At 71.2% G+C, this 41,986-nt stretch carries 37 protein-coding genes (1 of these 37 only partly in view); 24 read left to right on the top strand and 13 right to left on the bottom strand.

Annotated features, from left to right (window positions below; translation table 11 throughout):
* Positions 1-142: 142 nt before the first annotated feature.
* Entirely contained in the window at positions 143-451 is a 309-nt protein-coding gene (locus KY462_05705; protein ID MBW3577225.1) for a helix-turn-helix domain-containing protein, read from the bottom strand.
* A 279-nt stretch (positions 452-730) separates the two neighbouring features.
* Here KY462_05705 and KY462_05700 point away from each other — a divergent pair, with 279 nt between their 5' ends.
* The 11 genes from KY462_05700 to KY462_05650 all read left to right on the top strand — a co-directional run bounded on the left by KY462_05700 (position 731) and on the right by KY462_05650 (position 11,713).
* The gene (locus KY462_05700; GenBank protein ID MBW3577224.1) at positions 731-1,450 is read left to right on the top strand and encodes an ABC transporter permease; all 720 of its coding nucleotides are present in this window, start codon (positions 731-733) and stop codon (positions 1,448-1,450) included.
* 155 nt (positions 1,451-1,605) lie between these two features.
* Positions 1,606-2,343, top strand: coding sequence for an ABC transporter permease (locus tag KY462_05695; protein MBW3577223.1), 738 nt, complete (start codon positions 1,606-1,608; stop codon positions 2,341-2,343).
* Positions 2,340-3,419, top strand: a complete 1,080-nt coding sequence (locus KY462_05690; protein MBW3577222.1) for an MCE family protein — start codon at positions 2,340-2,342, stop codon at positions 3,417-3,419. Before KY462_05695 ends, KY462_05690 begins: the two co-directional genes overlap by 4 nt.
* Positions 3,416-4,588: an MCE family protein gene (locus KY462_05685; protein ID MBW3577221.1), complete on the top strand. Its 1,173-nt coding sequence runs from the start codon at positions 3,416-3,418 to the stop codon at positions 4,586-4,588. Before KY462_05690 ends, KY462_05685 begins: the two co-directional genes overlap by 4 nt.
* A complete protein-coding gene (locus KY462_05680; protein MBW3577220.1) occupies positions 4,588-5,727 on the top strand; it encodes an MCE family protein in 1,140 nt (379 codons plus the stop codon). Before KY462_05685 ends, KY462_05680 begins: the two co-directional genes overlap by 1 nt.
* Positions 5,724-7,010, top strand: coding sequence for an MCE family protein (locus tag KY462_05675; GenBank protein ID MBW3577219.1), 1,287 nt, complete (start codon positions 5,724-5,726; stop codon positions 7,008-7,010). Before KY462_05680 ends, KY462_05675 begins: the two co-directional genes overlap by 4 nt.
* The gene (locus KY462_05670) at positions 7,007-8,116 is read left to right on the top strand and encodes an MCE family protein (GenBank protein MBW3577218.1); all 1,110 of its coding nucleotides are present in this window, start codon (positions 7,007-7,009) and stop codon (positions 8,114-8,116) included. The genes KY462_05675 and KY462_05670 overlap by 4 nt, the downstream gene beginning before the upstream one ends.
* A complete protein-coding gene (locus KY462_05665) occupies positions 8,113-9,465 on the top strand; it encodes an MCE family protein (protein MBW3577217.1) in 1,353 nt (450 codons plus the stop codon). The genes KY462_05670 and KY462_05665 overlap by 4 nt, the downstream gene beginning before the upstream one ends.
* A gap of 84 nt (positions 9,466-9,549) precedes the next feature.
* Complete coding sequence (locus KY462_05660) at positions 9,550-10,128, top strand: hypothetical protein (GenBank protein ID MBW3577216.1); 579 nt, start codon at positions 9,550-9,552, stop codon at positions 10,126-10,128.
* A gap of 53 nt (positions 10,129-10,181) precedes the next feature.
* The gene (locus KY462_05655; protein MBW3577215.1) at positions 10,182-11,027 is read left to right on the top strand and encodes an ABC transporter ATP-binding protein; all 846 of its coding nucleotides are present in this window, start codon (positions 10,182-10,184) and stop codon (positions 11,025-11,027) included.
* Between the two features lie 107 nt (positions 11,028-11,134).
* Positions 11,135-11,713: an ATP-dependent Clp protease proteolytic subunit gene (locus tag KY462_05650; GenBank protein ID MBW3577214.1), complete on the top strand. Its 579-nt coding sequence runs from the start codon at positions 11,135-11,137 to the stop codon at positions 11,711-11,713.
* 19 nt (positions 11,714-11,732) lie between these two features.
* On the opposite strand, the gene KY462_05645 is transcribed toward KY462_05650, so the two are convergent.
* On the bottom strand, positions 11,733-12,764 hold the full coding sequence (locus tag KY462_05645; protein ID MBW3577213.1) for an NYN domain-containing protein: 1,032 nt from the start codon (positions 12,762-12,764) through the stop codon (positions 11,733-11,735).
* A 127-nt stretch (positions 12,765-12,891) separates the two neighbouring features.
* On the opposite strand from KY462_05645, the gene KY462_05640 reads away from it, so the two are divergent.
* The 8 genes from KY462_05640 (at position 12,892) to KY462_05605 (ending at position 21,181) form a co-directional block, all read left to right on the top strand.
* The gene (locus KY462_05640; protein ID MBW3577212.1) at positions 12,892-13,221 is read left to right on the top strand and encodes a PadR family transcriptional regulator; all 330 of its coding nucleotides are present in this window, start codon (positions 12,892-12,894) and stop codon (positions 13,219-13,221) included.
* The gene (locus KY462_05635; protein ID MBW3577211.1) at positions 13,218-14,303 is read left to right on the top strand and encodes a hypothetical protein; all 1,086 of its coding nucleotides are present in this window, start codon (positions 13,218-13,220) and stop codon (positions 14,301-14,303) included. The genes KY462_05640 and KY462_05635 overlap by 4 nt, the downstream gene beginning before the upstream one ends.
* A gap of 197 nt (positions 14,304-14,500) precedes the next feature.
* A complete protein-coding gene (locus tag KY462_05630; protein MBW3577210.1) occupies positions 14,501-16,075 on the top strand; it encodes an HNH endonuclease in 1,575 nt (524 codons plus the stop codon).
* Between the two features lie 195 nt (positions 16,076-16,270).
* Positions 16,271-17,635, top strand: coding sequence for an adenosylmethionine--8-amino-7-oxononanoate transaminase (bioA, locus tag KY462_05625; GenBank protein ID MBW3577209.1), 1,365 nt, complete (start codon positions 16,271-16,273; stop codon positions 17,633-17,635).
* Positions 17,632-18,828, top strand: coding sequence for an 8-amino-7-oxononanoate synthase (locus KY462_05620; protein ID MBW3577208.1), 1,197 nt, complete (start codon positions 17,632-17,634; stop codon positions 18,826-18,828). Before bioA ends, KY462_05620 begins: the two co-directional genes overlap by 4 nt.
* Positions 18,825-19,568 carry a dethiobiotin synthase gene (gene bioD / locus KY462_05615; GenBank protein ID MBW3577207.1) on the top strand — a complete coding sequence of 248 codons (744 nt, stop codon included), beginning with the start codon at positions 18,825-18,827 and terminating at the stop codon, positions 19,566-19,568. The genes KY462_05620 and bioD overlap by 4 nt, the downstream gene beginning before the upstream one ends.
* A gap of 459 nt (positions 19,569-20,027) precedes the next feature.
* The gene (gene bioB / locus KY462_05610; GenBank protein ID MBW3577206.1) at positions 20,028-20,978 is read left to right on the top strand and encodes a biotin synthase BioB; all 951 of its coding nucleotides are present in this window, start codon (positions 20,028-20,030) and stop codon (positions 20,976-20,978) included.
* A gap of 65 nt (positions 20,979-21,043) precedes the next feature.
* On the top strand, positions 21,044-21,181 hold the full coding sequence (locus tag KY462_05605; protein ID MBW3577205.1) for a hypothetical protein: 138 nt from the start codon (positions 21,044-21,046) through the stop codon (positions 21,179-21,181).
* Between the two features lie 105 nt (positions 21,182-21,286).
* On the opposite strand, the gene KY462_05600 is transcribed toward KY462_05605, so the two are convergent.
* From KY462_05600 to KY462_05580, 5 genes are all read right to left on the bottom strand, one after another.
* The gene (locus KY462_05600; GenBank protein MBW3577204.1) at positions 21,287-22,303 is read right to left on the bottom strand and encodes a 2-oxoacid:ferredoxin oxidoreductase subunit beta; all 1,017 of its coding nucleotides are present in this window, start codon (positions 22,301-22,303) and stop codon (positions 21,287-21,289) included.
* Complete coding sequence (locus KY462_05595) at positions 22,300-24,228, bottom strand: 2-oxoacid:acceptor oxidoreductase subunit alpha (protein MBW3577203.1); 1,929 nt, start codon at positions 24,226-24,228, stop codon at positions 22,300-22,302. The genes KY462_05600 and KY462_05595 overlap by 4 nt, the downstream gene beginning before the upstream one ends.
* A 153-nt stretch (positions 24,229-24,381) precedes the next feature.
* Positions 24,382-25,458, bottom strand: coding sequence for a peptidoglycan DD-metalloendopeptidase family protein (locus tag KY462_05590; protein ID MBW3577202.1), 1,077 nt, complete (start codon positions 25,456-25,458; stop codon positions 24,382-24,384).
* 137 nt (positions 25,459-25,595) lie between these two features.
* A complete protein-coding gene (locus KY462_05585; protein MBW3577201.1) occupies positions 25,596-30,209 on the bottom strand; it encodes a glutamate synthase subunit alpha in 4,614 nt (1,537 codons plus the stop codon).
* 243 nt (positions 30,210-30,452) lie between these two features.
* A complete protein-coding gene (locus tag KY462_05580) occupies positions 30,453-31,778 on the bottom strand; it encodes a hypothetical protein (GenBank protein MBW3577200.1) in 1,326 nt (441 codons plus the stop codon).
* A gap of 237 nt (positions 31,779-32,015) precedes the next feature.
* Between KY462_05580 and KY462_05575 the strand changes: the two genes are divergently transcribed.
* Together KY462_05575 and KY462_05570 are read left to right on the top strand one after the other, a co-directional pair.
* Positions 32,016-32,537 carry a CHRD domain-containing protein gene (locus KY462_05575; protein ID MBW3577199.1) on the top strand — a complete coding sequence of 174 codons (522 nt, stop codon included), beginning with the start codon at positions 32,016-32,018 and terminating at the stop codon, positions 32,535-32,537.
* A 74-nt stretch (positions 32,538-32,611) separates the two neighbouring features.
* Positions 32,612-33,406, top strand: a complete 795-nt coding sequence (locus KY462_05570; GenBank protein MBW3577198.1) for an enoyl-CoA hydratase/isomerase family protein — start codon at positions 32,612-32,614, stop codon at positions 33,404-33,406.
* A 24-nt stretch (positions 33,407-33,430) separates the two neighbouring features.
* On the opposite strand, the gene KY462_05565 is transcribed toward KY462_05570, so the two are convergent.
* The 5 genes from KY462_05565 to KY462_05545 form a co-directional block, all read right to left on the bottom strand.
* The gene (locus KY462_05565; protein MBW3577197.1) at positions 33,431-33,802 is read right to left on the bottom strand and encodes a response regulator; all 372 of its coding nucleotides are present in this window, start codon (positions 33,800-33,802) and stop codon (positions 33,431-33,433) included.
* A gap of 144 nt (positions 33,803-33,946) precedes the next feature.
* Complete coding sequence (locus KY462_05560) at positions 33,947-34,309, bottom strand: response regulator (GenBank protein ID MBW3577196.1); 363 nt, start codon at positions 34,307-34,309, stop codon at positions 33,947-33,949.
* Complete coding sequence (locus KY462_05555) at positions 34,290-35,879, bottom strand: HAMP domain-containing histidine kinase (protein ID MBW3577195.1); 1,590 nt, start codon at positions 35,877-35,879, stop codon at positions 34,290-34,292. Before KY462_05555 ends, KY462_05560 begins: the two co-directional genes overlap by 20 nt.
* Positions 35,880-36,012: 133 nt before the next feature.
* Complete coding sequence (locus tag KY462_05550) at positions 36,013-37,638, bottom strand: acyl-CoA dehydrogenase family protein (GenBank protein ID MBW3577194.1); 1,626 nt, start codon at positions 37,636-37,638, stop codon at positions 36,013-36,015.
* A gap of 293 nt (positions 37,639-37,931) precedes the next feature.
* Positions 37,932-38,912, bottom strand: a complete 981-nt coding sequence (locus KY462_05545) for an ROK family protein (protein MBW3577193.1) — start codon at positions 38,910-38,912, stop codon at positions 37,932-37,934.
* Between the two features lie 168 nt (positions 38,913-39,080).
* Between KY462_05545 and pruA the strand changes: the two genes are divergently transcribed.
* The 3 genes from pruA to KY462_05530 all read left to right on the top strand — a co-directional run bounded on the left by pruA (position 39,081) and on the right by KY462_05530 (position 41,953).
* Positions 39,081-40,712 (top strand): L-glutamate gamma-semialdehyde dehydrogenase, encoded by a 1,632-nt coding sequence (pruA, locus tag KY462_05540; protein ID MBW3577192.1) that lies wholly within the window; start codon positions 39,081-39,083, stop codon positions 40,710-40,712.
* Entirely contained in the window at positions 40,709-41,416 is a 708-nt protein-coding gene (locus KY462_05535) for a haloacid dehalogenase type II (protein ID MBW3577191.1), read from the top strand. Before pruA ends, KY462_05535 begins: the two co-directional genes overlap by 4 nt.
* An 84-nt stretch (positions 41,417-41,500) precedes the next feature.
* Positions 41,501-41,953 (top strand): DUF4399 domain-containing protein, encoded by a 453-nt coding sequence (locus KY462_05530; GenBank protein ID MBW3577190.1) that lies wholly within the window; start codon positions 41,501-41,503, stop codon positions 41,951-41,953.
* Between the two features lie 27 nt (positions 41,954-41,980).
* On the opposite strand, the gene KY462_05525 is transcribed toward KY462_05530, so the two are convergent.
* On the bottom strand, positions 41,981-41,986 hold the 3' end of the coding sequence (locus KY462_05525) for a PaaI family thioesterase (GenBank protein ID MBW3577189.1). The gene runs 402 nt beyond the window's last position; only the last 6 of its 408 coding nucleotides appear in the window; its start codon lies off the right edge, out of view; it ends in the stop codon at positions 41,981-41,983.

The following is a 41,986-nucleotide window of genomic DNA, read 5'->3' as shown; positions in this document are numbered from 1 at the left end:
CCACGGCTTGATGGCGTCCGCGGCCAGCCACCGCCAGATCGTTGTGCCCGAGATCGACGCGACGATGCCCTGATCCACGGCGGCCCGGGCCAGCTCGGGGCAGTGCCAGCGCGCCAGCGGCCGGCCGCAGGCAGCCGGGAGTTCACACGCGAGCGCCTTGACCGCCACCACGACGTCTGGGGGGGAAAGCCGGCGGCCGTCCGACCCTCGGCAGGTCATCCAGGCCGGCAAGCCGGTCCGCATAGAAGCGCTTGCGCCACTTCGAAACAACCTGCCTGGGGGTGTCAAGGCGTGCGGCGATCTCGTCGTTGCGCAACCCTTGGGCGGCCATCAGCACGATCCTTGCCCGTACCACTTCCGCATACGGTGACGTATATCTCCGCGCGCGGGCTTCCAGCTCGTCGCGCTCCTCGCCGGAGAGCACGATTTCATACGGGCTGCTGCGCGGCATCTCGCCTCCTTCGACGGAGGCAAGCATCGCGCACACGGATACGCAACCGAAGGAAGTGGGACGTTAGTTACGTCACTGCAATTATGTCAGCGACTACTTAGGAAGCGCACGCGATCCCTCCGAGGTGCAACCGCAAGTCGTTACGTTCCGTGAGGCTTGCTAGGTTCCTCGCCCCGCCGGTGCGGTCGCGTCGACGTCCGCCCGGCCCAAGGCCCGACGGGAGCTCGAGCGGTGCCGAGCATCAGGAACGGCCTCGCCAACCTCGGCGGGGTCGCCGCGATGGGGGTCGACGGGGCGCTGGCCATCGGCAGGGGCCGGTTCCCCAGGGGCGAGTTCGTCGACCAGTGCTGGTTCATCGCCAAGGTCACCAGCCTCCCGACGATCATGATCTCGATACCTTTCGGTGTGATCATCGCGCTGCACGTCGGTTCGTTCAACGAGCAGCTGGGCGCCGAGGCACACATCGGCGCGGCGATGGTCCTAGCGGTCGTCCGCGAGGCCGCTCCCGTCGCGACGGCCCTGCTGATCGCCGGTGCCGGCGGTTCGGCGATGACGGCCGACCTGGGATCGCGGCGCATCCGCAACGAGCTCGACGCCATGGAGGTGATGGGCGTCGACCCGGTGCAGCGACTTGTCCTGCCTCGTCTGCTGGCAGCCACCGTGGTGGCCGTCCTGCTCGACGGGATCGTGTCTGCCGCCGGCATCCTCGGCGGGTGGGTGATGGCCGTCCCGGTGCAGGGCAACTCCTCGGGGTCGTACTTGGCGTCGTTCAACGAGCTCGCGATCCTCGCGGACTTCTGGCAGGCGCTGCTGAAGGCGGCGGTGTTCGGCTACATCGCCGCGGCGATCGCCTGCCACTACGGGTACAACGCCCGCGGCGGGCCCAAGGCCGTGGGCGACGCCGTGAACAGCTCCGTGGTGCTGACGTTCATCGTGCTGTTCTTCGTCAACTTCACCATGACCACGATCTACTTCAACGTGGTCCCGTCGAAGTTCTGAGCGGGCGAGGAGGGGCCGTGGCGACCGCCCACGACACGATCCCCGCCGCTGAGGCCAGGGCCGTGGAGCGCGCCGCGGAGGTCGTCACCCGGCCGCTGGCACCGTTCGAGGAGCTCGCCCGACAGTTCCGCTTCTGGGGTGAGGCGCTGGGCGGCATGCCGGTCGCGCTGATCAAGTACCGCCGCCGCATCCTGGAGATGGTCTCCGACGTGGTGGTCGGCGCCGGCGCGCTCGTCCTCGGTGGGGGGCTGGCGTTCGTGATCGGCACCATGGCGTTCTTCACGGGGACGCAGGTCGGCCTCGAAGGCGTGGCGGGACTGCGGACGATCGGGGCCGAGGCCTACGTCGGTCTGGTATCGATGTGGGCGAACACGCGCGAGATCACCCCGCTGATCGCCGGGCTCGCGCTGGCGGCCAAGGTCGGCGCCGGCTTCACCGCGGAGCTGGGCGCGATGCGCATCAGCGAGGAGATCGACGCCGCCGAGGTGATGGCGGTGCCGTCGATCCCCTACATGGTGTCGACGCGCCTATGGGCCGCGCTGATCCCCACCGTGCCGCTGTACCTGCTGGCGTTGTTCGCCTCCTACCAGGCCACCCGCGTGATGGTCACCGAGTTCTTCACGGTGTCTCCCGGCGCGTACGACCAGTACTTCAGCCTGTTCCTGCCCCCGGTCGACGTGATCTACAGCCTGTTGAAGGCCGTGCTGTTCGTGATCGTGGTGATCCTGATCCACACCTACTACGGCTACTACGCCGAGGGCGGCCCGGCCGGGGTGGGCGTCGCCGTCGGTCGGGCGATCCGGGCGAGCATCGTCACGGTCGTGGTCCTCAACATGTTCATCTCGGTCCTGCTGTGGGGCGTGGGCGGCGAGACGGTGAAGATCGCCGGATGAGACCCATCGGCGGCACCGTCGTCCGGCGACTGGCCGGAGTGTTGGCAGCTGTCGCACTGGTCGTCGGTGGGGTCGCACTCCTTGGCGTGGTCGCGGCACCGCCATCGGGCTCCTACGACGTGACAGTCCACCTCGGACGGTCGGCCGGGAAGGGGCTGGATCCCGGTTCCGACGTGAAGGTCCGCGGGGTGCTGGTGGGCAGCATCAGCGACGTCCGGCTCGACGAGAACGGCAACGCGGTCGCGGTCGCGACGATCCGGCCGATCCACCGCTTGCCCCGGGAGGTGACGCCGGCGGTGACCAGCAAGACCTTCCTGGGCGAGAAGCAGCTCGAGCTCCGCCCACGACGCGAGCGTCTGAACGCTGGGCCGCCGCTGTCCGGCGGAGACGTGCTGCGCGTGGCGGATGACGACGCGCCGACGGAGGTTCAGGACTTCCTGGCGTCGCTCGAACCGGTGCTGGACGCCATCGACCCCGTGGAGCTGGGGATGGTGGTCGACACGCTCGGGGATTTCGACCGCACCGACGCGGAGATCGCTGCCCGCAACATCGAGGTCGGCGCGGAACTCGCCGACTTCGGCGCCCGCACAGCCCCCGAGCAGCTGGCGCGGTTGTCGGCACTGGCGACGCTCGCCGCGGAGCTGGCGACCACGGCGGAGGACTTCAACCGGCTCAACCGCTCCCTGCCCGCGTGGGTCGGCGTGCTCCCCGACCGCCAGCCGGCCGTCCGCCGCAACCTCGAGACCCTGTCGTCCTTCTCACAGGTGACCCGCGACTTCCTGCAGGTCCAGCAGGACGCCATCCGCGAGGTCCTGGCCGTCACGACAACGGTGAACCGGGTGATCGCCGGCCAAGCCGACGGTCTGTCGCAGATGATCTTCGGGATCTACCGCTACTCGCTGAAGCTCGCCAGCCACGGCGGGAGCCTGTCCGACCACAGCGAGCACGGTTGGTTCCGGGGGTTGATCGGAGGCGAGGGAGAGCTCGAAGAGCTCTGCGGACGTCTCCCGGGTGAGTTCCAACGGCGAGCGCCCGGGTGCGTGGCTCGAGCGCCGGCCGGCGGAGGCCGGCCGTGAGCGGTCAGCACCCGCTGCTGAAGTTCGTGATCTTCGCCGCCGTGTGTGTGGCGTTCGCTGCCTGGCTGGTGGTCACGATCGGCAACATCCGGCCGTTCGCTGACCGCGTGACGTACGAGGCGGCGTTCGGCGACGTCACCGGGCTGGTCACCAACGACGCGGTCAAGGTCGCCGGTGTCGAGGTCGGCAAGGTCGACGACATCCGCATCGAACGCGGCGAGGCGGTCGTCACCTTCTCGCTGGGCGACGACATCCGGCTGGGGCGCGACACCACCGTGGCGGTCCGCTGGCGCAACCTCCTCGGTCTGCGCTACCTGTACGTCTACCCGGCCGGGGATGGTGAGCTGCAACCGGGGCACCGCTTCCCCACCGAGCGGACCCTGGCGGTCGCAGACTTCGGCAGGTTGATGGAGCGGCTGGTGCCGATCCAACGCGCCCTGGAGCCCGAGGTCGGGAACGTCGTGGTACGCGCCCTCAACGACGCGGTCGGGGGGCGCGAGCAGCAGATCCAGGAGCTGATCGCCGAGGCCGCCTCGCTGACCACGACCGTCGCCGCACGCGACGAGCAGATCGGCCGGATCCTGCGCAACGGCGCCGTGCTCGCCGGCGAGTACGCCCGCCGCGAACAGGCCCTGCGCTCGTTCCTGCGTGACTTCGCCGACGTCTCCGAGACCGTGGCAGGACGCAACGACGAGCTGATCCGCATCGTGCGCGACCTGGCCGACGCCCAGGAGGCCCTGCGCACGTTCGTCGAGGACAACCGAGCCGCGATACACGGGACGATCGACGAGCTCGACGAGCTGACCGCGATCCTGTCGGTGAACCACACCAACCTCGAGGATCTGGTCACCCACCTCGGTCGCGGTCTGGCCTTCTACCACCGCACGTCGCGGTGGGGGCAGTGGTTCAACATCCGCGTCGCGGGCTTCTCCGACGGTGGGGAGGTGGTGTCGACCGAGCGGGGCGCGTGCCTACCGGCACCGGTCCCCCCCGAGGAGCAGCCGCCCAACATGGGTCGCAACGACGAGTGCAGCGGCAGCGGGGTCGTGCTGGACGAAGAGGAGGAACGTCCTGCCAGCGGGGGGCGGAGCGGCGGCGTCGAGCCGTTGTTCCGCGCTGGGCTGCGCCAGCCGCTCCGAGCCGCGACGTCGTCGGCGGGGACCGACTGATGCTGCTGCAGCGCAATCAGGTCATCGTCGGGCTGGTGTTCGCGGCGATGCTGGCGGTGGGGACGTTCATCGGGATCGTCTTCGACCGCAGCTGGATCACCGGCGGGATCGTGGTCAGCGCGTCCTTCCACGACGCAGCCGGTCTCGAGGCCGGCGACGCGGTCATGATCGCGGGGCTCCGTGCGGGCGCGGTCGAGTCCGTCGGGCTCGACGACAACGGCCGGGTGGTCACCGAGCTGCGGATCACCGAGCCGATGCCCGCCGACACGCGCGCCTCCATCGCACTGCAGAACTTCCTCGGCAAACGGGTCGTCAAGCTGCACGCCGGCGACGCGTGGGAGCGCCTCCTGCGAGACGGTGACGTGATCCCCGATAGCCGGACCAGCACGCCGGTCGACTACGCCGAGCTCAACCAGGAGACGGTGCGCCTGCTGCGCGGCTCCGACGTCGATGCGCTGGCGCAGCTGATCTCGTCGATCGCCGACGTCACCGAGGGTCAACGTGAAGAGGTCGAGGCGCTCCTGGAGGGCCTTCAGGACGTCACCCGGGTGATCGCCGAACGTCGCGACGAACTCGCCGCCGCGATCGACCGGTCCGAGGACGTGTTCGCCGTCCTGGCCGACGAGGACCGCGAGATCGTCCGGATCGTCGACGCGTTCGGCTCGACCCTCGACCGACTGGCGGCCAACCGCGACGACGTCACGCGGCTGCTACGTGAGACCGCCAAGGCATCCAACGCGGTCGCCGACCTGGTCGCCGAGGACCGCCAGCAGCTCGACCGTGCGCTGCAGGAGCTGCACCGCGATCTCCGCATCGTCGACGCTCACATGGTCGACGTGGCCCACGTCCTCGCCTACGGCGGGGTGTCGTTCGAGGGGTACGCCAACATCACCAAGTCCGGCCCGGCGGACAACCCGTACTGGGGGAACGTGTTCACCCAGAGCCTGGGCAGCCTCGGCGTGGACGTTCTGTTCGGGTGCGGCGGTGCGCTCGACGACTTCCTCGACCAGGTGTTGGGACCCGATCCGCGGTCGTGCGACGACATCGACGGTGGCCGCGATCAACACCGCACGGGCGGCGGGACACCATCGATCCGTTCGCTGTTCGGTGCGGTGAGCAAGAACGCGAGGACACCGTGAACGGCCTCCGTCCGTTCGTCTGGGTGGTGATGCTGCTGGCACTCGCCGTCTCCACGGCGTTCGGCGTGTTCGCGACCCCGACCAACGAGGTGACGGCCGAGTTCTCGAGCACCTTCAACCTGTTCACCGGCTCCCGGGTGCGCGTCGCGGGCGTCAACGTGGGGCGCATCGCGCGCATCGACGTCCCGGAGGGATCCGCGACCGTGCGGGTCACGATGGCGATCGACCGCGGGGTCCGGCTCCCCGCCGACGTCCGAGCGGTGATCGTCCCCCAAGCCCTCCTCGGTGAGCGCTACGTCCAGCTGCATCCACCGCACCGGCAAGGCGATCCCACCCTGGCGTGGGGCACCACCATCCCCGTCGAGCGCACCGGGGTCCCTGCCGACTTCGACGAGGTCCTCGATTCCCTGAACCGCTACCTCGACGCCCTCCCGGAGGATGAGGTCGCGCGGCTGGTGACCAACCTCGCCACCGTCCTCGACGGGCAGGGCGACGAGCTGGGCCGCACGCTGGACAACGCCAAAGTCGCGATCGACGTGCTCCGCGACAACGACGACGAGCTGATCGCCCTGGCCGGGCGACTGGCCGACCTCAACGAGACGCTGAACACCCGCAACGAACAGCTGGGAGCGTTCATCGACGACGCCAACGCCGTCGTGGCCAGCCTCGCCGGGGAACGCCGCCAGATCGACGCGGCGCTGGGTGGCGTGGCGCGCATGACGACGGAGCTGGCCGACCTGCTCGCGACCCACCGTGGCAGCCTCGAGCAGGACGTGGCCACCGTGACCCGTCTGGGCCGCACGGCCGTGCGCAACCTCGACGAGATCGAGCGCTCCGTGACCTGGCAGGCGGAGCTGTACGAGAACGCCGGCAGGGTGTTCGACATGGAGCGCAACTGGCTCCCGCTGGTCAACAACTACGAGGGGCTGTCCGAGCTGATCGCCGAGCGGGTCACCGACCGACTGGTGGGGCTGTGCCTGCGCCTGGAGGTCGCCGAGTGCTCCACGCCCGAGCTCGTCGACGGCCACATGCCCGAACGGGTGTGCGTCGCCCCGATCCTGCCCTGCGGCCACGTCGCCCACCCCGATCAGACGGTGCCGTTGGAGGAGGCGCTCGACCAGGTCCTCAACGCCACCCCGGGGCTGCGTGAGCGCCTCGAGGACGACGCTCGGGATCCGCGCCAGCTGCTGGACCACGCCCAGTCCACGCTGCCACCAGCGCCGGCGCCGGTGCACGAACCTCGCCACCGACCGCCGCTGTCACGACGCGGGCTCCAGCCGTGACCGGGCGTTGGCGGTCGCGGCGTTGGGCGCTGTCGGTCATGGTGCTGGCGCTGATGGCTGCCGGTTGTCGGGCGGACGGGACGCTGACGGTGGAGACGGAGTTCTCCGACGTGATCGACCTGGTCCCGCGAGCTCCGGTGTTCGCCGCGGACGTGCGGGTCGGCACGGTGGAGGTGATCGAGCTCACCGACGACCACCGCGCCCGGGTCACCATGGAGGTGCGCGACGACACCGGCCTGCCCGCAGAGGTCAAAGCCGTACTCAAGCAGACCAGCCTGCTGGGCGAGCGGATGGTCGAGCTGGTCCCCACCCGCCCCGGCGGCAGGCTCAGCTCCGGGTTCATCGAAGACAGCGAGGTCCAGACCGACCTCGAACGGCTGGTGATCACCGGCAACGACCTGCTGGCGTTCGTGGCGGCCGACCGCCTCAACGCCGCTGTCCACGCCGGGGCGATCACGTTCGGGGGGCGGGGCGGAACGCTGGGACAGCTGATCGGCGACCTCGAGGCGTTCGTCGGCGACTACGAGGCGGACAAGGGCGAGGTGCTGCGGCTGTTGGACGCGCTGGATGGTCTGCTGGAGCCGCTGGCACGCGAGGCCGAGACCAACGCCGCCGCGGTCGAGGCGCTGGCACGCTCGACCGCCGCGTTGAGCCAGGAGGACGAGCGGCTCCTCGACGCGCTGGAGGAACTGCGCCGCCTCGGCGTGGTCGGTGAACGCATCCTGCGCGACAACCGCGACGAGCTCCGCGACTTCTTCGCCCAGCTGCAGGTGATCCTCCACGCGGTCACGGCGATCGACGGGGCCCTGCAGGGCGTGCTGACCTACCTGCCATGGCACAACCTGCACGTGCCCAACGCCGAGAAGCTGGAGTTCGTCCAGATCTGGCTGGACGTGATCACGTGCGGGACGTCGAGCGAGGAGCGTGACGATCCCTCCGCGACGTGTGACCCGCCGAACCCCGGCCGGAGCAACGACCCGCCGCCGGGCACGGCCTACGGCCCGTGCGACGCGGACGCACGTGGCTGCCGGTTCGGGCACACCACCCACAACGAGGAGCCCGACTTCAGCCGCGATGGCCGCGGCGACGCAGGCGGTGGGTCGTGAGGTCCTTCACCCGGGTCGCGATCAACCTGACGCTGCTGGCGATCGCCACGATGGCTCTCCTGGTGTACGCGGCCCTGCACTGGGTCGGGGGCGCCGTGATCGAGGACCGCTACCGGCTCACGGTCCCGCTGGCCCACACCGGCGGGCTCTTCCTCAACCAGGAGGTGACGGTCCTGGGCCACGGTGTCGGCCAGATCGCCGAGATCCGCCTGACCGATGCGGGCGTCGACGTCGAGCTCGACATCCGCGGCGGCGAAGCGGTCCCGGCCAACGCCGTGGCGCAGATCCTGCGCCGGTCCCCGATCGGCGAGCAGGCCATCAACCTCATCCCGGTTACCCCGACGTGGGAACCACCCGACGGCCCGCTCATACCGGCACGGATCCAGACGGCCGAGCGCTGGGAGGCGGCCGAGCGTGGGGCGCGGGTCGAGCCGAAGGCCACCTCGTTCCCCACCGAGGTTCCGCAGCTGCTGCGGACGGCCAGCCGACTGCTCAACCGCATCGACCGGGACGATCTGGGAGTGCTGGTGCATGAGCTCGCCACAGCGGTCGGGGGACGGTCCCAGCTGCTCAAGGAGCTCAACCGGGCGACGCTGGACCTCAACACCACGCTGGTGTCGGGCATCCCCGACTTCGAGCGCCTGATCGAGTCCAGCGGCCCGTTGCTGGACGAGCTCAACGAGCATCGGCAGGCGTTGGCGGGGATCTTCCCCGACTTCGCCGATCTCTCCGAGACGCTGGCGGCCAACCGCCCGGAGCTGGAGACGATCATCGACCGCGGAACCGTGGCGTTGCGAGAGGGGGAAGCCTTCATCCGCAGCACCCGGGCGGACCAGGCCTGCCTCATGGAGGACTTCACCGCGTTGAACGGGCGGCTGGCCCGCCCGGACAACCTGCACAACGTGTCCCGGTTGCTCGAGCTCGCGACCAACTTCTATCTCGGGTTCGACGTGATCACCCAGTACGACCCCTACCGCCCCAACGTCGAGTGGCAGCGCATCAACCTCCTGATGTTCGAGCCGTTCGGCGGACAGGACTACATCCCCGACCGGCCGACGCCCCAGACCAAACCTGGCGCCGCTTGCGTGTCGCCGTGGGGGGTGGGCGTGGACGCTGTCCGCCAGCCCGACCACCAGCCGCCCGACCCGACCGCCCCGCCGATCGATTTCGCACCGCTGGTCGAGGGTGGGCGCGAGCCCCCCGCCGCTGCTCCTGCCGGCTCCGGCTCCGGCGCGGGCGGGGCCGTCCGTCCGCTCCCGGCCACCGGCGGTGGCGTGTCGCTCGCCGCTCCGCTGACGCTCCTGGCCGCGTGGCTCGGGCACCGCGCACGCAGCCGGAGACGTTGGTGATGGTGACGTCCCGACAGACCCGGAGACGATCGTGACGGCAACGCCCCGAAGGATCCGGACGGGCCGTGGGATGGCGAGGCGACCATGACCGAACCCACCGCCACGGCGTCCCACGCTGCTGCCGCCGGGAGCGGGTCCCAGCCCGGCCGGGGTCGCCGGCGTCCCGTCGGGGCGTGGGTGGTCGCCGCGACCGCCGTCGCGGTCGCGGTCGCGCTGTTCGGGTTGTGGTTCCGCCTCGCCCAGCAACGCGCCGCCGACGCCGACGTCGCACAGGTGGCCGGTCGGGCCATCGCCGCATTGACGAACTGGGAGTCGGACCAGCTCGCCGACGTCCAGGCTGCCATCGAGGAGCTCGCCACCGCCGGTTTCCGCGACGAGGTTCGCGAGCTGCTGGACCGGATCAGTCAGGATCTCGCCGCCACCGAGGCGCGGAGCAGTGGGGAGATCCTCGACCTCGTGGGCGACGCTGGCACCCGGCCCGGCGCGGGCGACACCGGCGTCGCCCTGGCCGTCGTCCGTCAGGAGGTCACAAGCACGGCCCTCGACGCGTCCGACGTGCAGTGCTGGGGCGCTCGAGCCGTCGTGAATCACGTCGACGGCCGTTGGCTGATCGACGCCCTCGAGCTGTACGGCGCGAACCAGTGCCCGGAGGAGGCGACGTGACCGATCGGCGCCTGACGTCGGCGAACCAGTGGGGACAGCTCGAAGACCCCGACATGATCCCCCCGCCGGACTACGACAAGACCGCCGATCCCATCTGGCCGGGGAACACCCGACTCGACGATCCGGCGATCAGCGTGCGTCACCTGTCGAAGTCGTTCGGTGACAACCAGGTACTCGATGACATCTCGGTCGAGTTCCCCCGCGGGAGGATCAACATCGTGCTCGGCCCGTCGGGGACCGGGAAATCGGTCTTCCTGCGCCACATCATCGGCCTGCTCAAGCCCGACGGGGGTGAGGTGTGGGTGGGCGGCAAGAACATCGCGACCCTGCGTAAGAAGGAGCTGTACGAGGTCCGGCGGAAGATGGGGGTGCTCTTCCAGGACGGGGCGCTGTTCGGGTCGATGAACGTCTACGACAACGTGGCGTTCCCGCTCCGCGAGCACACCCGCCTGTCCGAACGTGAGATCCGCGACATCGTGCACGCCAAACTCGAGATGGTGGGGTTGGAAGGAGCCAAGGATCTGCTCCCCGGTGAGATCTCCGGCGGGATGAAGAAGCGGGCCGGCCTCGCGCGTGCGCTCGTCCTCGACCCCGAGATCATCCTGTTCGACGAACCTGACTCCGGCCTGGACCCCGTCCGCACCGCGATCCTCAACGATCTGATCCTGACGCTCAACGAAGAGCTCGGCTCGACGTTCCTGATCGTGACGCATCACATTCCCACAGCGCGGGATATCGGCGACTACGTGGGGCTCCTGTTCCGCCGGAGCCTGGTGGCGTTCGGGTCCAAGCAGGACATGTTCTCCAGTCCGTACCCGGTCGTGCGCCAGTTCCTCGGTGGGCGCACGACCGGTCCGATCGGCATGTCCAACGAACGCGATCGGCCGGAGCTTCTGTGACCGGATCGAGGGTTGCCCGCCGCCACGACGTGCGTGACCGGTGCCGCTCGGCCGACGCGCTGACCGCCGGTAGGCTGACGCGGCCGACGACCGACCCATGAGACGAGATCAGCGTGGAGCTCGACGAACTCACCGGCATCAGCCAGCAGGCGTTCCGCAAGCTGTTCGAATCGCGGATCCTGTACTTGAAGGGCCCGATCGAGGACACCAACGCTGATCCGCTGGTCGCGCAGATGCTCGCACTGGACGCGGAAAGCAAAGACGACATCACCCTCTACGTCAACTCCCCCGGCGGGATCATCAGCGGGCTGTTCGCGGTCTTCGACACGATGCAGCTGCTGCGCTCGAAGGTGAACACACGTTGCGTGGGGATGGCGGCGTCCGCCGCAGCGGTGATCCTCGCCAGCGGGACCGGCACGCGGTCAGCGACCGAGAACGCCCGGATCATGATCCACCAGCCGCTCGGTGGCGCGCGCGGCTCGGCCCGCGACATCGAGATCCAGGCTCAGAACATCGTGTACCTGCGTGAGCGGATCAACGAGATCCTGGCCGAGCGGACCGGGCAGCCCGTGGACAAGATCCGCGAGGACACCGACCGCGACTTCTGGCTGACCGCCGCCGAAGCGCGTGAGTACGGCCTGATCGATCAGGTCGTCGGGAAGGCCGAGGGACCCACCGGCGGGTGACCGCTCCGCCCCACCTCGTTCAACGGGCGGTGGCGCGCAGGTAGTACTCGGCGTCGTCCTCATCGAACGTCAGGTCGATCAGCCCGCGGGTGTCGGCGGCCTTGACGAACTGCAGGAAGCTGGAGAACCCGAAGTCCTTCTCGGAGAACTCGGCGTCCCGCTTGCGGATCTGGTCCTTCAGGCCGGAAAGCGGCGGTTCGTCGCCGTTCCGCTCCTGCAGGTCGCGGACCACGTCGACGAGCAGGTCGAACGCCTGCTGCTCGCCGCCGCTGGCTTCAGCGAAATCGACCTGCGGATCACCCTGAGCCGGTCCCTCCGACAGCTCCAGCTGCCCTTCCGATTCCAGATGGCGGAGCAGCTCGGTGAACGCCCGGAACCCGTACTCCGCCTCCGAGAACGTGGGATCCTTCCGGAGCAGTGCGCGCTTGAGGCTCGATGCGTACACCGGGCCGGTCGATGACCGTTGCAGACCGGACAGGGTCTGCGTGACCAGCCGGTTGAGGTCATGGACGCTGTCGTGCTTCGCCCGGCCTTCCTTCGGACGCGTCGCGCGGGCAGGACGGCCGTCCCGGCGCGGAGCGTTCTCCAGCCGGTCGTAGAAGATGAACTCGTCACAGGCGGGCGGGAGCATTGACGACGTCGATCCCTGCACGCCCACGCCGATCACCCGCTTGTTCAGCGCTCGGAGCTTGTTGACCAACGGCGTGAAATCCGAGTCACCGGACACGATCACGAACGTGGACACGTACTCGCTGGTGAACGCCAGCTCCATCGCGTCCACCGCCATCTTGATGTCCGCGGCGTTCTTGCGCACCGAGTCCGGCCGCTGCGGGATGTCGATCAGCTCGACGTGGCCGTCGACCAGCGACCGACGATCGTCGCTGAACAGGTGCCAGTCGGCGTACGCCCGGCGGACCACCAGCCGGCCACGCTCCGCGAGGATGTCCGCGAGCGCGCCGACGTCGAACCGGTACCCGGTGTCGCGTGCGCCGATCGCGAGGTTCTCGTAGTCGATGTAGACCGCGAGTCGATCTTCCTGGGTGTCGTCCATAGCGGTGACGGTACCGGTGTGCTGCGCCCCCGCCGCGACCGGCAGCGCAGCGCGACCTTGACTACTGTGTCATGCACAGTAGAGTGCGTCGCGCGGTACTGTGTGACCCGCGAGAGAGGGACGGGATGTGGACCGGACGCAGCTGCTGAAAGGTGTCCTCGATCTGGCGGTCCTGGCGGTGCTGGCGGCCGAGGACGGCTACGGCTACGACATCGTCCGCCGGCTCCGCGAGAGCGGGCTCGACGGCATCGGGGACGCTTCGGTGTACGGGACGCTGCGTCGGCTGTTCCACTCAGGTCTGCTGACCTCCTACGTCAAGCCGTCGGACGAGGGTCCAAACCGCAAGTACTACGCCCTCAACGACGCCGGCCGCGATCAACTGGAGGTCGCTGCGAAGGACTGGCGTCGGTTCGCCGAGACCGTCGACCACCTGCTGCCCGAGAGGCTTGCCGCATGAAGACCACCACGGGCGTCTCTGACCGGGTCAGCGAGTTCGTCGCCGACGTCGCGCATCACTTCGACGACCTCCCCCCGGCTGAACGCGCCGACCTGCTCGATGATCTCCAGCAGCACCTGCTGGAGCTGGCGGCTGAGGACGAGGCCAGCCTCGAACGGGAACTCGTCGATCCCGCGGCGTACGCGGCCGAGGTCCGCCACTCCGCCGGCCTGCCCGAACCGGCGATCGCGAAACGGCGTCGGATGCGTCGGCTAGCGGGGTGGGTCACCGTGCGGATCGAGCGGCTGCGTGATCAGCCGGTCGTTCGTGAGGTCGTGGAGTTCCTGCCCCAGCTGCGGCCCGCGTGGTGGGCGCTGCGGGGATGGGCGGTCGTGGCTGGCGTTTCCCTCATCATCGGTGGCGGGCCGTGGTGGCGCCAGGTCCCCTTCCCCGGCCGGGGACCGTTGGGCCTGATCGCGGCCGCAGCCGCGATCGTTACCAGCGTCAAGGTCGGTCGGGACGAACGCGACCATCGGCGACCGTGGAGAGCCCTGGATCTGGGGGCCGCGGTCGTTGTGGTCCTGATCACGGTCGAGGCGATGAGTGGCGTCACGGGCGCCGCGGACGTGCACGTGCCGCAGGAGACGTTGCAACCGCCCGTCCTGCGGCACCCCGACGGCGAACCGATCACCAACCTCTACCTGTTCGACGCCGATGGCCAGCCGCTGGAAGACGTCCACGTCTACGACGGACGCGGGCGCCCGATCGAGATCGGCGACCTGAACGAGGCCGGCTTCGCGAACATCGACACCGTCTACCCGAGGGATCCGTTCGGGAACCCGATCGCCAACCGGTACCCGCTCACGCAGTACCTGGTCCATGTCGACGAGTCCGGAACGACCGTCCGGACCAAGCGGCCGGTGCCGGATGTCGATCCCTCCGGCCGACGCCCCAACGACGAGGAGGTGCCGGCGGGAGAGGCTGACAGCACGTCCCAACCCGAACAGCCCACTGATGATTCTGACGCAACCCGGCCGACCGAGGAGCCTGCCGATCGCACCGCGGCCCCTCCCCACGCCGCGACCGCGTGGCCGGACGAGTGACCGGCTGGGCGGGGATCGCAGGCACCACTGACTGCCGCAGGACTGGGTCGTGGTGACCACAGCTGTCCACACGCAAGGGTGGCGTGGTCGGGCGGCGTGTCGCACCGGCATGGCATGATTCGAACATGTGTTCACGGACTGCGTTACTACGTACTGGTTCACAGGAGCCGGGCTCGGATGTCGACGCGCGTCCCGAGGTGGGCGTCGACGGGGACGGCGGCGGCGGTGGTGACCTGTTGGACGCGCTGGTGGCCGTGGTCGACGCGATCGTGGCGGTCGACGCGGCGACCTTGCCCGCCGGGGAGGACTCGCGCTGGGTGCAGGTGCTTGACACCCAGATGAACCGGCTGTCCGCGGCGAAGCTGGGGGCGGTTGCGACCATGGCGCGGCGTGGGACCCACCGGCGGTTGGGTCAGCGGTCCCTGCAGGGCTGGCTGCAGTCCAACCTGCGCATGACCGCCACGCAAGCCAAGAAGGACACCGACACCGCCACCACCTTGGACGCCGGGCTGTCGTCGACGCGGGACGCGCTGGCCGACGGTGACATCAGCGTCGATCACGCCACCGCGATCACCCAAGCCGCCAAGACCCTGCCCGACGCCCACGACGCCGAACGGCCGCTGCTGGCCCAAGCCAGACGCGGCGACGCGGCTCAGGTGCGCCAGCTGGGTCGGCGCCTGCAAGCAGCCGCCGACGCGGACGCGGCAGCCCGCCGCGACGGGCGCCGCGCCTACGAACAGCGCACCTTCACCCTGACACCCGACGGGCACGGGTCGGTGTTCACCCAAGGGCGGCTGCACCAGCTGGCCGGTGAACGCCTGGCTGAGGCGCTGCACGCCCTGGCCGCCCCCCACGGCACCGACGATGTCCGCTCCTACGGCCAGCGCATGGCCGACGCGCTCGAACAGCTGGCCGACATCGCACTGCGCGGCGGGCGCCTACCCGCCAACGGTGGGGTCACGCCGCAGATCACCGCGGTCGTGCCACTCGCCACCCAGGAAGCGCGCGCGGGGCGCGCCGCCGACCCCGCGACCTTGTCGTGGTGGGGGCCCTGTCCCCCGCAGGCGCTGGAGCAGCTGTGCTGCGAGGCCGACATGGCGTGGCTGGTCACCGACTGCGACCACCGTCCGCTGTGGCTCGGACGCACCCGCCGCTACGCCAGCCGCGACCAGCGCGACGCCGCCCGGGTGCGAGACGGCGGGTGCCGCTGGCCCGGATGCGCCATGCCGCTGGCCTGGTGCGTGCTGCACCACGCCGACTGGTGGGACCACGGCGGGCACACCGACATCCACCGGCTGATCCCCCTGTGCGCCGCCCACCACGCCATGCACCACCACGGCGGCTGGGACATCGCCCTCGACGACCACGCGACCGTGACCACCACCTCCCCCGACCGCGCAACCGCGCTGCGCGAGACCGCCTCCCAAGCCCGTGCCCGCCACACCGGCCGCGCCGACCTCACCGACCTGACCCACCTCACCGACCTGACCCACCTCACCGGCCGCAGCGACAGCGCCGACCGGGTGGAGCCCGGCGACAACGGCCGCAGCAGTACCGGCGGCAGCGGAAGCGGCGGCACTCCAAGACGTGGCAGCCCCAGCCGCGGCAGCCCCAGTGGCGAGCGCGCTGGTCGGGACCGCGTTGACGATGCTGCGAAGTTCCCCGGGGGCCCCCAGCAGCCCCTGCCCGAGCCCGGCCGGCCGCCCCTGCCCGAGCCCAGCCGGTCACCGCCCACCTGCAGATCCCCCGACATCCGACCCGCACAGCCCTGAGCAGCGAGACCCGTGGCACCTACCGTGTCGCCATCGAGCCACGAGCTGCACCCGACGTGCCGCACGGTAGGGAGCAGGACACGACACGCGCGCGGACACGGTCACACGTGCGGCGCCAGCCTCACGGTGCGTGATCCACCATCCTGCGATGATCGCTGCCGCAGCGACATCTGCGCCGGCTACGCTTCCGCCGCCATGGACCACCGCACGGCCGACCTCGCCACCCGCGACCACCGTTACGTGTGGCACCCGTTCACCCAGCAGGCGGCCTGGGTCAAGGACGCCCCGCTCGTGGTGGAGCGCGGGGAGGGCTGCTGGCTCGTCACCACCGACGGGCGCCGGTTCCTCGACGGCAACTCCTCGCTGTGGGTCAACCTGTGGGGCCACGACCGGCCAGAGCTCCTCGCGGCCCTGCACCAGCAGGTGGACCGCCTGCCTCACGCCACCTTCCTGGGGTTGACCAACCCGCCTGCCGTGGAGCTGGCCGAGCGGCTGGTCGACCTCGCACCCGACGGGCTGACCCGGGTGTTCTTCAGCGAGAACGGGGCGGCCGCGGTCGAGGTGGCCCTGAAGATGGCGTTCGCATTCTGGCGACACCGCGGCGAGGATCAGCGGCGGCTGTTCGTCTGCCTCGACAACGCCTACCACGGTGACACGCTCGGCGCGGTCAGCGTCGGCGGCTTCGACACGTTCCACGCCCTGTACCGCGAGCTGCTGTTCGAGACCCGCCGGATCCCGTCGCCGTACTGCTACCGCTGTCCGCTGGGGCTCACCCACCCGGACTGTGGTCTGGCCTGCGCCGACGCGCTCGACGACGTCCTGACCCGCGACGGTCACCTGGTCGCGGCCGTCATCACCGAGCCGCTGGTGCAGGGCGCCGCCGGGATGATCACCGCCCCCGACGGCCACCTCGCTCGGCTGCGCGACATCTGCGACCGTCACGGCGTGCTCCTGATCGTCGACGAGGTCGCCACCGGCTTCGGTCGGACCGGGGCGACGTTCGCGTGTGACCTCGAGCGGGTCGCACCCGACCTGTTGGCGGTCGGGAAGGGCCTGACGGGCGGCTACACCGCGATGAGCGCCACGCTGGCCACCGAAGCGATCTACGAGGCGTTCCTGGGCGATCCGGCCCAGGGCCGCACGTTCTTCCACGGCCACTCCTACTCCGGGAACCCGCTGGCCGCCGCTGTCGCGAACGCCAACCTGGAGCTGCTGGTCGCCGAGGATCTGCCGGCGATCGTGCGTCACAAGGCCGCCATCCTGGCCGACGCGCTCGCCCCGACCCGGGACCTGCCCCACGTCGGCGACGTCCGCCAGCGCGGCCTGATGTGCGGCATCGAGCTGGTCGCCGACCGCCCCACCAAGACGCCGTTCCCCCCGCAGCTCCTCGCCGGGAAGCGGGTCTGCGAGGCGCTGGTCGACGACGGGATCATCCTGCGGCCACTGGGCGACGTGGTCGTGCTCATGCCCGCACCGGCCATGGACGACCACGACCTGAGTCACCTGGCGGCAGCCACCACCGCAGCGATCGATCGCGTCACCCGCGAGCTGGCTCGGTGAGCCCCGACGATCCCCTGGGGTGGGTGCCGGCCGAACTGGACGCGCTGGCCGACGCGGACCTGCTCCGCGATCTCCGCCACCTCACCGGCGGACCCCAGCCGTGGATCGAGCTGCAGGAGCCGCCGGAGCCCGGCGCCCCGCCCCGGCTGCTGCACCTGTGCAGCAACAACTACCTCGGCCTGGCGACCGATCGCCGCGTCGCCGAAGCGGCCGCGGACGCCGCGATCGCCCACGGTGCCGGGTCGGGTGCCTCGCGGCTGATCACGGGTGGGCAGGCAGCCCACCGCGAGCTCGAGGCGACGTTGGCTGACTGGAAGGGCGAGGAGGCCGCGCTGCTGTTCTCGTCGGGCTACCTGGCCAACCTCGGCGTGCTGACGGTGACGGCCGGGCCCGGGGACACGATCGTGTCCGACGAGCTGAACCACGCCTCGATCGTCGACGCCTGCCGGCTGTCACGGGCGGAGGTGCGGATCTACCGCCACGGCGACGCGGAGCACGCCGAGCGGCTCCTGGCCGATGCGCCCGGCCGTCGCGTGCTCGTCACCGACGGGGTCTTCTCCATGGACGGCGACCTCGCGCCGCTGCCCGCATTGTGCGACGCCGCGGAACGGCACGGCGCAGCAGTCGTGGTCGACGACGCCCACGGCACCGGGGTGGTCGGTCCCGACGGGCGGGGAACGGTCGCGGCCCTGGGCTGTGAAGGCCGGGTGCACGCCGTGGTCGGGACCCTGTCCAAGGCGCTGGGCTCGACCGGCGGGTTCGTGGTCGGCCGCGCCCCGCTGATCCGGCTTCTGACCAACCGGGCACGGCCGTTCATCTTCGACACCGCCCTCGCCGCGCCGGCGGTGGCCGCAGCGGCGTGTGCGCTGCGCCTCGCACGCCAGGAACCGCAGCGGCGTACACGTGCGGTCGCCCACGCCCGTGGGCTCGCCGCTGGCGTCACCGCCGCCGGCCTGGCTGTGGCCGAACCCCACGCGTGCATCGTGCCCGTCGTGGTCGGGAGCAACCGCGCCACGCTCGACGCCATGGCGGCTCTCGCCCGCCGCGGAGTGCTCGCCGTCGCGATCCGTCCCCCGTCGGTGCCAGAAGGCACGGCACGTCTCCGCGCGACCGTGATGGCCACGCACACCGACGCGGACATCGCCCTCGCGATCGACGCCTTCACCGACGCGGTGACCGCGACGGCGGCGTGACCGGGTCACCGTCTCCACCCACCCCGCCCCGCGGCGTGGTCGTCAGCGGCACGGACACCGCAGTGGGCAAGACGGTCGTGGCCGCTGCACTCGCGCGCTGCTGGGCCGACGCAGGGCACGACGTGGTCTACGTCAAACCGGTGCAGTCGGGCGTCGCCGACGGCGACGACGACGCCGCCACGGTGCGGTCGCTGACGGGCCTGACCGCCGTCTGCGGACCGCGCATCGACCCGGCTGTCGCCCCGGCCGTGGGCGCCCGCCTCGCGGGGCGCCAACTGACACGCACGCAGCTCCTGGCCGCACCCACCGCCGCGGCGGCCGACCAACCCGGCGCGGTCCTGGTGGTGGAGGGCGCCGGTGGCCTGCTGGTGGAGCTGGGCACCGACGGGACGACCGTGGTCGACGTGGCTGCTGCGCTGCAGTTTCCGGTCGTGGTCGTCGCCCGGCCGGGCCTGGGCACGCTCAACCACACCACGCTGACCGTGGAGGCGCTCGCCGCGCGGGGCGTTGCGCTCGCCGGGCTGGTGGTGTGCGGCTACCCGCCCGACCCGGACCTGGCGACCCGCACCAACCTCGCCGAACTGGACCGCCTCTCGCCGTGCGGGCTCTCGGGCGTGGTTCCCCGACTGGACCTCGCCGGCGTCCCCCGGCTCGGGCGCTGCTGCGGGTGGTTCGCTCCCGAGCTCGGCGGCGTCTGGGACCGAAGCGAGGGCCTCGCGGTCGCGCACGAGGACCCCTGACAGCCCCGGCGGGCACCTGTCTCCGCCGCCCCGCCACCTGACAGCTCCGGCCCGCACCTGACACCGCCGCCCCGCACCCTGACAGCTCCGGCCCGCACCTGACACCGCCGCCCCGCACCCTGACAGCTCCGGCCCGCACCTGACACCGCCGCCCCGCACCTGACAGCTCCGGCCCGCACCTGACACCGCCGCCCCGCACCTGACAGCTCCGGCCCGCACCTGACACCGCCGGCCGGCACCGCCCGGCGGGCGACGCGCTCATCTGCGTGCTGGCGCGCCCGCGCCGGCCGACGTGTGCGGCCTACGCTGGGGCGCCGGTGACCCAACGATCATCCAGGAGCGTCCGTGGTGGCTGATCCCTCGCGCCTCGATCCGCGTCCCGACCTCGGCGAGGTCGCCGCGTACCTCGCCGACCCCGACCGTCTCCTGAGCGACGTGGAGGCGGCTCTCGTCGGACGGATGGAGCCGATCGAGGTCGACGCCGCGTTCGCGCTCGCCGAGCTCGGCGACGACCACCTCGACGACCTCCTCGCGCTGGCACACCGCGTCCGGCTCGCCTGGGCCGGCCCGGAGGTCTCCCTGGAGTCGATCGTGTCGGCCAAGACCGGCGGCTGTCCTGAGGACTGCGCGTTCTGCTCGCAGTCGTCGGTGTTCCCCTCGCCGGTGAAACCGCAGCCGCTGCTGGACCCCGACGAGGTGGCCGCAGCCGCCCGGGAGGCACAGGACAGCGGGGCCACCGAGTTCTGCCTGGTGTTCGCCGTCCGCGGCCCCGACGAGCGGCTCCTGCGCCACATCCTCGATCTGGTCGCGGCGGTGCACGCCACCACCGAGCTCGGCGTGGCGGTCAGCGCCGGCATCCTCGACAGCCACCAGGCCCGCCGGCTGTCCGACGCCGGCGTGGTCACCTACAACCACAACCTCGAAACCGCCCGTTCCTACTTCGCCAGGATCGTGTCCTCCCACAGCTGGGAGGAGCGAGCCGAGACCCTGCATCTGGTCCGCGAGCACGGGATGCGCGTGTGCACCGGCGGGATCGTGGGGATGGGCGAGACCCGCGCTCAGCGCGCGGAGCTGGCGCTCCAGCTGGCGGCGTTCGAACCCTCGGAGACACCCCTGAACTTCCTCAACCCACGACCGGGGACACCGCTGGCCGACCGCCGTCCGCTCCAGCCGCGCGAAGCGCTCCACGCGATCGCCCTGTTCCGGCTGATCCTGCCGTGGACCCTGCTGCGTTACGCCGGCGGCCGCGAGGTCGCCCTGCGCGACCTGCAAGCCGCGGGGATCCTCGGCGGCGTCAACGGGATGATCATCGGCAACTACCTCACGACGCTGGGGCGGACACCGCAGGACGACGTGGCGATGCTCGCCGAGCTCGACGTCCCCGTCCGGGCGCTGCAGGGGCTGCTGTGACGGTGACGTTCTGCCCGGCGTGTGGCCGACGCGCGACGGTCAGCGGAGCGGGACACGAACCGTGCGTGGAGCAGCTGCAGTTGGACCCGCCACGCCACTGCGCCGGCTGCGGCGGTCGACTCGACGTCCAGATCCTGCCGACCACGGTGCGGGCGACCTGCCGCCGCTGCGACCGCGTCCACCCGGCCCGCCGTGGCGGGTGAGGGCGCCTGCCACACCCTTCGCCCGTGACTGGCCCTGGGCCGCGGCAGGTCGCTGAGGGATACAGACCGCGCGCCGAGCATCGCGCCAGCCCGACCCGACGTCGGTCAGTCCCCGGGGACGTCCCAGACGTTGCCGCTGGACAGCAGGGCTGACAGGTTGGCAGTCCCGTGACCCTGCGCTTGCTCGACCTGCGCGTCGAGAAGCTCCTCGTACAGCGGTCGTTGGACCTGGCGGAAGATCCCGAAGGGAGCCGGACCGGCGCGGTCGGTCAGGCGCGACACGGCGAACGCCCGCGTCGGGTCGTCGGCGTGCGCGTCGTGCACCACGACCCGGTCACCTGCCTCCCGGAGCGGGAGGACCTCCACGCCGCCGCCCTCCTTGGTCACCACCGCCCGGCGGTCGTCGTCGGGGCCGAACACGATCGGCTGGCCGTGCACGAGCTCGATCCGGTTGTGGCCCCCGGTCGCACGATCGCGGACCGTCAGGAACGCGTCGTCGTTGAAGACGATGCAGTTCTGGAAGATCTCGATGAACGCGGTGCCGCGGTGCTCGTAGGCTGCCCGCAACGTGCGCTGCAGGTGGTCGCGGTCGTTGTCGAGCGTGCGGGCCACGAACGTCGCCTCGGCCCCCAGCGCCAGGCTGATGGGGTTGAAAGGCTGGTCGATCGCCCCCATCGGCGAGGACTTGGTGACCTGCCCGACCCGTGAGGTCGGCGAGTACTGGCCCTTGGTCAGCCCGTACACCTCGTTGTTGAACAGCAGGATTTTGAGGTTGACGTTGCGGCGCAGCGCGTGGATCAGATGGTTGCCGCCGATCGAGAGCGCGTCGCCGTCGCCGGTGACGATCCACACGTCGAGGTCGGGGCGGGTCACCGCCAGGCCGGTGGCGATCGCGGGGGCGCGGCCGTGGATCGAGTGCAACCCGTAGGTGGCCATGTAGTACGGGAACCGGGCGGCGCACCCGATCCCGGAGACGAACACCGTCCGCTCGGGGACCGCGCCGAGCTCGGGCAGGAGGCCCTGGACGGCAGCGAGGATGGCGTAGTCGCCGCAACCGGGGCACCAACGCACGTCCTGGTCGGACGTGAAGTCCTTGCGGGTCAGGGTGCGTCCCTGGGTCATACCGCCACCTCCTGGTGGTGTGGGTCGCGCCCGCGGAGGACCGCCTCGATGACCTCCTGCAGCTCCGCGGCGCGGAACGGCTGGCCACGGACCTGGTTGTACCCGGTGGCCTCGACCAGGTAGCGGCTGCGCAGCAGCATCCGCAGCTGCCCCAGGTTCATCTCGGGCACCAGGATCCGGTCGTAGCGGCCCAGGACGTCGCCGAGGCCCGCCGGGAACGGGTTGAGGTGGCGCAGGTGCAGATGCGCGACGCTCCCCCCTGCCTGGCGCACACGCTGCACCGCCGCCCGGATCGGCCCGTAGGTGGATCCCCAGCCGACCACAAGCAGGTCAGCGTGGTCGTTGCCGTCGACCTCGGGTGCGCCGATGTCCGCAGCGATCCCGTCGATCTTCGCCTGCCGCAGCAGCGTCATACGGTGGTGGTTGTCGGGGTCGTAGGAGATGTCCCCAGTGACGTCCGCCTTCTCCAGGCCTCCGATGCGGTGCTCGAGGCCGGGGGTGCCCGGCAGCGCCCACGGGCGCGCCAACGTCTGCGGGTCACGCCGGAACGGCTGGAAGGTGCCGTCCTCGGCGTTGGGCTCGGTGGCGAACTCGGCCGCCAGGTTCGGCAGGTGGTCGACGTCGGGGATCCGCCACGGTTCGCTTCCGTTGGCCAGGTACCCGTCGGAGAGCAACACCACGGGGGTGCGGTAGCGCAGGGCGAGACGTGCTGCCTCCAGCGCCGCCGAGAAGCAGTCACCAGGAGAGCGCGCGGCGACCACCGGGACGGGCGCTTCGCCGTTGCGGCCGAACATCACCTGCAGCAGGTCGGCCTGCTCGGTCTTGGTGGGCAGCCCGGTAGAGGGGCCACCGCGCTGCACGTCGACGACCACCAGCGGCAACTCGACCGCGACGGCCAACCCCATCGTCTCGGCCTTGAGCGCCAGGCCGGGACCCGACGACGCCGTGACCCCCAGCGCCCCTCCGAACGACGCGCCGAGCGCGGCACCGACCGCGGCGATCTCGTCCTCGGCCTGGAACGTGCGCACACCGAATCGCTTGTGACGGGACAGCTCGTGCAGGATGTCCGACGCCGGGGTGATCGGGTACGAGCCGTAGAACAGCGGCAAACCCGATTGCACGCTCGCGGCGATCAGGCCGTACGCCAACGCGAGGTTGCCACTGATGTTGCGGTAGCGCCCGGGTGGGAGCTTGGCGGGCTTCACCTCGTAGCGGTGCGAGAACAGCTCGGTGGTCTCGCCGAAGTGGAAGCCGGCCTTGAGCGCTCCGACGTTGGCCGCGGCGATGGCCGGAGCTTTGGCGAACTTCTCCTGCAGCCACGACACGGTCGAGTCGATCGGCCGGGAGAACATCCACGACACCAGCCCCAGAGCGAACATGTTCTTCGCCCGGCTGGCGTCCTTGCTGGTGATCTGCTTCTGCTCGACCATGCCCTGCAGAGCACGGCCGGTGAGCTCGTTGAGGGCCACCTCGTACACCCGGTAGGGGTCCAGGGACCCGTCCTCGAGCGGGTTGGTGACGTACCCGGCCTTCTTGAGGTTGCCGCGGTCGAACCCGTCGCCGTTGACGATCAGGGTCGCTCCGCGCGGCAGGTCGCCCAGGTGCTTGTTCAAAGCGGCGGCGTTCATCGCGACGAGCACGTCCGGGGCGTCGCCGGGGGTGAGGATGTCCTCGTCGCTGAACTGCAGCTGGAACGACGAGACCCCGGCAGTGGTCCCGGCCGGCGCGCGGATCTCCGCCGGGTAGTCCGGGAGCGTCGCCAGGTCGTTCCCCACCTCGGCGGTCTGGACGGTGAACCGGTCGCCCGTCAGCTGCATGCCGTCGCCGGAGTCGCCCGCGAAGCGGACCACAACGTGGTGGAGGGTCTGGGCCTGGGTCTGGGCCTGGGTCTGGGGCTGGGTCTGGGGCTGGGGGGGTGGGGTCATCGAACAGCCGGTGCGCTCGGCGGGCGACGATCGTCCGCGGCGCGACGTGAGGGTACCGGCGATCGACGCGCGAGACGCGTCACCGCAACCCGGTGTCCACGGCCGGCACCGGGTCGCGCCGACCCCCGCGCCACAGCCGGGTGACCGGGCCAGTCAGCAGATGCGGCGCAGGAACGAGTACGGGTTGACCGCCCCGCCTCCGCCGGGGTGACGCTCGAAGTGCAGGTGCGGGGTGCCCCGCGCGTTGCCCGTGTCGCCGTTGGTCCCGATCTGTGTCCCGGCACGGACCCGCGCCCCGTCACGGACCGTCCACGACTGCAGGTGCAGGTACCAGTACTGGTCGCCGTTCGCTCCCCGGAAGATCGCCCAGTTCCCGGCGCTGGAACCGTACGAGCGGATGTCGACCACGCCGTCGGTCACGGCGTAGATCGGCGTGCCGTAGGGGGCGAGGATGTCGGTGCCGCGGTGGCGGCGGCCGCCCGAGCGTGGCGCTCCCCAGGTGTCGGTGAAGGTCCGCGGCTGCCCGACCGGGCAGGCGTAGGCGCCGGCGACCCGCGGGGCGGCGGCCGGGGCGGCGGCCGGGGCGGCGGCGCGGCTGGCCGCGGCGGCACGGCGACGCGTCTGCTGGGCAGCACGACGGCTGGCCTGCTGCGCCGCACGACGGCGGGCCTCGGCTTCTGCGCGGCGGCGGGCCTCCTCCTCCAGCCGTCGCTCCAGGGCCGCAGCCTCCTGCAGGTCGGCTTGCAGGCCCGCCCACGCCCCCCGCTGCGCGGCGACGGCCGCGTCGAGCTCCGCCTGGCGCTCCTCGAGCCGGGAGGCCACCGCAGCGGTCTGGACCCGTCTCGCCGCGGCCGCCTCGCCGACGGCTCGGTCGTCACGGACCAGGCCGGCGACGATCGCGGCCCGCTCCAGGGCTTCGCCGGGGTCCTCGGTGGTGAGCATCACGATCATCGGATCGACCGGGCCGCGCTTGTACAGCGACCGGACCCGGTCCTGGGTCCGACCGGCCGCGGCCTGGATCTCCGTCTGGAAGGTGGCCAGCTGCTGCGCGAGCGCGTCACGCTCGGTCGCGAGTTCGCCGGCGCGGGCCTCGATGTCGGCCAGGCGTTGCGCCGCGGCGTCCAACCGCCCCTGCAGGTCGGCGCGGCGCGCCCGCACCGCGTCCAGATCGTCCGCCCCCGCCGCCCCAGCGACAGCCGTCACCACAATCAGGCAGGCTGCAGCCAGCACGCTGCGGACCTTCCCCACTGGCGACCCCTGGCGTTGGGACCTCTCCGCCAGCCGGTCAGGCTAGCCGTGCCGGCGCAGGAACCGTGAGCGCCGGCACCCGGCCCGACTGGGTCAGCCGCCACCGGAACTCGCGGCGCTCACCTCTGGGTGGCCTGGGCCCCCTCCGCCGATGCCACCCGCTCCAGTTCGCTCTTGGGTGCGACCCGCCAGAAGTGGTCGCGGGTGACGCCCCAGTCGGCCAGCAGCTGCGCCGCCCGCCGCGAACCGGTCTGCGTCGCGTGCCGCGCCACGAGGTCGTACAGCGCCTGCAGCTGGTAGCCGTCGGGGCGGCGAGCCTCGACCAGCTGGCGGTTGACCTTGGCCAGCACCTCCGAGGTCGGGTCGTAGATGAACGCCTCACCGCCGCTCATCCCCGCACCGAGGTTGTTCCCGGTCGGTCCGAGGATGACCACCACACCGTTGGTCATGTACTCGCAGGCGTGGTCGCCGGTCCCCTCGACCACCGCCCACGCCCCGGAGTTGCGCACAGCGAACCGTTCGCCGGCCCGGCCGGCGGCGAACAGCTCCCCGCCGGTGGCGCCGTACAGGACGGTGTTGCCCAGCAGGACCGGGTCGCCGGCGTCGTCGTCCGGCGGGCGGATCGTGATGCGCCCGCCGGCCATGCCCTTGCCGACGTAGTCGTTGGCCTCGCCGGTGAGGACCAGCTCGACGCCGTCGGACAGGAACGCACCGAACGACTGGCCGGCCTCGCCGTGGAACCGCAGCCGGGCGGTGCCGTTCGGTGCGCTGCGGCCGAACTCGAGCCCGATCGCTCCACCCAGACGCGCACCGACCGTGCGGTCGGCGTTGCGCACCTCGTAGACGTACTCGACGACTCCACCGAGGAAGACGGTCTCTAGCGCGTCGTCGAAGACCTGTGCATCCATGTCGCTGTGGGGCCGCTGGATCGGCAGCGTCCCGGTGAACCGGCGCGGTTCCTCCCCGACGTCGGCCAGCAGTGGCGTCACGTCGAGCCGCGCGGCGCGGCCCTCGGCGGGGCGGGGTTCGAGCAGGTCGACCCGGCCGATCGCCTCTTCCAGCGACCGCACGCCCAGCGCGGCCAGGCCGTGGCGCACCTCCTCAGCGACGAACGTCAGGTACGCCGCCACCTGCTCGGGGTTGCCCTCGAACCGTTCGCGCAGATCCGGGCGCTGGGTGGCGATCCCCACCGGGCAGGTGTTGCGGTGGCAGGTCCGCACCAGGATGCACCCTTCGGCCAGGAGCGCCGCCGTGCCGAACGAGTACTGGTCGGCACCCAGCAGGGCCGCGACCAGGACGTCACGGCCGGTCTTCAAGCCGCCGTCGACCCGGACGCGGACGCGACCGCGGAGGCCGTTGAGCCGGAGGGTCTGCTGGGTCTCTGCCAGGCCCAGCTCCCACGGCATCCCGGCGTGCTGGATCGACGACAGCGGCGACGCTCCGGTGCCGCCGTCGTGGCCGGAGATCTGGACGGCGTCGGCGAGGCCCTTGACCACCCCTGCGGCGATCTGCCCGACGCCGACCTCGGCGACCAGCTTCACCGAGACCTCCGCCCGGGGGTTGATCTGCTTGAGGTCGTAGATCAGCTGCGCGAGGTCCTCGATCGAGTAGATGTCGTGGTGCGGTGGGGGGCTGATCAGCGTCACGCCGGGCGTGGTGTGTCGCAGCCGTGCGATCTCCTCGCTGACCTTGTGGCCGGGGATCTGGCCGCCCTCTCCCGGCTTGGAGCCCTGCGCCATCTTGATCTGCAGCTCGTCGGCGAACGACAGGTACTCGGGGGTGACCCCGAAACGCCCCGACGCCACCTGTTTGATGGCGCAGTTGCGGTCCACCGCGGTGCCGCGGGTGCGGTACCGCGCCGGGTCCTCGCCCCCCTCCCCGGAGTTGGCGCGACCGCCGATCATGTTCAGCGCGATCGCCAACGTCTCGTGGGCCTCGGCGGACAGGGCACCGTGTGACATCGCACCGGTCGAGAAGCGCCGCACGATGGCGCTGACCGGCTCGACCTCGTCGAGGCCGACGGGTTGGACGCCACGGCGCAACCGCAGCAGGTCGCGGGGGGCGACGTGCGGGCGGTGGGCGATCAGCTCAGCGAAACGTTCATACAGCTCGTAGCGGCCCTCGGCGGTGGCGCGTGCCAGCAGGTGCGCGGCGCGTCCCTCGGCGGTGGACAGGCCACGCTCGCCGTTCGGTCCGAACGGTTCCATCTTGGCTTTCTTGCCCAGACCCAGCGCGTCGTGCAGCGCCCCGACCACATCGGGGTTGATGTCGTGGTACTCCTCCCCCCGGCGGCTGAACTTGATCACGCTCGGGCTGGGCAAGGTGATGTCACCGTCGATGACCGGCGCGGCGAACGCGTCCGCGTGCTGGCGGAGCACGTCCTCAGCGAGATCGTCGAACGTGAGCCCCCCGAGCTGGCTCACGGTCCCGGTCAAGCACAGGTCGACCACCTCGGCGCCGAGCCCCACGGCCTCGAAGATCTGGGCACTGCGGTAGGCGTCGACCGTGGAGATGCCCATCTTCGACAGGATCTTCAACACGCCGTCCTCCAGCGCGGTGCGGTAGCGCTCCTGCGCGTCGCCGCCTGACAGGTCGTCGCCGCGGATCAGGCCCTCTTCCGCCAGGTGCGCGAACGTCTCGAACGCCAACCTGGGCACGATCGCGTCGGCGCCGTAGCCCAGCAGGCAGGCCATGTCGTGGGTGTCGCGGCCTTCGTCGGTCTCGGCCACCAGACTGGTCCGCGTCCGCAGCCCGTCACGCAGCAGCCGCTGGTGGACCGCCCCGATCGCGAGCAGGATCGGGATGCGGCAGCGTTCCTCGTCCGACCCCACATCGCTGACCACGACGATGCCCGCGCCACCACGCACCGCGGTGGCGGCCTCGTCGCCGAGGCGGACCAGGGCAGGCCACAGCCCGCCGGGGCCCTCGGCGACGGGGAAGGTCGCGTCGACCGCCTGCACGGCGAACGGGATGTCGGCGTCGAGGACGATCCCGCGCAACCCGTCGGGGTACAGCAGGAACGACTCGAGCTCGACCAGCCGTGCGCCTTGCGACGTCTCCTCCAGGATGGGGCGGCGCGGCCCGAGCAGCGTCCGCAGGCTCATCACCTCGTTCTCGCGCAGGTGATCGATCGGTGGGTTGGTGACCTGAGCGAACCGTTGCTTGAGGTAGTGGGTGACGGGGCGGTGCCACTGCGCGACCGGCGGCATCGGGGTGTCCTCCCCCATCGAGGAGGTCGGTTCCTTGCCTTCGGTCGCCATCGGCCGCAGGATCGAGGTGAGTTCCTCCTTGGTGAACCCGTACGCCAGCTGGCGGCGGGCCACGTCCTGGGCGACCACCTCGACGGGCCGTCCGGCGGCGGCCGGCTTGAGCTCGGCACGGAGCCACTGCCCGTACGGGGCCTGCCCGGCGAGCCGCTGCTTGATCTCGACGTCCTCCTGCAGGCCACCCTCAGACGGGTCGACGCAGACCATCTGCCCCGGACCCAGCCGCTCCCGACGGACGGTGCCGTGCCCGTCGGGGCGGGCGGACGTCGCGGCGGTGCGGACCGCCCCGACCTCGGAGCAGGCGATCACGTAGCCGTCCTCGCAGACCAGGTAGCGCAGCGGCCGGAGCCCGTTGCGGTCCAGCGCCGCGCCGACCCGGCGACCGTCGGTGAAGATCACCCCGGCGGGACCGTCCCACGGCTCGACCAGGCACGAGTGGTAGCGGTAGAAGTCGCGCACGGCCGGGTCGGTGGCGCGCTGACCTTCCCACACCGCCGGGATCAACATGGCCAGGCCGTGGCGGACGTCGCGGCCGCCGCGGACCAGCAGCTCCAGGGCGTTGTCCAGCTTCGCCGAGTCGGACTGGTCCGTTTCGATGACCGGGTGGATCAGCGCGGCGTCGACCCAGTCCGCACCGAGGTCGGCTTCACGGGCGCGCATCAGGTTGACGTTGCCGTCGATCGTGTTGATCTCGCCGTTGTGGCACAGCATCCGGTACGGCTGGGCGCGTTCCCACGTCGGAGCGGTGTTCGTCGAGTACCGGGAGTGGAAGATCACGAAGCCGGACGCGAAGCGATCGTCGGCGAGGTCGAGGTAGAACGGTCCGAGGTCCTCGCCGTTGCACAGCGCCTTGTACGTCACCGTCCGCAGCGACCACGACGCGGCGTAGTAGCGCACGCCGGCCGTCGCGCAGGTCCTCCGGGCCCGGCGACGGGCGCGGAAGGTGACCCGCTCGGCCTCGTCGTCGTCGACGTCCGCCGGGCGGACGAACAGCGCCTGGACCAGGTGCGGCACGGTACGCCGGGCGATCTCACCGATCGCGTCGGCGTCGACGGGGACGGGGCGCCACGCGACGAACTCCAGGCCCTCGGCACGGAGGGCGTCCAGCACGGCGCTGCGTGCGACGTCGCGCGCGGCCGCCCCGTCGGCGTCGTCGCGGGCGTCGAGGAACAGGAACGCGACCCCCAGCCGGTCTGAATCGACCGCGGCGCCTGTCAGCCGCTCGGCTTCCGCGGCCAGCAGCTCCCGGGGCAGCTGCGCCATCAGACCGGCGCCGTCACCGCTCTTGGCGTCCGCTGCGACCGCTCCACGGTGGGTCACGCCGCACAGGCCCTCCAAGCCCATCTGCACCGTCTCCCGGCGGGGCCGGCCGTCGACGTGGGCGACGAACCCGATGCCGCACGCGTCGCGTTCGAAGCGGGCGTCGTACAGCCCCGGCCCGGCCGGGGCGGATCGCTGGCCGGTCATACCGTGTCTCCCTCCCAGTGCGGTCACGCCGTGCCCGGGTTGGTGCGCCTCGGGAGGCGCACGTCACCATCCGAGCCAGCGCCGGTGTGACGATCGCGTCTCGACGTCACCGACCACGGTCCCCGCCGAAGACGCAGACAACGGCGCCCCACCAGGCGGAGCGCCGTTGCTCGGGGCGGAGCGTACACGCGGGGCGACGACCGCGGCAACAGGATCGGCTGGGCGACTGCCGCCCGGGTGGGGTCAGGTGTCCCCGCTGAGGCGGATCCGCCCGTCGATGCGGTCGAGAAGCTCCAGCAGGTCCGCGCGGAAGGTCTCCAGCTGCCCGTGCACGCCGGTCACCGCCTCGTCCACGGCGTTGCGCATCCGGGTGAGGGCGGACTTCGCCGAGGAGATGTTCTGCAGCTGGTGGCGAGCCGCCTCGACGTCGTCGCGGACGCTGCGGACGTCGACGTCCCCGCCGTCGTCAGCCAGGTCCGCCAGCGCCCAGAACCGCGCGAGCCTGTAGGCCACCTGCAGGCAAAGGGCGTCCTCGGTGTCCTTGTCGAGCAGGCACAGGTAGCGGCCCCCGCCGTGCTCCCGGAACGGGGAAGCGCCCGACGGCAGGTGCGCTTCGCGGCTGTACACCGCGATCGCCGCAGCGGCGCCGCGGTTGTCACGGGCGTGCTCCAGCTCGCGCAGGATCGGTGTGAGCCCCACGGCTGCGTCCTTGGCTTCGAACACCAGGCGGACCGTCGCCCCGCGGGTGTCGCGGCCGTTGAGCGTGACGACCACGTCGCCGACCTTCCGACCGCCCACGCCGGTCGCGTCTCCCGTCGGCTCGGTGGTGTCGCCAAGCACAGCGGCGATACGGCTGACGGCCGCGAACACGAGCTCCTCGTAGGCGCGACCTTTGGCGGTTCCCTTCTCACGTTCGTCGGCGCGCGCCTGACTGGCGGCGCGCTCGGCGGCGGCGTGCTCGGAGATGTCCCTGCGGTAGTCCTCCAGCTGCCGGCGCAGCCGCTCGAAGCCGCCGTCGATCTGCTCCTTCCAGCTGGTCAGCGGACTGGACCGGTCGGTGACGTCCAGGATGCGGTGCAGCGTGGAGTCGTCGCCGTCGAGGTGCTCGGCCAGCAGGTCGCGGATGCGGCTCACTGCGCTGTCGCGCCGGTTGGGGTCGAACAGCTCGGCGACCGCCCCGTCCTGACCCAGGTAGCGCTCCAAGGCGGTCCGGAGTGCCCCGCCGTCCTCGGAGAACGCGGCGTCGAGCGCCTCGTGCAGCTGCCGCACCCGCTCCTCGAGCACGTCCTGCAGCTGCCGGGCCAGCCGTTGGAACTCCTTGTCGACGACATCGACGTTGACCGACACGCCGGCTGTCGACAGCGCCACCACGCCGACCTTGAGTGCGGCCTCCAGCACGTCGGCGAGGTCCCCGCCGGCATCCTCGGCGAGGCGATCCTCGAAGTAGCGCACGACCTCGGGCGCGCCGGTCCGCCAGTCGGTCACCCGCAGCGCACCGTCGACCACCGCGACGTGCCTGTTCGCAGCAGCGCTGTCACGGAGCCGAGCCCGTCCGTCCACGCTGGTCATCGTTCACGCTCCTGGTCGCACGTCCCTGGCACCGCGTGCGCCGGCCGCGGAGCTTCCGACGTGATGAACCACGGTACGAGGGCCCGGCGACATCTCCGAGGAACCGGTGCAGGGTGGGCCCGGCCCGGCCGCTGTCGCGTGCCCTTGCCGCCATCACGCAACGCACAGCGGCTGCAGTCGCGCCGCTAGGCTCGCCCGGACCCCCACCAGGAGAGACAGATGCGCGCAGGACGTTGGGTGACCGTCACAGCGGCGTTGGCGTTGGCGCTGGCCGCCTGCGGGGACGGTGAACCGGAGGAGGAGCCCACGCCGACGCCGACCCCGACCCCGACCGCGACCGTCGGCATGGAGGCCACGGCACCCGTCGATGGCCTCGAGCACGTCGTGCTCGGGGCGACCTTGACCGGTGAGGCGGAGGTCCCAGAGTCAGGCGACCCCGACGGAGTGGGGACCGCGAAGGTGGACACCCCCGGCCCGGGCAGCATCTGTTACAACCTCAGCGTCGAGAACGTCGACGACCCCGCCGCCGCACACATCCACGAGGGCACCGAGGAGGAGGCGGGCGACATCGTCGTCGACTTCGCCCCGACGTTCACGGCGCAGGACGGTGAGTTCACCGCCAACGGTTGCGTCGACGTCGACCAGGCTCTGGTCGACGAGATCTTCGCCGACCCGGACGCCTTCTACGTCAACGTCCACAACGAGGAGTACCCGGGCGGAGCGGTCCGCGGCCAGCTGGAGGAGCAGGGCCCCGCCTGAGCCGCCCTGAAAGGCCCAAGGCCGGCCTGGAAGGCCAGCGCCCGTCCACGCCCGACCGCGAGTCGGAGGCGCGTGTGGGGACGGTCCGCACCGACCGCGGTGACCGCGGCATCGCGGTCGTCACGCTCGACGACGCCGACCGTCGCAACGCGATGACCTCGCAGATGGGGGCTGCGCTGCACGACGCGATCACCGACCTGGCCGTGGACGACGAGCTCCGCGTCGCGGTGCTGACCGGTGCCGGGGCCGCGTTCAGTGCCGGTGGTGACCTGGCGATGTTGGAGGAGCACGCCCGGGCGGCCCGTGAGGAGGGGGTCGACGCCTCGGCCGCCATGCGCCGCTTCTACCGGGCGTTCCTGTCGGTCCGGGAACTACCGGTGCCGGTCGTCGCGGCCGTGAACGGCCACGCCATCGGAGCCGGTGCGTGTCTGGCGTTCGCGTGCGATCTCGTGGTCGTCGCCGACGACGCCCGGATCGGGTTGACGTTCGCGCGCGTCGGGCTCCACCCCGGCATGGGCGGATCGTGGCTCCTGCCACGTCTCGTCGGGCGCCAGCGCGCCGCCGAGCTGCTCTACACCGGCCGGGTCGTGCGCGGACGCGACGTCGCAGCCTGGGGCGGGGCGCTGGAGGCGCTGCCTGTCGAGCGCGTGCTGCCGCGTGCGATGGAGCTGGCGGGGCGGATCGCTGGGTCGGCCCCGCGGGTGGTCCGCCAGCTCAAGGTGAGCCTGCGCGACACGTGGGCGCGGTCGCTGGACGAGCAACTCGACGCCGAAGCGGCCTACCAGGCCCGCAACTACGCATCCGACGACGTCGCCGAGGGGATCGCTGCGGCGCGCGAGCGGCGCCCACCGCGGTTCACGGGGAGCTGAAGCGGTCCCCTGTCAGCCGACCCGTCAAGGCAGCAGCTGCCGCACGGCGTCGGTGACGTTGGCGGGGCGGAACGGCTTGAGAACGAACCCCTTGGCGCCGGCAGCCCGCGCGCGTCCCTCCTCCTCCAGGATCGACACCACGAGGACGGGGACCTGATCGGTGCGGCCGTCCTCCCCGAGTGCGCGGAGCACCTCGAAGCCGTCGACCGGGTTCATGCGTAGGTCGAGGATCACGACGTCGGGGGGATCGGCCAGCGCAGCGTCGATCCCCTCCTGCCCGCCCGGCGCGGCGTCGACGCGGTACCCCTCCTTCTGGAGCTGGGCGCGGATCAGGTCTGCGATGTCCTGATCATCCTCGATGATCAGGATGCGCCCGGCGGAACCCTCGCCACTCACGGGTACACCTCCGTCGCGGTCTTAGGAGACCGAAGACAGCTCCTCTCGCGCCGCTCCTGCAGAGCGTCGCTCACGGGTACACCTCCGTCGCGGTCTTAGGAGACCGAAGACAGCTCCTCTCGCGCCGCTCCTGCGGAGCGTCGCTCACGACGCTTGCTCGATCACCGGGAGGAGCGCGTCGCGCAGCCCGGGCGCCGTGAACGGCTTGGTGATGTGGTCGACGTTCAGGTCGGCGGCGAGCCGCTCGAGCTCCTCGGGCGCGATGGCCGACAGCAGGAACACCCGGCCCGGTTCGCATCCGGCCGCGCGCAGCCAGCGCAGGAACGTGGGGCCGTCCATGGACGGCATCGACACGTCCAGCAGCATCACGTCGATCCCGCCGCCCTCACACTGCGCGCGCGCCTCATCCACCGTGGCAGCCGTGACGACCTCGTGACCCCAGGCACGGACGTTGGCCGACACGAGCAGCAGCACGGACGGCTCGTCGTCAACGACCAGCAACCGCATCGGGCCCCCCTTCCGGCAGCCGCACGCAGAATCGCGCCCCGTGCGGTTCGTTGTCTTCGTACCAGATCTCTCCCCCCTGGACGCTGACCAGACCGCGGGTGATCGCCAGACCCAGACCGGTCCCCTGGGACGAGCGCGTGTACCCGGACTCGGCCTGAGCGAACTTCTCGAACAGGTTGGGCTTGAACGACGACGGCACCCCCGGGCCGTGATCGGCCACCGTGATCTCGACGGCACCGTCGGCGCGGTACGCCTCGACGGTGATGGGCGGCTCGCCGTACTTGCTGGCGTTCCCCACCAGGTTCACCAGGATGCGTTCGAGGTGATCGGGATCGGCGTGGACGACCAGGTCATCGGCGACGTTGACGGACACGAACGCGGCCACGTCTCCAAGATCGCTCAAGGTCTGCTTCAGGCAAGGTGCCACCTCGAGGTCGCGCCGACGCACCTCGATCACGCCGGACTCCAAGCGCGAGATCGCCAACAGGTCGTTGACCAGCCGCGACAGCCGGTCGGCCTGCCGCTCGATCACCTCCAGGTACTGCCTCTTCTCCGCGTCGGGAGTGGAGTCCCAGTACTCACGCATCATCGACGCGAAGCCCAGGATCGACGTCAGCGGCGTGCGCAGCTCGTGCGAGACCACCGACACGAACGAGCTCTTGGCGTCGCTGGCGACCTCGAGTTCCTCGTTGGCGCGCTCCAGCTCGCGGGTGTAGCGCCGCACCGCGGCGGCGTAGCGGTCGCGTTCGGCGATGACGCCGACGTGGTACAGGGAAAGGGCCACCAGCGGGACCGCGTAACCCAGGATCTTGTAGGCGTGCGCTACGTCGAAGGCGGCGTCGTACAGCTGGGTCGAAAACCCCATGATGATCTGCCCCGCGGCAGCGATCGCCGCCGCGATCGTCACCCACCAGATCATGCGATCACCGGTGCGGATGTGGTGGCGGAGCAGCACGAGCGCGGCGACCGCCAGGACCACGCCGCTGAAGAAGTCCGCCGGGCGGGCGATCAGGTTCTCCGGCAGGACGAGCCGCGGGAGGGCGGTCAGCTGCGCCGCGAAAGCCGTCAGTGCCGCGCTGATCGCGATCGCAGCGCACGCGGCGACGATCACCGTCCGCAGGCGCTCGGGGCGTTCCTGCGCCCACATGCGCCCCGCCACGACCGGGGCGCCGAGCAGGAGCATCGCCATCATGAACCGTCCGGTCACGTAGGTGCCGGCGACCAGCAGCTCCAGCGACAGCCCAGCCGGCCAGCCCCGCGCCGCCACCATCGCCAGCGTGCCGTGGACCACATCGGCGGTTCCGTTGGCGAAGAACGCCAGCCCGATCAGCAGGTCGGTGCGCTCGGCCAGGGCCGAGTAACGCACGGTGATCGCGATGCCGGCCATGAGGCCGACCACGCCGCCGACCAGTTCGAGCCCGGCGTGGAAGCTCGCGTCGCCGAGATAGGCGGAGCCACGCAGCCATGGAAGCGGCAGGAGCAGCACGACCGCGAGCAGGGCCAGGGACGCCACGGGGACAGCCATCGCCCCGGCTGCCGCCCGGTCGTGTCTCCCCGGCTGGTCGGCCACCTGCGCGATCGTCGTCTCCTCCCTGGTGCGGGCGAGGGCGGCTCGCCCCCTGGTTGACCCGTCGAGTGCGCCGTGTCGGTGCGTTTAATCCATCCGGGCGCCGTTCACATCCGGGCGCCGTTCCCCGTCCGACCTAACGGTCGAGGGCGTCGGACAGCAACGTCCGAGCGATCACCCGCAGCGCCAGCACTTCGTCGGCGCCTTCGAAGATCGACAGCACCCGGGCGTCGACGAAGTACCGCGACACGGCGAACTCCTCGGCGTAGCCCATGCCACCGTGCAACTGCTGGGCTTCGCGGGTGACCCACTCGGCGACGCGACACGCCAGCTGTTTGACCATGGAGGCTTCCAGCTGTCCCTGGCCCTTGGCCAGCAGGCGCGCCGCCCGCATCGTCAGCTGGCGACAGGCGGCCAGCTGATAGGCCATCCGCGCCAGCTTCACGCGGGTCAGCTGGTAGTCGCCGAGCTTGGCCCCGAACACCTCGCGCTGGCGGCTGTAGGCCACCGCGTCCTCCAGCGCGGCCTGCATCAGCCCGTTGGCACGCGCAGCCGTCTGCAGCCGCCCCGCCGCGAATGCCTGCATCTGCAGGTAGAAGCCCCGGCCTTCACCGTCGTCCCCGCCGATGAGGTTGTCGTGGGGCACGCGCCAGCCGTCGAAGGACACCTCGAACGAGTGCATCCCGCGGTAGCCGATGGTGGGGATCGCGCGCGCGTCGATCACGCCGCCGTCCTGCTCGACGTGGAAGCTGTGGCCGGGAAACGATGGCTTCTCCACCACGAACAGGGACAGGCCCCGATGCCCCTTCGAGCGGTCCGGGTCGGTGCGGGCCAGCAACAGCAGGTACTCCGCCTTCCCGGCGAACGTGCACCAGGTCTTGACCCCATCGATGATCCACTCATCGCCGTCGCGGGTCGCGTTGGTTGTCAGCATCGCGACGTCGGAGCCGTGATCGGGTTCCGTCACCGCCACCGCGCACATCTTGTCCCCGGTGGCGATCGGCGGGAGCCAGCGGCGCTTCTGTTCCTCGGTGCCGCCGCGCAGGATGGCGCTGACGATGATCTCGGGGCGCGTGATCAGCGAGCCCGCGGCACCCAACGACGCGCGCGAGAGCTCTTCGGTGACGACGACCATGCTGAGCATCTCGTCGGGGCCCCCCTCGGCCATGCCGCCGTACTCGGCGGGGACCGACAGCCCGAACGTGCCGAGCTCTGCCAGGCCACGGATGATGTCGTCGGGGACGTCGCGATCCAGGCGGTGGATGTCCTCGGCGACCGGCTCGACGCGTTCGTCGGCGAAACGCCGGAACGTCTCGCGCACCATCTCGTGCTCTTCCGACAAGTGGCGAGGACCGGCGTCGGCCTTGGCGATGACGTGGTCGGCGATCGCCGACAGCAGATCGGGATCACGTCCCGCGGCGACCGCGTCGCCGGCTGGTCCGGTCAGCGCCGCCGCGTCGACACCGAACTGCTCCCACCGACCCGCGGTACGGCCGATCAGGTCGGCGGCCACGTCGGCGGCGAACCCCAACGCCAAGGCCGCCTCGTGGGGACCTTCCTGCCCGTAGGTCAGCAGCTCCTCGGCGGCGGCCACCGCCGACGCGGTCGAAGCCAGGTCGTACAGCACCACCTGATGGCGATCCATCTCCTCGACGGAGACCGAGCCGCGCTCGGCGGTCTGCGACGCCAACTGTTGGGCGGAGCTGTCCACGACGTCTCGGAGCGCGGCCACGACCGTGCGTGCGCGGTCCCGGTCGCTCACGGGTACACCTCCGTCGCGGTCTTAGGAGACCGAAGACAGCTCCTCTCGCGCCGCTCCTGCAGAGCGTCGCTCACGGGTACACCTCCGTCGCGGTCTTAGGAGACCCAAGACAGCTCCTCTCGCGCCGCTCCTGCAGAGCGTCGCTCACGGGTACACCTCCGTCGCGGTCTTAGGAGACCGAAGACAGCTCCTCTCGCGCCGCTCCTGCGGAGCGTCGCTCACGCGGTCTCCTTCCCGACCGGGGCTCCAGGGGTGTTCGAGGGCGGCTCGAGGATGGGGGTTGCCGGTTGCGGTCAGGCGTCGCCGGGTTCGCCGCCACCCTCCGCGTCCCGGGCAACCAGTGCCGCCCCGATCGCCCCGCTGGCATCACCCAGCGCGGCCGACACGATCTCGACCCGGGCCGGTTGCAGGAACAGCGCGGGCCGGGCAGCCGACTCGACCTTGGTGATGAACAGCCGCCCGAGGCGATCGGCGAGCCCGCCACCGATCACGACGCGTTCGACGTCGAGGAGGTTGACCGCCGACGCGATGCCCTTCGCCAGGGCCTCGGCGCCCCAGTCGAGCAGGTCGGCCGCCACCGGATCCCCGCGGTCGTACGCCTCCTTGAACACCTGGGAGGTCAACCGGTCGCTGCCGAGCTCGTCGGCGATGCGGAACAGCGACGTGTGCCGACCCTCGTCGAGAGCCCGGCGGGCGGCATGCTCCATCGCGCGGCGACCGATGTAGGCCTCGACGCAGCCGCGCCGGCCGCACGGGCAGACCGCGCCGCCGCGCTCGACGACCGTGTGGCCGAACTCCCCGGCGGCCCCGAACGCGCCCTCGTACAGCTTGCCGTCGAGGATCAGCCCCCCGCCGACGCCCGTCCCGACCCACACCATGATCAGGTGCTGGGCGCCCCGGCCCGCACCCAGGCGGTGCTCTCCGACCGCCACGGCCGTGACGTCGTTCAGGATGCGGATCGGTGGGGCGAACTGTTGGCTGAGCATCTCCGACAGGCGGAAGCGCTCGGTCCACCCCGGGACGTTGACCGCCTGGCCCACCGTCCCGTCGGTCACCACGCCGGGCGAGCCCACGCCGATCCCAGACAGCTCGTCGGTCGCCACCCCCGCCCGGTCGGCCGCCTCGTGGACGCTGGCGACGATCACCTCGACGACCGCGGTGCGGTCACCGGTGGTCGGGGTCCGCATGCGGGCGGTGCCGATGACCTCATCGCCCTCGTCGAGGACGACGGTGTGCATCCACCTGCCCCCGATGTCCACGCCGAGCGTTGCCACCGATCGATCCTCCGCCCCTCCAGGAGGTCCAGCGTACAGCCGCAAGCGCGCTGCCATGCGGTCGACGAGCCGGCTGTTCTGGCGCGGTGATCGCGGTGTCGACGACCCCATCGGCTACCAGCGGGCCGGGTCCCCTAGCATCAGGTTCAAGCGAGCGCGGAGGAGCCCTTGCTCGACGCACGTACCGTCCCGCCACCGCCCACCAACGAGCCGGTACGCGACTACGCCCCAGGCTCGGTCGAGAAGGCGAGCTTGAAGGAACGGCTCTCCGCACTGCGCAAGGAGACCGTCGAGGCGCCCTGCGTGATCGCCGGACGGGAGGTGACCACCGGATCGACGTTCGAGGTCCGCGCCCCCCACGACCGAGGCCTGCACCTCGCGACGGTGCACGCGGCCGGCCTCGACCAGGTCAACGCCGCGATCGAAGCCGCCTTGTACGCCAAGGAGGACTGGGCCGTGCTGCCGTTCGAGGAGCGCGCCGCGGTGCTGCTCCGCGCCGCCGAGCTGCTCGCCGGCCCGTGGCGCGACACCCTCAACGCGGCGACCATGCTCGGCCAGTCGAAGACCATCTACCAGGCTGAGATCGATTCGGCGTGCGAGCTGATCGACTTTCTCCGCTTCAACGTGGCGTTCGCCGCCGAGATCCTGGCCGAACAGCCCCTGAGCAGCCCAGGGGTCTGGAACCGGGTCGACCACCGCCCGCTGGAGGGGTTCGTCCTGGCGATGACCCCGTTCAACTTCACGTCGATCGCGGGGAACCTGCCCATCGCTCCGGCCCTGATGGGCAACACCGTGGTGTGGAAGCCGTCCGAGAAGCAGGCTTTCTCGGCGCACTTCTTCATGCGGCTGCTGCAGGTGGCGGGCCTGCCCGACGGCGTGATCAACCTGGTCCACGGCGACGGGAAGCTGGTGTCGGACGTGTGCTTCGACCACCCCGAGTTCGCCGGGCTCCATTTCACCGGGTCGGCCACGGTGCTGCAGGCGCTGTGGCGGAAGATCGGCGGCAACGTCCGCAGCTACCGCAACTTCCCCCGCATCGTCGGCGAGAGCGGAGGGAAGGACTTCGTGGTGGCGCACGCCTCGGCGGAGACGGACGCGCTCGTGACCGCGCTGACGCGCGGGGCGTTCGAGTACCAGGGCCAGAAGTGCTCGGCCGCCTCCCGCGCCTACCTGCCGGCGTCGACGTGGGCGGCGGTCCGCGACCGCCTGGTTGACGTCACCCGTTCTCTGGCGATGGGCGACATCACCGACTTCCGCAACTTCATGGGTGCGGTGATCGACCGCAGCGCGTTCGCCAAGCACCGCGCCGCCATCGAGGAGGCCCGCCACGAGGCCGACGTGGGGATCCTGGTCGGCGGCGGCGCCGACGACGGCGAGGGCTGGTTCGTCGAACCCACGATCCTGACCACCAGCGACCCGTACTACCGCACGATGAGCCAGGAGCTGTTCGGCCCGATCCTGACCGTCTTCGTGTACGACGACAGCGCGTGGGAATGGGCGCTCGACCTGGTCGACACCACCTCGCCGTACGCGCTGACCGGTTCAGTGTTCGCGACCGACCGCGGCGCGATCCTCGAGGCCAGCCAACGCCTGCGCTACGCCGCCGGGAACTTCTACATCAACGACAAGCCCACCGGCGCGGTCGTCGGCCAGCAGCCGTTCGGCGGGGCGCGGTCCTCGGGCACCAACGACAAGGCCGGTTCGAAGACGAACCTGCAGCGGTGGGTCAGCCCGCGCGCGCTCAAGGAGACGTTCGTCCCGCCGACCGACCACGCCTACCCGCACATGGGTCAGGAGTGAGCGCACCCGGCGATCGCGGCGCGAGACGTCCCGTCGCGGTCGTGTTCGACGTCAACGAGACGCTGTTCGCCCTGGATCACGTCGGCGACGCTTTCGAGGCGATCGGCCTGCCCGGCTCGGCGTTGGACTTGTGGTTCGCACGAACGCTGTCCGACGGGTTCGCGCTGGCGGCGACGGCGGACTTCGCCACGTTCTCCGACCTCGGCCTGTACCACCTGGGCCGGATCACGCGTTCCTTCGGCCTGGAGCACGACGAGGCGACGCTGGAACAGGTGCTGGGCGCCTTCGAGGAGCTGGACGCCCACCAGGACGTCGCCCCGGCGTTGCAGCGGCTGAAGGAGGCCGGAACGCGGATCGCGACGCTGACCAACGGCAGCGCCGACATCACCCGCACGCTGCTGCGCCGCCACGGCCTGGAGGGGCTGGTGGAGCGCTGCTTCGCGGCTGCGGAGGCAGGCGCGTGGAAACCGCGCGCCGAGCCGTACCGCTTCGCGGCGCAGGAGCTGCGGCTGGCGCCGGCGGACTGCGCCATGGTCGCGGTGCACTCCTGGGACGTGCACGGCGCGAAACGGGCCGGGCTCACCGCGGCGTGGGTGTCGCGGCTCGAGGGTCGCCCCGTGCCTCCGATGCACGACGCGGACATCACAGCCCGCAGCCTCAACGAGGCCATCGACGGTCTCCTGGCGCTCCCGCCGGCGACCTAGTCCCCCCCGGCCAGTCCCCCGACCTCCTGCTAGCGCCTATCCTGCGTGCATCTGAACATGCCGGCGATGGACGAGGCCGCGACCATGAGTCGATGCAGACACGCCCGGCCGATCGTCGTGGCCTTCGCTGCGATCGTGGTCCTCACCGCCTGCGGGCAGGGCCAGGAGCAAGGCGCTCCAGGATCGCCCGTCGCCGGGACCGTCGAGGCGACCGGCCAGATCACCGCGTCGCTCGGCCTCAAGAGCCCCATCAAGGTGGAGATGCAGGCGGACGGCATCAGGATCGCGGCCGCCGACGAGCACAACCGAGGTGCCGGCCACTTCGACATCATGATCGACGTGGGTTGCGTCACCCCCGGGGAGGTCATCCCGAGCGACGCCGAGCACGTTCACGTCTCGGACGGGGTGAGCACCACCTCGCTGGAGCTGCCCCCCGGCCAACACACCCTGTGCCTGCAGGTGGCCACCGTCGAGCACGTCGCCCTCGATGCCACCGACGAGATGATCGTCACCGTCCAGAAGCCCGCGGGAGAGTGACCGCCACCCGTGACCGGGCGGGGCGCGTCACGT

Source organism: Actinomycetota bacterium, from assembly GCA_019347675.1.
Lineage (GTDB): Bacteria > Actinomycetota > Nitriliruptoria > Nitriliruptorales > JAHWKO01 > JAHWKW01.
The sequence above is the reverse complement of the archived record's forward strand: the minus strand, read 5'-3'. Positions and strand labels throughout refer to the sequence as shown.

Excerpts from the sequence above, each read along its gene's own strand:
- bioB (MBW3577206.1), top strand. The coding sequence starts at position 20,028 with ATGGAGCCGATCGAGGTCGACGCCGCGTTCGCGCTCGCCGAGCTCGGC.
- KY462_05585 (MBW3577201.1), bottom strand. The coding sequence starts at position 30,209 with ATGACCGGCCAGCGATCCGCCCCGGCCGGGCCGGGGCTGTACGACGCC.
- bioA (MBW3577209.1), top strand. The coding sequence starts at position 16,271 with ATGGACCACCGCACGGCCGACCTCGCCACCCGCGACCACCGTTACGTG.
- KY462_05560 (MBW3577196.1), bottom strand. The coding sequence starts at position 34,309 with ATGCGGTTGCTGGTCGTTGACGACGAGCCGTCCGTGCTGCTGCTCGTG.
- KY462_05635 (MBW3577211.1), top strand. The coding sequence starts at position 13,218 with ATGAAGACCACCACGGGCGTCTCTGACCGGGTCAGCGAGTTCGTCGCC.
- KY462_05700 (MBW3577224.1), top strand. The coding sequence starts at position 731 with ATGGGGGTCGACGGGGCGCTGGCCATCGGCAGGGGCCGGTTCCCCAGG.
- KY462_05680 (MBW3577220.1), top strand. The coding sequence starts at position 4,588 with ATGCTGCTGCAGCGCAATCAGGTCATCGTCGGGCTGGTGTTCGCGGCG.
- KY462_05580 (MBW3577200.1), bottom strand. The coding sequence starts at position 31,778 with ATGACCAGCGTGGACGGACGGGCTCGGCTCCGTGACAGCGCTGCTGCG.
- KY462_05705 (MBW3577225.1), bottom strand. The coding sequence starts at position 451 with ATGCCGCGCAGCAGCCCGTATGAAATCGTGCTCTCCGGCGAGGAGCGC.
- KY462_05595 (MBW3577203.1), bottom strand. The coding sequence starts at position 24,228 with ATGACCCCACCCCCCCAGCCCCAGACCCAGCCCCAGACCCAGGCCCAG.
- KY462_05655 (MBW3577215.1), top strand. The coding sequence starts at position 10,182 with ATGATCCCCCCGCCGGACTACGACAAGACCGCCGATCCCATCTGGCCG.
- KY462_05600 (MBW3577204.1), bottom strand. The coding sequence starts at position 22,303 with ATGACCCAGGGACGCACCCTGACCCGCAAGGACTTCACGTCCGACCAG.
- KY462_05660 (MBW3577216.1), top strand. The coding sequence starts at position 9,550 with ATGACCGAACCCACCGCCACGGCGTCCCACGCTGCTGCCGCCGGGAGC.
- KY462_05695 (MBW3577223.1), top strand. The coding sequence starts at position 1,606 with ATGCCGGTCGCGCTGATCAAGTACCGCCGCCGCATCCTGGAGATGGTC.
- KY462_05645 (MBW3577213.1), bottom strand. The coding sequence starts at position 12,764 with ATGGACGACACCCAGGAAGATCGACTCGCGGTCTACATCGACTACGAG.
- KY462_05530 (MBW3577190.1), top strand. The coding sequence starts at position 41,501 with ATGAGTCGATGCAGACACGCCCGGCCGATCGTCGTGGCCTTCGCTGCG.
- KY462_05690 (MBW3577222.1), top strand. The coding sequence starts at position 2,340 with ATGAGACCCATCGGCGGCACCGTCGTCCGGCGACTGGCCGGAGTGTTG.